Below are 46,667 nucleotides of genomic sequence, written 5' to 3'. Positions count from 1 at the left end.
ACCCCCGTGGCCACCGCGGGCGCACACCACACCTCTCGGGGCTCGCGCCCGGGCGGCCACACCAGCGCTTTGGGCAATATTTACCACACACCCCCCCTCGGGCCCCCGCCCCCCGGCCGGGGCACCGAGGCTTTTATGTCACCGGAAATCCCTGTCCCAACCGTCGAGGTACGGGATAGCTCCTCAGGCCACGGTCGACCGCCGCCCCAGAAAGCCGAAATGCCGGATCGGGAGCGATCCCGGTCCGGCATTCGCCGATCTCACCTCAGAACTCGAAGTGAGGCCGCTTGAAGCCCTTGGGCAGCTGCACCTTGTTGGAGCAGTCCACAACCGGCCCGACCTTCGTGGTCCCCGTGTTCAGCAGGTTTTCGTCGGGCCCCACCAAGCGCGGCCGGTCGATCGTCTCGCAGTCCTGCGTCTGTTTGACGACGAACCTGCCGTCCTCGTCGATATGGACGGTCTCGCTCTTGCGAACGCAGGTGGTTTCACCCAGGGCGGAGCTCTTGCACTCGCCCGGAGGTTGATCGGCGTACGCCTGCGCGGCGCCGACGTAGATCACGGCGAGACTTCCGAGAAGCCCCGAGACGGTTGCGATCTTCTGCCGACTGAACATGTGCTGCGCTCCTTTGCGATCGAGGCCCGGGCGCCGGTGCCGTTGATCGGCGTGCGCCCGAGCCTTGGAGAAGGTCGAAATACGGAACCCGGCGCCTGACGGTCCTTCAGCCGCGTCCCGCCACGGCATTGCTGCAGCCCGGACGCGCACCCTGGTGGGTTTGCTGCGCGTCCGGGCTGTCGTTGCCATCGAGGGTGTGGTCCAGCACACCGTTGAGCAGCCCGAGCTGGTCCAGGACCTGGACGTTCAGATCGTGCGACTTGCATACGGTGCATACGGTGTTCTGACGGATGTCGATGCGCCTGTCGTGGCACTCCGGGGCGATGTGCGACGCGATGGTCCGCGAGGCGACCGGTTGCTGGGCCGACCAGGGTGCGGGCCGCGGCGCGACCACATGCGAAACCGTCTATGGGGCCAACTGCGGCGCGGAGTACGTAGCCACCCACCCCGCGACCGCTGCGGCTACGACCGCGGCCCGCTGAAACTTGCGCATCGAGCCCTCGGCGCTTCTTTACTTGGAGCCGTAGGGAGCGGAGTACTGACCGTAGCCGTTCGTGGGCGCAGAGTAGCCGTTCGTCGGCGCGGCGTGACCGCTCTCCGGCGCGGAGTACGGACCCGCCTGCGGGCCGGAGTGCGGCTGAGCGTACGGGGCGCCCCAGTTGGCCACGGCGTAGGCCTGCGAGGAAGCCACCGCGGTGGCCTGCGGGCCGTCGTAGCCGCCGGCGAAGCTGACGCCGACGCCGAGGGTGGACAGCCCCGCGACCGCTGCGGCTACGACCGCGGCCCGCTGAAACTTGCGCATAGTTTGACCCTTTCTTAGCTGGGCGTGAAGCCCTGGCTTGACTACTTAATGTGAGCATATGCGCACGAAACGTAGTCATTTGGGACCTTGGACCCTTCTATGCGCCGTGTCGGCTTATGGCGAGGCGCCCTTCCATCCGCCCCTCCACGGACTTGAAGGGGGATGAGGAAGCTGGTGATGCGGGCGGTCGTGCGCTCACCGTTCTTCTCTGAAACGACGCTTCCCCGAGGCCGAGTCACGGGTAGGGACGGCCGGTCACCCGTTTGCCCGCCGACGCACGCGGGCTGCGCGACCGTGCGGTCGCGCAGACGCGGAAGCAGCGGACGGCCGACCCAGGTCACCCCGGTCCGGCCATCCGCTGCTTGAAAGGTGAGGGAGGTATCGGAAGGTTCCACCCAAGGCTCAGCCCAGCAGGCCGGCCAGCTCCAGAGGACCCTTGTCACTGTCGTCACTGTTGTCGGGTCCCGGCGTGGCGTTGGGGGCGCAGGTCACCTCGGGCCCGATCCGCGTGCTCCCATTGTTCACAACGGGGAGAACGGGCAACGACAAGGGCTTCGTCGGCACGCAGCTCTGTGCCTGGCGGAAGGCGAACCCTTCACCACCGTCGCGCATGTCGCCGACGATCCGTTGGACGCAGGTGACGTTGCCCTGAGCGTCGACAGTGCAGGTGCCCGGGCCTCCCGCGGCATACGCCAGGGTGGCGCCGGTACAGGTCACGGCGAGGCCGCCGAGAAGCGCCGAGACGGCCGCGATCTTCTTCCTACTGAACATGTGTGCGTTTCCTTTGTGAGGGGGGCGCCCGGGCGCCGCGCACCGGCCGCGCCGGGCCCTGGGGATGTCGGAGAGACGGGCTCCGGCGTCCGACCCATGTCCGCAACGTTCGGGTCCGGTTCGCTTACGAAGTGAAGGGCTGACCTGCTGCAGGCACTGCTGCCGCAGTCCACGCCCGAGCCGATCGGTTGCGGCCTGAGCGCCCGCCGGACCCTCGCCCGCTGAGCGCATTGCCCAGCACACCGTTGAGCGGCCGGATCGCGCCGACGGCTTCGAGGTTCAGGTCGTGCGACTCACAGGTGCCGCTTCGCAGGGTCTTGAGGTAGTCGCCGCCCGTACCTCCGTCGGCGTGGGGGGTACCGGCTCCTCATGGCTACGGCAAGCCAGTCCGAAGCGTCCGCACCCGCTCATCGACGCGCCGGATTTCAGAGCCCTGGCGAACGCATGCGGGCCAGAGGAGCGGCCTCGCGCACCGGGCAGCCGCACGTGAACGGGGCCCCTTCGGGGGATGCCCCCGAAGGGGCTCGCGGACGGCGTCGCGCACGATTACGCCGCCGACCTCAGCCAGTGAAGGCGTTGTTGAACTGGCCGCAGGTGGTGTCGAAGGTCTCGGAGAGACCGAGCACGCCGATCGGGATGTCGTTCTCGGCCACCGTCTGCGGACTGCACTCCTGGTAGGGGCGGTAGTGCTCGGACACCGTCGGCCCACCGTCGTGGGCGTAGGCGGTACCGGCGCCGGCACCGATAGCGGACAGACCGCCGGCCGCCACCGCTGCGATCATGGCCTGCTGAAACTTACGCATGGAACCCTCGGTCCTTCATCGCCTGTACTTCGAGGCTGATTGCCTACTGTGACTGAACGGACACTAGCAGTAACGATCTGGGGTATTCCACACTGGTGGATATCCCGTGTCCAAGCGGGACATGGGTGCATGCGGCCCAACTCATCCGCGCTACGCCCCCCGGCCAGTGCGGGCCGACGTCGACACGGGTCGTCGCCTGGCGATCAATGGCAAATGGGTGACGGGAATTTGGGATCCCGTGACCGGCCCGCAGGAAATTTCGTTGCCAGCCGGGAAAGGGCAGCGACCATGAATCGGAGAGAGGGGCAACGGGATCCGCTGTCGGCTCCGGCGTGAAGTCCGCATGACAGCCCAGGATTACCCGGCCGCTCCTCGACGTGCGCCCCGAGAACCTCAACTCCGGGAGCAGTGAGGTCCGTTGGAAGTACGGCTCCTTCTCCGCGAGCGAGAAGCAGTCCCTCGGTCTGGACTCGAAGAATTCCGCGCCCTCGAGCGCGACCGGCTCGTGGGATGAAACGCCTGGGTTTACGCCACCGGATGCCCGGCGGACCGATTGGCTCACATCCGCCGATCACTCAATCCACTCAAAAGTGGGAACACATCATGTTCCGGGTGGTTCCGTTAGCGGTCGCGGCATTCCCTTGATCGGGTCCGCCCGATCCGGGCTCCAACTGCGAACGGAGACGCCCGTGCGAATCACCGACATCCAGCGTTGCGAGGTCCGGGCCGGACGGCTCGTCGAGTGGGCGCTCAGTCCGGCGACCGTCACGGCGGCGGCGGGGCTTCCGGAGGACCCCCGGCCGCCGGCGTACGTCCAGGAGTCGCACATCAGGACCGCCCGCTCCGTGCGGGAGGACGGTCTGTTCGTGCCGACCTGGCTCGGTACCGCATTCGACATCCCGGGCAGGGTCGACCTCGACGCACTGCAGGACGCGCTGCGCAGCTGGACGCTCCGGCACGAGACGCTGCGCAGCGGCTTCCGCTGGGACGGCGACGAGATGCGCCGGTTCACGTGCGACACCGAGGCCGTGTCACTCCACCGAGAGGTGGTCGGCGACTTCCCCGACGCGGCGCGACTCGTCCAGCACCTCCAGGACCGCTTCGACGCCGCCGCGAACGCGCTGGGCTGGCCCAACTTCCTCTACACGGCGGTCATCAGGGACGACGGCACCAGCGTGTACATGGCCTTCGACCACAGCAACGTCGACGCATACTCCATCCAGCGCATCCCCGCCGAGATCCACGAGCTCTACGCGGCAGCCGTCGAGGGCCGTCCCGTGGAGGAGTCGCCGGTCGGCAGTTACGTCGACTTCTGCGAGATCGAGCGGGCGGACGCGGACCGGATCGACGACACCCACGCGATCGTCGGCCGCTGGCGGGAGTTCGTCCAGCGGTGCAACGGGAAGCTGCCCAACTTCCCCGTCGAACTCGGTCTGGAGCCCGGCGGCGCCCTGCCCACGCAGAAGCTCATGCGCGAGATGCTCGTCGACGCGGACGCCGCCGCGGCGTTCGAGTCGTACTGCCGACCCTTCGGTGGCAGCCTCGTCGGTGTCCTGGCCGCCACCAGCCTCATCGTCCACGAGATCGGCGGGCAGCCCGTCTACCGCGCCGTCGTGCCGTTCCACACCCGGGTGAAGTCCAAGTGGTCCGACTCGGTGGGCTGGTACGTCGGCGGCGCGCCCATCGAGGTCTCCATCGACCAGGCACCCGATTTCCCCGGCGCCCTGGCAACCGTGCGCGCCGAGCTGCAGGCCAACAGGTCGCTGGCACGCATGCCCCTCGCCCGAGTACTGCGCCTGCTCGGCTCTGACTTCCGCCCGAACTCGCCCGACCTGTACTCGATCGTCTCGTACGTCGACGCGCGAGGCATCCCCGGGTCGGAGCGCTGGGCCGAGCGGGCGGCTTACGGACTCGTCCGGGTGTCCTATGGCGACCAGGTGTGCATCTGGCTCAACCGACTCCACGAGGGCCTGTGGTTCACCTGCCGCTACCCCGAGACCGACGTCGCGTACAAGAACATGCGGCTGTACGTCGAGCGGTTGCGGGACGTCATCCTCACAGTGGCCCGCGAGCAACGCGCCCGCGAACTCGCACCGCACGATCTTGCCGGGTGAACGATCCGCAAACACCCCACATGTCGGCCACCGCCGACACGAGCAGCGGGCCCCGTCCCGACTCGCCCCCGACCGCGCCGTCGGGGGCGCTGCGGGGCGTATCGAGGGCGGCGAACCACGGGGTGGTGTCCCAGGCGGTGGAGTGCTGGTAAGTGCTGTGGCCGGGAATCCAGGGTCTCCACCGACGCGGGGCGAACGGAGACGATGCTGACGTTGGCCTGGCCTGGCGCGGGCAGTGCGGCGCTCGCCGCATCCGCCCCGCCGGTGAGGGTAGGAGGCGGACGCGGCCACTGACGCCGCGCCCAGGGCACAGCCCCGCCGCACCCACGTCTCCTATGCGTCGAGCCCCCTGTCGGATTCGAACCGACGACCTTCGCTTTACAAGAGCGGCGCTCTGACCAGCTGAGCTAAGGAGGCCTGCACGCGCGCGTGCCGCGTACGTGCCCGTGCAGTGTACCCACGTCCCAGCCTGGGCCTGTCGAAAATTTCCGCGAAGTTCACAGGGCCCCAGGTACTGACAGACTGAGTTAACGCCAGGTACCGTCCTGACCCAGTTCACCCTTGTGGACTACACCACCACCTTTACAACGGATCGTCCGGCACGTTCCTGCCGGTGAAGGGGGCCCCTCACCATGGCCACTGTCTCGTTCAACAAGGCGACCCGCATCTACCCGGGTGGCGACAAGCCCGCCGTCGACCAGCTCGAGCTGGACGTCGCGGACGGCGAGTTCCTCGTCCTCGTCGGTCCCTCCGGCTGCGGAAAGTCCACCTCCCTGCGCATGCTCGCGGGTCTCGAGGACGTCAACGCCGGCTCGATCCACATCGGTGACCGCGACGTCACCCACCTGCCGCCCAAGGACCGGGACATCGCCATGGTGTTCCAGAACTACGCGCTCTACCCGCACATGACGGTCGCCGACAACATGGGCTTCGCGCTCAAGATCGCCGGTGTCCCGAAGGCGGAGATCCGCCAGAAGGTCGAGGACGCGGCGAAGATCCTCGACCTCACCGAGTACCTCGGACGCAAGCCGAAGGCCCTCTCCGGCGGTCAGCGCCAGCGTGTCGCCATGGGTCGCGCCATCGTGCGTGAGCCCCAGGTCTTCCTCATGGACGAGCCGCTGTCGAACCTCGACGCCAAGCTCCGCGTCTCCACCCGTACGCAGATCGCCTCGCTGCAGCGCCGCCTCGGCATCACCACCGTCTACGTCACCCACGACCAGGTCGAGGCCATGACCATGGGCGACCGTGTGGCCGTGCTCAAGGACGGTCTGCTCCAGCAGGTCGACTCGCCCAGGAACATGTACGACCGGCCCGCGAACCTCTTCGTCGCCGGGTTCATCGGCTCCCCGGCCATGAACCTGGTCGAGGTCCCGATCACCGACGGCGGCGTGAAGTTCGGCAACAGCGTCGTCCCGGTCAACCGCGAGGCCCTCAAGGCCGCCGCCGACAAGGGCGACCGCACGGTCACCGTCGGTGTCCGCCCGGAGCACTTCGACATCGTGGAGCACAACGGCGACGCGGCCAAGTCGCTGTCGAAGGACAGCGAGGACGCCCCGGCCGGCCTCGCCGTCTCGGTGAACGTCGTCGAGGAGCTCGGCGCCGACGGTTACGTCTACGGCAGCGCCAAGGTCGACGACAAGCTCACCGACCTGGTCGTCCGCGTCAGTGGCCGCGCGGTCCCGGACAAGGGCGCCACGCTGCACGTCGTGCCGCGTCCGGGCGAGACCCACGTGTTCTCGACCTCGACGGGCGAGCGCCTCTCCGACTGAGGACCTGCCCGAGGACCGGTTTTGCGTTCCGGCCCGACGGGTTCGACACCTCGTAGCGGGTGAATTCACCCAAGTTGACGAAGAGGGCCCCGCAGCCTGCTGCGGGGCCCTCTTCGTTGTCGACAAATACCCCGGCAGAAGGGGCATTTCGATACGCGCACGTCAACGCCCTACCCAGAAATTGGAGGCTTCCTATCCCCCAAACAGGTGACTAAATGTCGCCAAATCATCACCCCGCGCTACCCTCATTCGCGTGAAGCACTCCACCACTAACCAACGGACCCGGCGTGGCCGTGGCCCCGCCCGCCGGATCGGCCGCACCCTCGCCCTCGTTCTGCCTGTCGTCCTGGTGCTCTCCGGGACCCTCGCGGTCACCCGAGTCAACTGGTCGGGGAATCCCTCGAACTCGGTGCTCACCGCGTCGTCCGAAGACGTCTCCACACGAGCCGTCTCCCGCGCCCCGCAGGACGTCCTGCGCGACAGACTCCTTCTGGAACTCCAGGAGAAGAACCCGAGCGTCGCCCTCACCCATCTCCAGGAGGCGGTGAACGGCCGCCCATCGCTCGCGAAGCACTGTGTGTCCATCGCCCGCGCCCTCGGCCGCGCCGCGGTCCGCGCCTACGGCCCCGCACGCGCCCAGTCCTTCGCCCGCCCCGTCTGCGACACGTCGTTCGCGTCGGGAGTCGCGGCCACGCATTACTGAGACCGAGCCCGACGCGTCCGAGCCCGAGCCTGACGGCCCGGAATGAGCTGCCGAAACAGCTCATTCCGGGCCGTCAGGTAACGGCTGATTAAGGAACGGTTGCCGCCAGAAGCCGCGAGCGGGGCGCCACGTACAGTTCGGTCATGACCGATCCGAACGCCGCGTCGCGCCCCGTTCAAGCCGTTGTCCTGGCCGGTGGCCAGGGATCCCGGCTGCGCCCCTACACCGACGACCGGCCCAAGCCGATGGTCGAGATCCCCGGCACCGGGACCCCGATCATCGGCCACCAGCTGACCTGGCTCGCCGAAGAGGGCGTGACCGACGTCGTCGTCTCCTGCGGCCATCTCGCCGAGGTCCTCCAGAAGTGGCTGGAGTCGGCCGACCTGCCGGTCAATGTCACGACGGTCGTCGAGACGGAGCCCCTCGGCCGCGGCGGCGGCCTCAAGTACGCCGCCGCGCACCTCCCGCACCCCGACAAGCCGTGGTACGCGACGAACGGCGACATCTGGACCCGTTTCTCACTGCGCGACATGGCCGACTTCCACACCGAGCGCGACGCGGCCGCGACCCTGGCCCTCGCCCGCCCCCGCATCCCGTGGGGCGCCGTCCAGACGGACGGCTTCGGCCACATCACCGACTTCATCGAGGCCCCGCCGACCACGTACGAGATCAACGCAGGCGTGTACGTCTTCTCCCCCGAGTTCGCCTCCCTGCTCCCCGAGCGCGGCGACCACGAGCGCACCACGTTCCCCCGCCTGGCCCGCGAACGCCGCCTGGCCGGCTTCCCGATCCCCCAGGGCGCCTACTGGCGCGCCATCGACACGGCGAAGGACCTCACAGAGGCCGCGAAGGAACTGGCGGCCCTGGGCCGCTGAAAAAGCTGAGCCCCTCCGGCGTTCGAGGAGCGGGGATCTGGGGGCGGAGCCCCCAGGCATGGGACAGGTGGGGGCGGAGGGGGCGAGAAACCGCCCACACCTCCGCCCCCACCAAGGCCGTCACCCGAGAAGGCCCCCCACCAGCCCCGGCTGCCCGGAGGACCCACCGCTGCCGGAACCACCGGTGGAACTCCCGCCGGACGAACCCCCACTGGACGTCGGCCCCGCGCTGGAGCTCGGCGCCTGGTTCACCGGCGACGACTGCTGCGGCGGAGCCTGACCGGCGCCCTGCGTCTGACTGGGGCCACTGCTCACCGGCCCGCTCTCACGGACCGCCCCCGGCGTCGTAGCCGCGCCGGATGGTGCGGAGGAGCTTCGATGCGTGGGCTCCCCGGAGGCCGACGGAGAGGCCTTTTGATGCCGCTCGCCGGGCGTCTCGGGCAGCGGCGAGCCGGGCAGTTCGTTGCGCGGCGCCTCACCGGGCCCCGGCACGACGACCCGGTCGGCGTCACGGACCGCGCCCCCGAGCAGCGAGCCGACGAGCAGCGTGAGCCCGACGACGATGGCCGAGACCAGCGCGCCCCGGCGCAGCACACGTCCGCGCAGCTCCCAGATCTCGGCGCGCGGACCGAGCGTGCGCCAGGCCTCGCCGGCGAGGCGTCCGTCGACGGAGTAGACGGGAGCGCCCGCGATGATCAGCGGGGACCAGGCGGCGAGGTAGATGATGTCCGGCGCGTCGTAGGCGGGCACCGTCTTCCAGCTCACGGTGACGATGAGCGCGGCCGACAGCATCGCGCCGACGACGGCGGCGACCCGCTGCCACAACCCGAGCACCGTGAGCACGCCCACGATGACCTGGAAGAAGGCGATGACGAGTCCGGCGCCGACGGGGTGCTGGAGCGCGAACTGCCGCAGCGGCTCGGCGACTTCCCAGGGGTGCAGCGTGTTGAGCCACTTGACCATGGAGCCGCGCTTGCCGCCGTCGAAGTAGACGGGGTCGCAGAGCTTGCCCATGCCTGCGTAGATGGAGATGAACCCGAGGAAGACGCGCAGCGGGAGCAGCACGACGCCGAGGTTCATGCGGCGGCCGGGGTAGTAGGCGTGCCGGACCGGGTCGGCGCCCTGCTGCTTGGCGGGTGCGTCGCCGTCCGCGTCGAGGTCCTCCTCCGGCAGCTCCTCGAACTCCCCGTCCACGTAGGACGATTCGTCGTACGAGCTGCCCACACTGCGCATGTGCGGCAGCAGCCGGGTTCCGGCGGAGTCGTAGGTGCGCTGGCTGCCGACGAGAGGCGTCTCGACCGTGTCCATGGTCATGGCGCCTTCGTAGTCGCGCTGTTCGTCGATGCGCGGGATGACCTGGGTCGCGCCGACGTCGGCGGCCGGGTCGGCGGAGCCGTGGCGCAGGCTCGTACTCCGTACGGCCTGCAGCAGCCGGTGCGCGCCGGTGTCGTCCGGTGCGGACTTCCCGCTCCAGACGACGGGGGCGCGACGGCGGTTCCCGGCGGCCGCGCCCGCTCCGCCCGCCGGAACGGCGGCGGGGATGCGCGCGGCGTCGTAGGCGGAGCTCAAGTGCCGTGAGATGCGCGGGTTTTGACTCCGCGGCGCGGCGCCTAGCTGCACGCGGAAGCTCGCATGATTGACGATGACCTGCGCCGGATCGCTCGGCACCTTCACCATGCTCAGCGCGGGAGCGTCGTCGTATCCCGACGAGCGGTCCCCCGTGGGTGTGCGGGGTGTTCTGGTGTCCACACTCATCTAACCGAGTGACGTGTGTTTAGGACACTGCTTTGACTGCGCCGATCTGTCCGGACCGCGTCAAGGTCATCCCGAACGTCCCGATTGCCCCACGGGGGTGAGTGCGCGGACGCTTGTTCAGGCGCGTCGCCGCGACGCCTCGTAGAGCACGACTCCCGCCGCCACACCGGCGTTCAGCGACTCCGCGCCACCGGGCATCGGAATCCGCACCCGGAAGTCGCAGGTCTCGCCGACGAGTCGGGAGAGCCCCTTGCCCTCGCTGCCGACGACGATGACGACGGGGCCGCCGAGGGCCTCCAGGTCACCGACCTCGGTCTCACCGTCGGCGGCGAGGCCGACCACGACGAGGCCCGCCTTCTTGTACGCCTCCAGGGCGCGCGTCAGATTGGAGGCGCGGGCGACGGGTGTACGTGCCGCGGCGCCGGCGGACGTCTTCCAGGCACCGGCGGTCATCCCGGCCGCGCGCCGCTCGGGCACGACGACACCGTGACCGCCGAAGGCGGAGACGGAGCGGACGACGGCGCCCAGGTTGCGGGGGTCGGTCACACCGTCGAGGGCGACGATCAGCGGGTCGGCGCCCTCGTCGTACGCGGCGGCGGCGAGGTCCTCCGGGTGCGCGTACTCGTACGGCGGGACCTGGAGGACGAGACCCTGGTGGTTGAGTCCGTTGGTCATCCGGTCCAGCTCGGGACGCGGGGCCTCCATGAGGTGAATGCCGCCGCGCTCAGCCACGAGCTGCAGCGCTTCCCGGACCCGCTCGTCGTTGTCGATGAACTGCTGGACGTAGAGCGTGACCGCGGGCACGCCCTCGCGCAGCGCCTCGACGACGGGGTTGCGCCCGACGACCATCTCCGACGTGCCCTTGCCGCCACGCCCGCGCGGCGCGGGACGGCGCACGGCCTGCTTGGCCTTGGCGCCGGCGATGCGGTTCTTCTTGTGCCCCTTGCGCGCCTCGGCGGGCGGGGTCGGGCCCTTGCCTTCGAGGCCCCGGCGTCGCTGGCCGCCACTGCCGACCTGCGCGCCCTTCTTGCCGGACATGCGGCGGTTGTTAGCGGCCATGACCTACCTGTCTCTGCTCATTGGAAAGCGTGAAGCGTACGTGTGTGTGTTTACGAGTGTGCCGCCCGGAGGCCGGAGCGGCACATTCTCGAGGTGTCTAGCGCGGCCCGAGCGTCCAGCGCGGACCCTGCGGGCTGTCCTCGATGACGAGGCCCGACTGGTTGAGCTGGTCGCGGATGGCGTCCGCGGTCGCCCAGTCCTTACGGGCGCGCGCCGCCTCACGCTGCTGGAGCACGAGGCGTACGAGGGTGTCGACGACGCCGTGGAGATCCTCCCCGCGCTCGCCCTCACCGGCCCAGTGCGGGTCGAGCGGGTCGAGCCCGAGGACGCCGAGCATGGCCCGGACCTCGGCGAGGCGGGCGACGGCGGCTTCCTTGTCGTCGGCGGCCAGGGCGGAGTTCCCCTGTCGCACGGTCGTGTGCACGATGGCGAGCGCCTGCGGGACGCCCAGGTCGTCGTCCATGGCCTCGGCGAAGGCGGGCGGCACCTCGGCCGCGGGCTCGACGACGCCCCCCGCCTTCTCGACGACCCGCTGTACGAAGCCCTCGATGCGCGCGAACGCCGACTCGGCCTCGCGCAGGGCCTCTTCGCTGTACTCGATCATCGAGCGGTAGTGCGGAGTACCGAGGTAGTACCGAAGAACAATGGGCCGCCACTGCTTGACCATCTCGCTCACGAGCACCGAATTCCCGAGGGACTTCGACATCTTCTCGCCGCTCATGGTGACCCATGCGTTGTGCACCCAGTAGTGGGCGAACTCGTCGCCGAAGGCCTTGGCCTGGGCGATCTCGTTCTCGTGGTGCGGGAAGATCAGGTCGAGTCCGCCGCCGTGGATGTCGAACGCGCTGCCCAGGTACTTGTGCGCCATGGCGGAGCATTCGAGATGCCAGCCGGGGCGCCCGCGTCCCCACGGCGTCTCCCAGCTCGGCTCCCCCGGCTTGGCGGCCTTCCACATCGCGAAGTCGCGCGGGTCCCGCTTGCCGGTCTCGCCGACTCCGGAGGGCTGCTGGAGGTTGTCCAGTTCCTGGTTGGACAGCTGGAGGTAGCCGTCGTACGAGCGCACGTCGAAGTAGACGTTCCCGTCCGCCTCGTACGCGTGACCGCGCTCGATGAGCCCCCGCATCATCTCGACCATTTCGGTGATGTGCCCGGTGGCGCGCGGTTCGTACGTGACCGGCAGGCAGCCGAGCACGTCGTAACCGTCGTTGAAGGCGCGCTCGTTCTCGTAGCCGATGGACCACCAAGGGCGGCCCTGGTCCGCGGACTTGGCGATGATCTTGTCGTCGATGTCCGTGACATTCCTGATGAACGTCACGTCATAGCCGCGGTGCTCGAACCAGCGCCGCATGATGTCGAAGTTGAGGCCCGAGCGGATATGACCGATGTGCGGTGCGGCCTGCACGGTGGCGCCACAGAGGTAGATCGAGACACAACCCGGCACGAGCGGGGTGAAGTCACGGATCTGCCGGGCGCTGGTGTCGTACAGGCGAATAGTCACCACTCCAGGGTAGTGGCCCCTGGCTAGTGCCCCGGGACCCTCCGACTCAAGGGCACGTATTCGTGACCTGGTTTCAGCCCGTCCGGCGTTCGAGGACGAGCGCCAGACGCGATAAGGGGTACCCGGGGCGGAGCCCTCAGGTAGGAGCGGAGGGGGCGCAAAGCCCTCAGTCCTCAGCCCGCCGCACCACCAGCGCCGTAGCGACCGCCATCAGCCCCTCGTCCCGGCCCGGAAACCCGAGACCATCGGTCGTGGCGCCGGACACCGACACCGGCGCCCCCACCGCGTCCGACAGAATCTTCTGCGCCTCGTCCCGCCGCTTGCCGATCTTCGGCCGGGGCCCGACGACCTGCACCGCGACGTTCCCGATGACGAACCCGGCGCCGCGCACGATCCGCGCGGCCTCCCTCAACAGCGCCACCCCCGACGCCCCGGCCCACTCGGGCCGCCCCGTCCCGAAGTGGGCACCGAGGTCCCCCAGCCCCGCCGCAGAGAAGAGCGCGTTGCACGCGGCGTGCGCGACGACGTCCGCGTCGGAGTGCCCGGCGAGCCCGGGACCCTCCTCCTCCCACAGCAGACCGGCGCACCACAGCTCCCGCCCGTCCTCGAAGGCGTGGATGTCGGTGCCGATCCCGACCTGGGGCAGCAAGGGCACCTCAGAACCCATCGTTCAGCCTCCGCCGCGCGAGAACCGCCTCCGCGAGCAGGAGGTCCAGCGGCCGCGTCACCTTGAACGCCTCCTCGTGCCCGGGCACCACCACCACCCGCAGGCCCAGCTGCTCGACCATGCTGGCGTCGTCGGTCACGTTGTCGGTGACGGCCTCGTGGGCCCGTACGAGCGTCTCGCGGTCGAACCCCTGCGGCGTCTGCACGGCGCGCAGCCGCGCCCGCTCGGGCGTGGCGACGACGGGCTCGGGCGTCCCGGGCGAGGTGGCGGGCTCGACCTCCTTGACGGTGTCGGTGAGCGGCAGCGCCGGTACGACAGCGACGGCGCCGTCCCGTACGGCCTCGATGACGGCGTCCACGGTGTCGACCGGGACAAGCGGCCGGGCCGCGTCGTGCACGAGGACGATGTCGATGCCGGGCGGCAGCGCGTCGAGCCCGTACTTGACGGACTCCTGGCGGCTGTCCCCGCCGGGAACGACCAGGAAGTCGGTCCGCTCGGGAAGCGCGTGCGTGTCGAGCAGCGCCTTCACCTCGGCGGCACCGTCGGGCGGGGCCACGACGACGACCAGGGAGACGGCGCGGGAGGCGGCCATCGCTAGGACGGCGTGGATGAGCATCGGCGTGCCGTTCAGCGCGCGAAGCGCCTTGGGGGCGCCCGGGCCGAGGCGCACGCCCCGGCCGGCCGCCGGAATCACGGCCGCCGTACGAGCCCCCGAAGGTGTAGGGCGCGAATCGTCAGACATCGGTTCCTGTCAGGTTTGTGTGCTCGGCCGGGATGGGTATGGCCTGGGAGTGCCGGGCGCGACGGCTTGACCGGACCCTTCCGTGACGCCGGTCGAGCCAGCTGCCCGGGCCCGGCACGCCAAGTATCAGGGGATCATTCTCCGGCGTACGGCATGGAGATACGAACATGCCGCAGCGCCCGGCGACAGAAAATATGTCATCGGGCACCGCGGCATTTCAATGTGCTGAGCAGAGCGGTCTGGCTGCCTGCGTCAGGACGCAAGGACCTCGTCGAGCAGGGCCTCGGCCTTGTCCTCGTTCGTGTTCTCCGCGAGGGCGAGTTCGCTCACCAGGATCTGGCGGGCCTTGGCGAGCATGCGCTTCTCACCGGCGGAGAGTCCACGCTCGCGCTCACGACGCCACAGGTCACGCACGACTTCCGCGACCTTGATGACATCGCCGGAGGCGAGCTTCTCCAGATTTGCTTTGTAACGACGCGACCAGTTCGTGGGCTCCTCGGCGTACGGCGCGCGCAGCACCTCGAAGACCCGGTCCAGCCCGTCCTGACCGACCACATCACGCACGCCGACGAACTCCGCATTGTCCGCTGGCACACGCACCGTCAGGTCGCCCTGGGCGACCTTCAGCACCAAGTAGGTCTTGTCCACGCCTTTGATCTGGCGAGTTTCGATGGCCTCGATCAGCGCGGCCCCGTGATGGGGATAGACCACGGTGTCGCCAACCTTGAACGTCATGTGACAGGTACCCCTTCCGTGGCTATCCAGGGTAACACGGATACGGCGTGTTCTGAATGGCGTTTTCGCAGGTCAGGGCATATCTCGGGGCTTGACAATCGCAACAGGAACGTGCTGCGAGGGGCGAGCGGAAGAGGGTATTCGCAGGTCGGAGCCGCTGTCCAGGGGAAGTGAAACGCGCACGTTACAGACAACAGAAGCCCCTGACCAGCGTCCGAACGTACCGGTTTGTCCGGCTCCAGGAGTGCGACTTCCGCTACTCCGTTCGGTGACCGGAGTCGAGTACGAGACGAATCCGGAATTGATCACGGCGGCCGTTCTCGCGCCGAAGATCAGTTTTCCGGATCCCCATCCATTCCTTACGTGAAAACCGCAAGCCGATGCCAGGGGTACTTATGTGAATGGCGGACGAGTACGCCCTCAAAGTAGCCGACGAGCCCGCCGGGCGAGGTGCGACAGACGGAGCGCGGACCCGGCGCAATGGAGCCCGTGGGTGCCTAGAGGCGGGTCGGGTGCGGCGGCGTGGGAACGGCTCGGTAACCTAAGGCCGCTGACAGACCCTTAGGGAGGCTTTACACGTGAGTCGCCCTGCTTCGCCCACGTTCAAGGAGTTGCCGCCGCCGTGAGCAGCAGCCTTCGACGCGGCGCTCTCGCCGCCGCCGCCATCGCGTTCTCGATCGCCTCGCTCGCCGCGTGCGGCGCCGGCTCCGACGCAGAGACCCTGGAGGTCAAGCCGGACAACGCGGCGGTCACCGTCGGCGTCATCAAGATCCAGAACGCCACCATCATCACCCAGCCCGACCTGCAGTCGACGGGCCCGGCCGTGATCTCCGCGACCGTGTTCAACAACGGGACCACCGCCCAGACACTGGACCGAATCACCGTGGCCGGCAAGACCGCGACGATCAAGCCCGCCAAGGGTTCGGGCAAGCTGACCATCCCGGCCGGCGGCTCCGTCGTCCTCGGCGGCAAGAACAACGCCTCCGCGGTCCTGGCCAGCAGCCGGGAGGCCGTCAAGGACGGCAACGTCCAGAAGGTCACGTTCAGCTTCAGCAAGACCGGCGACGTGAGCCTGAGCGCCTTCGTCGTCCCGGCAGAGAGCTACTTCTCCACGTGGGGCCCGAGCGACATCCCGACGCCGGGCGCGTCGTCCTCCGCGACCACTACGCCGTCCGGGTCCGCCTCGAGCACGCCCACGGGTGCCGCGTCGTCGAGCGCGACGGCCACGGGCACGGCGACAGCGACGGCCACGGCGACGGCCTCCGCCGGTCAGTGACGTAGATCCGTACGACGAAGGGCGGGACCCCTCAGGGGGTGCCGCCCTTCGTCGTACGTACGCGGGTGCGGTTTACGGCTCGAACTTGTAGCCGAGGCCGCGCACCGTCACCAGATAGCGGGGCGCGCCCGGGTCCGGCTCGATCTTGGCCCGCAGGCGCTTGACGTGGACGTCGAGCGTCTTGGTGTCGCCCACGTAGTCGGCGCCCCAGACCCGGTCGATGAGCTGCATGCGGGTCAGGACGCGGCCGGCGTTGCGCAGCAACATCTCCAGCAGATCGAACTCCTTCAGCGGGAGGTCGACCTTGGAGCCGGAGACGGTGACCACGTGGCGGTCGACGTCCATGCGGACGGGCCCGGCCTCGAGGGCGGCCGGAGTGACCTCCTCGGGCTCCCCGCGGCGGCGCAGGACGGCCCGGATACGGGCGACCAGCTCGCGGGAGGAGAAGGGCTTGGTGACGTAGTCGTCGGCTCCTATTTCGAGGCCCACGACCTTGTCGATCTCGCTGTCCTTGGCGGTCACCATGATCACCGGGACGTTGGAGCGTCCGCGCAGCTGGCGGCAGACTTCCGTGCCGGGCAGCCCCGGCAGCATCAGGTCGAGGAGGACGAGGTCGGCGCCGTTGCGCTCGAACTCGTCGAGTCCGTCGGGGCCGGTGGCCGCGATGGCGACCTCGAAGCCCTCCTTGCGGAGCATGTACGACAGGGCGTCGGAGAAGGACTCCTCGTCCTCGACGACGAGCACACGGGTCACGGAAGGACCTCCGGGGCAGGAAGCGGTTCGTACGGGGATGTGACGGTGGTCGTCCCGTCGGGCTGTCCGGTCTCGTCCTCATCGTCGAGTCCGGGCATGTGGTGATCGGTGACGCGGTCGCGGGCCGCGCCCGCCTCCGGCAGCCGCAGGGTGAAGGTGGAGCCCTGACCCTCGGAGCTCCACACCGTGACCTCACCGCCGTGCGAGGCGGCCACGTGCTTGACGATCGCGAGCCCGAGGCCCGTACCGCCGGTCTGGCGGGAACGGGCCGGGTCGACGCGGTAGAAGCGCTCGAAGACGCGCTCCCGGTCCTTCTCCGAGATGCCGATGCCCTGGTCGGTCACGGCGATCTCGATGAGGTCTCCGCCGGGCGCGGTCACCCGGCGCGCGGCTATGCCCACGCGGGTGCGCGCGGGCGAGTAGTTGACGGCGTTCTCGACGAGGTTGCCGAGGGCCGCGGCCAGCTGGCCGCGGTTGCCCCAGATGCTGAGGTCCGCGGTGCCACCGGCGGCCATGGTGATCTGCTTGGTGCCGGCCTGGTGGCGGCACCGGTCGATGGCCTCGGCGACGAGTTCGTCGGCGCGCACGGGCTCCGCGTCCTCGAGCGGATCGTCGTTCTGCACCCTGGAGAGGTCGATGAGCTCCTGTACGAGGTTGGTGAGCCGGGTGGCCTCTATCTGCATGCGGCCCGCGAAGCGTTCGACGGCCTCCGGGTCGTCCGAGGCGTCCATGACAGCCTCGGAGAGCAGGGAGAGCGCGCCGACAGGCGTCTTCAGCTCGTGGCTCACATTGGCGACGAAGTCACGTCGTACGGCCTCGATGCGGCGCGCTTCCGTGAGGTCCTCCACCAGGAGGAGCACGAGCCGGGAGCCGAGCGGCGCGACACGCGCGGAGACGGCCAGGGCTTCGCCCCTTCCCGTCCCCCGCCTCGGCAGATCCAGCTCCACCTGGCGTATCTCCCCGTCCCGACGGGTGTCACGCGCCATCTGGAGCATCGGTTCGACGGCCAGCTTGCCGCCGCGCACCAGCCCGAGGGCGTACGCGGCCGAGCTGGCCTTGACCACGGCGTCCGCCTCGTCGAGCACGACGGCCGAGGAGCGCAGCACCGACAGCACGGTGTCCACACCGGGCGGAAGCACCGCTTCCGTGTGCAGAGAAGTGCGGGTGGGGCGTTTCTGGTCGCGCTCGCTCCAGCGGAACGCCAGCATGGCGATGACACCGGTGAGCACTCCGGCGATCGCTGCCGCTGCGGCGACCGCCGCGTTCACGTCCATGCATCCAGGTTAGGCATGTCGTCACCGCTGGCCACAGCCATCCGAGTGCGACCTCGAACACTCGTCGCCCAGAGTTCACCTAGGAGCTAGGGATGGTTCATTTGGGGTGACGGAAACGGACGCGTACGGGCCGGAACGTGGGAGCGTGGGGTTCACGAGCCCCTTGGAACCCCAGGCTGACGCACGAAGAGAGGGACACCCTGATGCGGGACGCGTACCACGAGGAACTGGACTCGATCGGCGAGGGCCTGGTCGAGATGGCCCGGCTTGTCGGGTCGGCGATCGGGCGCGCCACGACGGCCATCCTCGACTCCGACCTGAAGCTGGCCGAGAGCGTGATCGCGGCCGACCAGAAGGTCGACGATCTTCAGCACGAGCTGGAGGCCCGGGCGATAGCCCTGCTGGCCCGCCAGCAGCCGGTGGCGACGGACCTGCGGATCGTCGTCACGTCGCTGCGCATGTCGGCCGACCTGGAGCGCTCCGGCGACCTGGCCCAGCATGTCGCGAAGCTGGCCCGGCTGCGCTTCCCCGAGCGCGCGGTCCCGCACGACCTGCACGCCACGGTCCTGGAGATGGGCCAGCTCGCCCAGCGCCTGATGGCCAAGGCCGCCGAGGTCGTCATCACCAAGGACGTCGACCTGGCGCTCCAGCTGGAGCAGGACGACGACGAGATGGACCTCCTGCACCGCACGCTCTTCCAGCACCTGCTGGACGACCGCTGGAAGCACGGCATCGAGACGGCCGTGGACGTGACCCTGCTGGGCCGCTACTACGAGCGCTTCGCCGACCACGCGGTGTCGGTGGCCAAGCGGGTGGTGTTCCTGGTGACGGGCGAGCACGCGGACGACCTCCAGGCGGACATCCAGCCGGTCACGGGGGTCGAGGGGGCCTGAGCGCCTACGCCCGGAAGCGGAGCGCGTACGCCCAGGGGCGCGTGCGAGCCTCAATGCGCCGTTGATGCGCCCGCCCTGTTGGGCATGCAATGGGCGACAGGAGCTGTGCGGCGCAGTGTGCCTCGCACACCTTCGTGCCTGAAGGAGGGACCCATGACCGAATCCCCCAGCACGCCCGACCCCACGCAGGACCGCGACACTCAACAGCCCGCCGAGATCAAAAGCCTCCCCTTGTTCGGCGCCTGCGGCTGCGGCTCCGGCTGCGGCTGCGGCTGCCAGTCGGGCAATCCTTGCCAGTGCGGCTGACCACGTACGACGTCGAAGGGCCCCGCTGTCCACAGCGGGGCCCTTCACCATTCCCTCAGCAGTCGCCCCCGCCGCCGCACGGGCGCAGCATGGAGGAGACGGAACAGGCGAGGAGAGGCGTAAGGAGGCGGAGGCCATGGCGCAGTTCATGGACGTCCACCACGGAATGGCGGGCATCACGGCCGATCAGCTGAAGCAGGCGCACCAAGCCGACCTCGCCGTCGAGAAGGACGAAGGCGTCCACTTCAAGAAGGCCTGGGCGGACCCGGGGTCAGGCACCGTGTACTGCCTCTCCGAGGCACCCTCGGCCGAAGCGGTCCAACGCGTCCACGAACGCGCCGGCCACGCGGCGGACGAAATCCACCCAGTACCCCTGACGGCCTGACGCCCGCCCACCCCGGGAAGCGGCCCGCACTGAGCGACCCGCGTCACTGAAAGAGCCCCCCACCGCGAGAAAACCGCGGACGGGGGGCTTCTTCGGCTGGGGTTACTTCTTCTTGCCCTGGTTCTTGACCGCCTCGATGGCGGCCGCGGCGGCGTCCGGGTCGAGGTAGGTGCCGCCGGGGTTGAGGGGCTTGAAGTTGGCGTCCAGCTCGTAGGAGAGGGGGATGCCGGTGGGGATGTTCAGGCCCGCGATGTCGGCGTCGGAGATGCCGTCGAGGTGCTTGACGAGGGCGCGGAGGCTGTTGCCGTGGGCCGCGACCAGGACCGTGCGGCCGGTCAGGAGGTCGGGGACGATGCCGTCGTACCAGTACGGGAGCATGCGGATGACGACGTCCTTGAGGCACTCCGTGCGGGGGCGCAGCTCCGGGGGGATCGTCGCGTAGCGCGCGTCGTTCGCCTGGGAGAACTCGGAGTCGTCGTCGAGCGGCGGGGGCGGGGTGTCGTACGAGCGGCGCCACAGCATGAACTGCTCCTCGCCGAACTCGGCGAGCGTCTGCGCCTTGTCCTTGCCCTGGAGGGCGCCGTAGTGACGCTCATTCAGGCGCCAGGAGCGGTGGACCGGGATCCAGTGGCGGTCGGCGGCCTCGAGGGCGAGCTGCGCGGTGCGGATCGCGCGCTTCTGGAGCGAGGTGTGGACCACGTCGGGCAGCAGGCCGGCGTCCTTGAGCAGCTCACCGCCGCGGACTGCCTCCTTCTCGCCCTTCTCGTTGAGATTGACGTCCACCCAGCCGGTGAACAGGTTCTTCGCGTTCCATTCACTCTCGCCGTGGCGGAGGAGGATCAGCTTGTACGGTGCGTCGGCCATACGTCCGAGCGTAATGGAAGCCTTCGTCCCCCCGCTCACCTGCCCGGAAGGCGGACAGTTGACGGCATCTGTTAATTGAGTGGCCCTCCGGAACCGGGTGCTCGTAAGTTGTGACCACCGCTTGAGCCACTTACGCATCCGCATGACCTGGGGGCCCCGCATGTCACTCGTCTCACTGAGACGCGCCGCCCGAGAGACAGTCTCCGGGCTCCCTCGTGAGTTCTGGTGGCTGTGGACCAGCACCCTCATCAACCGGCTTGGTGCGTTTGTCGCCACTTTCATGGCTTTGTACCTGACGCTCGACCGCGGCTACTCCGCCTCGTACGCCGGTCTCGTCGCGTCCCTGCACGGCCTCGGCGGTGTCATCTCCTCGCTCGGCGCCGGCGTGATGACCGACCGGCTCGGGCGGCGGCCCACGCTGCTCGTCGCGCAGGTGTCGACGGCCGCCTCGGTCGCGCTGCTCGGCTTTGTGCACCACCCGGTGGCGATCGCCGCGGTCGCCTTCCTGGTGGGCATGGCGTCCAACGCCTCCCGGCCCGCCGTGCAGGCGATGATGGCCGACATCGTGCGGCCCGAGGACCGCGTCCGCGCCTTCTCCCTCAACTACTGGGCCATCAACCTCGGTTTCGCCGTCTCCTCCATGGCCGCCGGTTTCATCGCCGAGTTCAGCTATCTGGCCGGGTTCCTGATCGAGGCCGGCATGACCCTCATCTGCGCGATCGTCGTCTTCCTCAAGCTGCCGGAGTCGCGGCCGGTCCAGGTCCTCAAGGAGGCCGAGCAGGATGTCGGCCTCGGGACCGTCGTGCGCGACCGGCGCTTCATGAGCGTCGTCGGGCTGTCCTTCCTGGTCGCCCTGGTCTTCCAGCAGGGCTCGGTGGGACTGCCGGTCGCGATGGGCGCGGGGGGCTTCACGCCGGCCGACTACGGCATGGCGATCGCCGTGAACGGCGTACTCATCGTGGCGCTGCAGATCCCGGTCACCCGTTTCATCGAGCACCGGGATCCCAGGCGGCTGCTGGTGATCTCGTCGCTGCTCGCCGGATACGGCTTCGGGCTCACCGCCTTCGCCGGCTCGGTCGGCGTCTTCGCCCTCACCGTGTGCGTGTGGACCCTGGCCGAGATCGTCAACGCGCCCACGCAGACGGGACTCGTCGTCCGGCTCTCCCCGCTGCACGGCCGCGGCCGCTACCAGGGCATGTACACGCTGTCGTGGTCCCTCGCCGCCCTTGTCGCGCCACTGATGTCCGGCCTGGTCATCGACCGGTTCGGCGCCCAGTGGCTGTGGGGACTGTGCGCGGTGGTCGGCACGGCGGCGGGGGTCGGCTACGGAATGCTGATGCGGCGCCTTCCCGCGGAGGAGACGTCCGCCGCCCCGGCGCCCGCCGCCACCCTGGAGCCCGAGGTCTCGGCGGCCTGACCCCGTCCGCCGCTCAGGGATGCATGCGCGCCCCCTTCACCACCTTGTCCACGGCGTTGCGCGGCCCATACACCGCGAGGCCCACCAGGTCCAGCTCCGCCGTCGGCACGGCCCGTACCGCCGCCCGGTTGTCGCGGTCGTTGCCGGTGGTGAAGAGGTCGGACGTGAAGAGGGCCCGGGGGAGTGTGCGGGACAGGGCCCGGGTGTGGGCGGACGTCAGCGTCTCCTTCGTGCCCTCGAAGACCAGTACGGGCTGGCGGAACATCGGCAGGTACCGCACGCCGTCCGCGTCCTCGTACGGCTCCCCGATCACCTCGGGGACCGTCGGGCCGAGCCCGCTCACGAGGAACGCGGTCACGTTCAGCCGCTGCCAGGGTTCCAGGTCCTCCCGCAGCAGGACGGCGATCTTGGTGTCGAAGCGCATCGGTTCGGCGTGCGTGGTCATGCACCGAGACTGCCGACCGTCGTACGGCACCGTCTTGTACGTTCTTTGCATGGCCGCTCAGCGTGAGGTCTCCGCCTGGCGCCCGCGTGTCCCGGGCGTGGTGGAGGTCTTCCACGCCCACTACACCGAGTACGCGTATCCCATGCACGTACACGACGCCTGGACGCTCCTCATCGTCGACGACGGCGCCGTGCGGTACGACCTCGAGCGGCATGAGCACGGCACCCCGCACGACACGGTTTCGCTGCTGCCGCCGTACGTCCCGCACAACGGTTCGCCGGTCAGTGAGCGGGGCTTTCGCAAGCGGGTCCTGTATCTCGACCTGAGCCGGCTCGACGAGAGTCTCATCGGGCCCGCGGTGGACACACCGGATCTCTTGGACCCCGTACTGCGGCGGCGCGTCGGGCAGTTGCACACCGCCCTCGCGCACGCCGGAGACGAACTGGAGGCCGAGAGCAGGCTGACGCTGATCGCGGAGCGGCTGTGCGGCCGGCTGCGCCCCCGGCTCGTCGCAGGGGCCCCGCGCGGCGACCGCCCGCTCGCCCACCGCCTGCGCGAACTCCTCGACACGCGGGTCCTCGAGGGCATCCCCCTGGACGAGGCCGCGCGGCTCGTGCACGCCCATCCCGCCCATCTGGTACGGGCGTTCAGCGGTGCGTACGGCATCGCCCCGCACCAGTACCTGATGTCCCGCCGCGTCGACCGCGCCCGCCGCCTGCTGCTCGACGGACAGCCCCCGGGCGACGTCGCCACCGCGACCGGCTTCTACGACCAGTCCCATCTCACCCGCCACTTCAAGCGCTTGGTGGGCGTGCCGCCGGGGCGATACGCCCGGGCAGGGCACCGGTGAGCGCCCTGGGGTCGGTCCACGGACTGACATGAGTGGCACACCGCGTACGACACTCCCGGCTCCTACCTCGGACAGCGCCTCGCGCTCGTACAGGACCGCGTCCGCCGCGCCCTCGACGACGCCCCGCCGGGTCCGCTGCGCGCCGTCAGCGTCTGTGCGGGGCAGGGCCGGGACCTGATCGGTGTGCCGGCCGGGCGTCCCCGCCGAGACGATGTGCGGGCGCGGCTCGTGCAGTGGGACGAGCGGAACGTCGAGGTGGCCGGGCGGGCCGCCCGCGCGGCCGGGCTGACGGGGGTCGAGGCCGTCGCGGGGGACGCCTCGTCGACCGGACCAGTACGCCGGGATGGTGCCCGCCGATCTGGTCCTGGTGTGCGGGGTGCTCGGCAACATCAGCGACGCCGATGCCGAGCGGACGATCGACCACTGCACCCGGCTCTGCCGCACCGGCGGCACGGTCGTATGGACGCGGAACCGCCACCGCGGGCCCGGACCTCGTGCCGCAGTTGTGCGGCTGGCTGGAGGAACGCGGCTTCGAGCGCCTGTGAGGCCCGACCCCGCGCTCCCCTTCGGCGTCGGGGCCCACCGGTTCACCGGGAGCCCGGGCCGCTCGCGCGCGGGGAGCGCATGTTCGACTTCGTTGGGTACGACGCCATGCGGTGAGTCGATCGGTTGCGACGCCGTGCGGTGAGTCAGAGCTCCCGCTGGGCCTCGTAGAGATTGCGTGGGCGTACGACGTCCGTGGTCCCGTACAGCTCGAGGCGGGAGTGCAGATCGCCGGGGAAGTCGGGTAGGTCGATCTGGTCGGACTCGGTGACCTCGTTGAGGCCGACGGTGGCGCTGTAGGGCGCGAGGCCGTCGAGCTTCATCAGTCCCGCGCGGCCGTTGGTCACGCGGATGTTCCAGTGCGTGAAGCGGGCGCCGAAGAGCGGTCCCGCCGAGGCGTCGCCGCCGTGGCGGCCGTTGTTGTTCACGGTGATGTCGGTGCGGACGTTCGCGAAGGGCAGGCCGCGGTGGCTGTCGAACGTGCCCATCCGCATGTCGCCGCGCGACCAGACGTTGTACGAGGACAGGCCCTCGACGTTGATGCCGTGCAGCTGGGTTCCGGCGGGCGCGGGCACTGTGCGCTGCTCGATGGTGAAGTCCTCGACGAGGTTGTCGTGCGAGCCCTCGCGGCAGAAGTACGGGTGATGCGAGCCGCGGCCCGCGACCGTCGTACGGCGCAGGGTGCAGGCGGAGGCGGCGACGAGGCCGAACCCGTTGTCCACATGGCGTACGACGATGTCGTCGGCCCAGCAGTCGTAGGCGCACTGGAACACGACCCCGTTGTAGCCCTTGTCGAGGAGGTGCGGGGACTGGGGGGTCTCGACGGCCTCCAGGGTGAGCCCCTCGACGCCCGAACCGGTCAGCTCCGGGACGTGGGTGGTCAGGCGGGGGTCCCATTCGGGGCGTACGTCGAGCGGGAGGGGGCGTTCGAGGGTGACCTTGCGGCCGCGGACGTGCGCGATGCGGACGGGCCACTCGTAGGGGACGTACGACGTCAGTTTGGTCTTGTCGTCCCAGTAGTACGCCTCGGGGCCCGGGCCGCCGCCCGACATGTGTTCCAGGAGCGTGTGGCCGGCGTCGTCGGCGAGGCGCAGGAGGACCAGCGCGCCGGGCCGCAGCCCCGAGGCGTCCGTGACCGTCACGGTCCAGGAACCCTGGCGCGCGGGCTCGACCGTCGTGAGCGTCTCCCACTCCTCGCGCCGGTTGCCGGTCCAGCCCTCGAAAGGCCACGCCTTCGCCCTGATGGCGGTCGTCAGCGTCGCGAAGCGGTCGGCGGGGCAGAGCCAGATGAGGCCGCCGGCCCAGGACCAGGACGACTTGTCGCCGCCGTAGCGGGATCCGTAGACGCCGATCAGCTCGGTGAGGTTCTTGGTCGCGTACAGCTTCGTACGGTCGCTTCCGGCGCCGCGCAGGACGACGTTCGAGTGCCCGATACGGATGAGGTCGTCGATGCGGAAGGTGCCGGGCGGGATGAATACCGTGCCACCGCCGGCCCTTCCGGCGGCAGCGATGGCACGGTTGATCGCGGGGGCGCAGTCCGTCGTGCCGTCGTCCGCCACGGCGCCGTGGTCGCGTATGTCGGCCACGACGGGACGGCGGGGGAAGCGCGCCGCCCCGCCGCCGCGGCCGGACCTGCCGACGTACGGGATCTGCGGGTGGGTGAAGGGGGTGCGCGTGAACTCCGTCCACAGGGCCGGGACTTCAGCTCGCCGGGGTGCGGCGGCCGTCGCCGTTGTGCCGGTCACGGCGACGGCCGCCACGGCTGTGGCGCTGCTGAGCAGGCCCCGTCTGGTGAGGCCCGGGTGCCCGTTGCCCATACCCACGTTCATGCCCGCCCGCCTTCCATAAGTTCCATGGATGTGAACGACGTTCAGATCTGCGTCGGCGGCGAGCATGCCACGGGGACCCCGGTCAGGGAAGGGGGCACGCACTGCCTAATTAGTATGCGAGGAAGGTCAGTTGGCGGGACGCTGAGTCAGATGTGTGAACGCGTCCAGATTGCGGGTCGATTCGCCCCGGGACACCCGCCAGGCGTACTCCTTGCGGATCGCGGAGGCGAAACCCAGCTCGAGGAGCGTGTTGAAGGAGCCGTCGGCGGCCTCCAGGACCGAGCCGAGCAGCCGGTCCACCTCGACAGGGGTGACCGCGGCCAGCGGCAGCTTGCCGACCAGATACACGTCCCCCAGGGAGTCGACCGCGTAACTGACCCCGTAGAGCTTGAGATTGCGCTCCAGGAGCCAGCGGTGGATGCCCTCGTGGTTCTCGTCGGGGTGGCGGATCACGAACGCGTTCAACGACAGCGAGTGCTTGCCGACGATCAGCGAGACGGTCGTCGAGAGCTTGCGCGTACCGGGCAGCTTCACGACGTACGAGCCCGCCGCGGGACTTTCCCACTCCAGCTCGGCCTCGGTGAGAACCTGCTCGATGATCGACGCTGCGTCAGCCATGAGGGGAGCGTACGTCAGCCCTCGGACATGCCGTGTCTCAGGCGTGGTGGTGCGCGCGGGCCCGGCGCCGGTGGGCCTGGATCGCCGCCGTGTACACGTCCGCAGTGGCCGCCGCGGCGGTGTCCCAGCCGAAGCGCTCCGCGTGGCGCGCGGCGGCGGCGCCCATCCGGGCCGCGAGCGTCTCGTCGTCGGCGAAATCGCGCAGCACGCGCGCGTAGGCGGCGGGTTCGTGCCCGCGCACCAGGAAGCCGGTCTCCTGGTCGCGCACGGCGACGGGCAGTCCGCCGACCTCGGCCGCGAGCACCGGTGTGCCGGCCGCCTGCGCCTCTATGGCGACGAGACCGAAAGACTCGCTGTAGGAGGGCATGACCAGCACGGACGCGGCCCGGAACCAGTCCGCGAGCTGCTCCTGCCCCACCGGCGGCCGGAAGCGCACGACGTCGGCGATACCGAGCCGCGCGGCGAGCTTCTGCAGCCCTTCGGGCTTGGCGAGACCGCTGCCGCTGGGACCGCCCACTACGGGGACGACGATGTTGCCACGCAGCTCGGGGCGCTCGTCCAGCAGGACGGCGACCGCGCGCAGCAGCACGTCGGGCGCCTTCAGGGGCTGAATGCGGCCCGCGAAGAGGGGGATCAGGGCATCCTGCGGGAGCCCCAGGCGGGCGCGGGCGGCGGCGCGGCCGTCGGCCGGGCGGAAGCGGTCGAGGTTGACGCCCGGGTGGACGACGGCGACCTTGCCGGCTTCGGCCTCGTAGTGGCGTACGAGCTCGTCGGCCTCCTCCGCGGTGTTCGCGATGAGGCGGTCGGCGGCACGCACGATCTGGGTCTCGCCGATGACGCGGGCGGCGGGCTCAGGGGTGTCACCCTCGGCCAGCGCGGCGTTCTTGACCTTGGCCATGGTGTGCATGGCGTGCACCAGGGGGGCGCCCCAGCGCTCGGCGGCCAGCCAGCCGACGTGTCCGGAGAGCCAGTAGTGCGAGTGCACCAGGTCGTAGTAACCGGGGCGGTGACCGGCCCAGGCCTGCATCACGCCGTGCGTGAAGGCGCACAGCTGGGCGGGCAGGTCCTCCTTGGCGAGGCCTTCGTAGGGGCCCGCGTCGACATGCCGCACGAGGACGCCGGGGGCCAGCTCGACGGCCGGCGGGAGGGCGGCCGTGGTGGCCCGCGTGAAGATCTCGACCTCGATGTTGATCGCGGCGAGGCGCTGGGCGAGCTCCACGATGTACACGTTCATGCCGCCCGCGTCGCCCGTGCCGGGCTGGTGCAGCGGCGAGGTGTGCACGGAGAGCATCGCGACGCGACGAGGCCTGCGGTGCAGCCTGAGCCGTGAGGGCGCTGCCGGAGAGCGACGCCCGAGCCTGCTGACGTACTGGCTCACGTGGCGTTCCTCCTTGGTGCGGGCATGCCGGTCGAAGGACGCGCACGCCCCCTTCAAGTGCCACAACGCCGGAGCGGTCAGCCCCATTTCCCCTTTGCCGAATTATTACTGCTGGTCGCTCAACCGTTCGATGGCGAGATGCATACGCGGGAGCCCCCTTCGAGTCCTTTTCGACGGGTTCCCCGAAGGCCGGAAGGTTATCCACAGGCTGACCCGGCCCTCGCCGGACCCGCCTACTCTCATACGCATGACAACCCGCGCAGCGTCCCGCCCCGTGGGTACGGTGACGCGCGGGACCACGAACCCCAACCGCCTGCGCCGCATGGACCGCTGGATCGCGGCCGTCCACGGCGCCGAACTGCGCGGAGCCATCGACCCCGTCGCCGTCGACCTCGGATACGGCGCCGCCCCCTGGACGGCGCTCGAGCTGCTGACGCGTCTGCGCACCGTCGCGCCCCGCACGCGCGTGGTGGGAGTGGAGATCGAACCCGCCCGGGTGGCGGCCGCGAGGCCCTTCGAGCGCGAGGGCCTCGTCTTCCGGCACGGAGGCTTCGAAGTGCCCGTGCAGGGCAGACCGGCCCTCATCCGCGCGGCGAACGTACTGCGCCAGTACGACGAGGACCAGGTCGCCGCGGTCTGGCAGCGGCTGTGCGCCCGCCTCGCACCGGCGGGCCCCGGCTCCCGGGGCGGCCTGCTGGTCGAGGGCACCTGCGACGAGATCGGCCGCCGGCACGTCTGGGTCGCCCTCGGCCCGGAGGGCCCCCGCACGGTCACCTTCGCCACCCGTCTCGGCTCCCTCGACCGCCCGTCCGACCTCGCCGAGCGCCTGCCCAAGGCCCTCATCCACCGCAATGTCCCGGGCGAAGCGGTGCACGCCTTCCTGCGCGACTTCGACCGGGCCTGGGCCGCCGCCGCGCCCTACGCGTCGTACGGCGCCCGGCAGCGCTGGATACGCGCGGTCCGCGATCTGACGGCCGACTGGCCGGTGACGGACGGGGTGACGCGCTGGCGGCAGGGCGAAGTCACGGTGCGCTGGGAGGCGTTGGCACCGCGCGCGACCCCGTGACGCCGCACCCGTCGCCCGTCACCCGTCACCCGCGACCTGCGACCTGCGACCTGCGACCTGCGACCTGCGACCTGTGACCTGTGACCTGTGACCTGTGACCTGTGACCTGTGACCTGCGGGGAACGAACTCCGTGACTGGTTCGTCACACAGGCGGGGAGATCGTCTTGCGGAAGCGGGAGGGAGCCGGGTGGGGAGTCGGGCCAGGGGGTGGGGAGTTCTTGCCCGCCTCTGTCGCATTGCGCGCCGACATGGCACGATCCCCCAGGCGTCCGTAAGTTACTGACGGTAAATCAGTTAGGGGGCGGAGTAATGGGATCCGGCAAGCGGAGCCTGAGCACGGCGGCGATGGCCCTGGCCTGCGCATGTGCCTGCGCGGTGCTGGCAACACCCGGCGTGGCGTACGCGAGCCCGACACCGACACCGACCCGCACGCCCTCCGCGACCCCAACGCCCGTCAGCAACAAGGACCTTGAAGCGATCCACAAGAAACTGGACAAGCTCTACCATTCCGCCGCGGTGGCCACGGACGCGTACAACGCCGCGGAGGAGAAGGCCAAGAAGCAGTCCGCCGAGATCGTCGACCTGGCCCGCGAGATCGTCAAGGGTCAGGCGAAGCTGGAGAAGCTGAAGGATCGCGCGGGCGCCGCGGCCCGGGCGCAGTACAGAGGTGGCGGCTTGCCGCCCGAGGCACGGCTGTGGCTGAGCGACGATCCGCAGGAGTTCCTGGACGGCGCGGGGCGCTTGCGGCAGGGCGAGCACGCGACCAAGGGGCTGCTCGCCGAGATGACCCGCACCCAGCAGGACTTGGAGCAGTACGCCAAGGACGCCTCCGCGCAGTGGAAGAAGCTGGAGGCGGGCCGCAAGGCCAAGGCCGCGGCCAAGAAGAAGATCAAGCAGCAGATCGCCGCCGCCGAGAAGCTGGAATCCCAGCTGGAGAAGAAGGAGAAGGAGCGGCTGGCGAAGCTGGAGGAGAAGGCCGCCTACCAGGCGCAGTCGGCGTGGCTGAGCTCCGGCGTCCTCGCGGAGATCAACAGCAAGGCGTCCGAGCAGGGCAAGAAGGCCGTGAAGTACGCGACCGACCAGATGGGCAAGCCGTACGAATGGGGCGCCGAGGGCCCGGGCTCGTACGACTGCTCGGGGCTGACCTCACAGGCCTGGGCATCCGCCGGGCACGGCATTCCGCGTACCTCTCAGGAGCAGTGGAAGCAGCTCGCCCACGTCGGCATCAAGGACATGCGCCCCGGCGACCTGATCATCTACTTCGACGACGCCAGCCATGTCGGGATGTACGTAGGCGACGGCGCGATCGTGCACGCGCCCCGCCCCGGGCGGACCGTGACGATCACGGGGGCGGGGTCGATGCCGATCCTGGGGGTCGTACGGCCGGACGCGTGACGGCTCACGCCTCGCCGACCGACTCGGGCACCAACGTCCGGAATGCCCTCGCTCGCGTAGGTACGCGGCGCCGGAGGCAGGTGACCTGCCCCACGTGACGCACCGCACGGTTGCCCACGTGGCGCAACCGTGGGGACGTGACGTTCGTCATCTCTGAGGGAACCGCATCCTGTCCAAGTGCGGTACAGGATGCGGCATATGACGGTGGCCGTTTGCCGGACACCGTGCCGTACACCATTCCGTTGCGGCACCGGCTGACGCTATGGTCCCCGTCGGTGGGGCGAGGTCCTTCGTCCCGCCACGCCCTCGGGGGGAGGGAAGGAAACCGACACGATGCCCGTACCCGTACCGCGGCAGAGAGCGATCCCGGCCGTGGAGAGTGGTCAGGCTCAAGCCGCGTTCTCACCCGGCGGCCCATCCGGAGACTCGACCGGCGGCCCGTCCGGTGCGGCGCCGGCGCCCCGCGCCACCGCCCCGGCCGACAGCACCACCAACCTGACCCTGCTGGTCATCGAGGACGACCCGGCCGGTTCGCTGAGCGTGCCCGAAATGCTCGACGCGACCGGGAAGCCGATCCGTATCCGCACCGCCCGCAACCTCACCGAGGCCGAGCGGCTCCTCACCGACGACGTGCACTGCATCCTGCTCGACCTCGCGCTTCCGGCGCCGGGCCGGGCGGCGGACAGTGACGACGAGCTGGCCACCCTCAAGCACGTGCTGCGGCTCGCGCCCCGGCACGCCGTCCTCGCGCTCACCGCGTCCGGGGACGCCGAGCGCGGCGCGGAGGCCGTGCGGGTCGGCGCCCAGGACTACCTCTTCCGCGACGAGCTGGACGGACGGCTGCTGAGCCGTGCGATCCGGTACGCGGTGGAGCGGAAGCGTTCCGACAAGGCCGAGCGACGGCTGACCGAGTCGAAGCTGCGCGCCCAGGAGAACGCCCGACTGGAGCGCGGCCTGCTGCCGACTCCGCTCCTCGAGGGCTCCGGCTCCCCGCTGCGCTTCGCCGCGCGCTACCGCCCCGGCCGCTCCCGCGCCCTGCTCGGCGGCGACTTCTACGACACCGTCCGCACGCCCGACGGCACCGTGCACGCGATGATCGGCGACGTCTGCGGGCACGGGCCCGACGAGGCGGCGCTCGGCGTGGAGCTGCGCATCGCCTGGCGCGCACTGACGTTCGCGGGGCTGTGCGGCGACGAACTCCTCTCGACGCTCCAGCAGGTCCTGGAGCACGAGCGCGAGAATGACGAGATCTTCGCGACCGTGTGCACCGTGGACATCGCCCCGGACGGCCGCCGCGCCGGGCTGTGCCTGGCCGGTCACCCGTCCCCGCTGATCGCCCGCCCTGGCCGACCCGCCGAACTGCTGCCGTACGACAACAACGGCCCCGCGCTCGGCCTGCTGCCGCACGCCCGCTGGCCGCGTATGCAGGTGGAGCTGGGCGCCGCCTGGAGCCTGATGCTCTACACCGACGGGCTGATAGAGGGCCACATCGGAGAGGGCAGGGAGCGCCTGGGCCAGGACGGCATGGTCGACATGGTCCGCCGTCAGCTCGCCCAGGGACTCGAGGGCGAGGAGCTGCTGCGCGCGGCGGTGAACGAGGTGCGCGAGCTCAACGGCGGCGAACTGGCGGACGACGTGGCGGTGCTGTTGCTGGACAGGACGCCGTAACCGTCGTACGGGTCTGAACGGCCGCCGCTGTAAGGGCGGTACGGGTGTCAGCGGCCGCCGGTGCAGGGGCGGGCGGGTCTCAGCAGCCGCCGTTGCAGGGCGGGCGGGTGTCAGCGGCCGCCGGTGCAGGGGCGGGCGGGTCTCAGCAGCCGCCGTTGCAGGGCGGGCGGGTGTCAGCGGCCGCCCGTTGCAGGGGCGGGCGGGTCTCAGCAGCCGTTGCAGGGCGGGCGTTTCAGCGGCCGCCGTTGCCGGGGCGGGCGGGCTCAGCAGCCGCCGTTGCCGGGGCAGCCGGTGTCAGCGACCGCCGTTGTAAGGGCGGGCGTGGTCTCAGCGGCCACCGTTGTACGGGCCGTACGGGCCGTCGCTGCTGCTTCCGCCGCGGCGGCCGCGGCCGCCTCCGGAGACCTGGCGCAGGGCGGGGCGCACGTCGACGAAGAAGACGATCGTGGCGATCAGACCGGCGATCTGCAGGAAGAGCATCGGCACCAGCAGGTTCACGGCGACCGTGATGCCGAGGATGATCAGCCAGAACACCTTGTTCTGCTTGTCGGCGGCGCGATAGGCGTCCTCGCGGGCCAGCCCGGCCATCACCAGTGCCACCACGGCGAGCACGAGCATGGCCGTGAAGATCAGCCACATCAAGCCGCCGAATGCCGTCATCAGCACAATGCCCACCGCCCGGTTCGAGTCGTCTCTACGGCCACCGTACCCGGAGAACGGGCCGGGAACTCTGAGAGTGCCCGGCCCGTCCGGTTAACGCGAAGTGCATGTCCTACTTGGCCGGCGGAGTCGTCTTCTTGGCGGCCGGGGCCTTGCGGGCGGCCGGGGCCTTCTTCGCCGCGGCCTTCTTGGCGGAGCTCTCGGCACCGGCCTCGGCGGGCTTGTCCTCGACCTGGATCTCGCCCTCGCCCGGCTCGGCCTTCGGCTCGACGGCCACGGCCAGTTCCTCGATCTCCTCGGCGGCCTCGCCGCGCCAGGTCTTCACGGTCTGCTCGCCGTGCTCGGCGACCTTCTCGTACGTCTCCCGGGCCTTGACGGCGTACTCGGCGGCGACGCCGACACCGCGCAGCGCGAAGTCCTGAGCGGACTCACCGAGCTTCTTCAGGTCGGTGTCGAGGCTGCTGATGAACTCCGTCACCTTGGTCTGGAGGGTCTCCTGCGCCTCCTTGGCGCGGGCGGTGGCCTTCTCCTGGACGGCGTTCGGATCGATGTTGCGGACGGTCTCGATGCGCGCCGGGGCCTCGGCACGGATCTGCTCCACGATGCCGGGCACCCTCTTGGCCTGCTGAACGGCCAGGTCGGCGGTGCCGGCGAGGAAGTAGAGCGGGGTGGGGTCCGTAGCGGCCTTGCGGATGTCGTCGGTGATGGCCATGACGATGGTCCTCCCGTGTTCGCTTCAGCTGAGGGTTTTGGTGATCCGCGGCGGGACCGGCCGGTCGGCCGTGTTCCTCGTCGTACGCGTGGTGCTCATGGTGCTGGTCAACTGGCGGTCTGCTGCGGACCGGCATCGCTTCCGTCGGCCGTGCGGGGGCCGCGGACTGCGGTGTCCTGGGCGTCCGGTATGTCCTGGTCCGGGTCGATTCCGGGGCCGCGGTGCACGTCGGTCCCGTGCGTGTCCTCGCTCGCCTGGGCGATCTCGAAGCCGTTCTCCTTGCGGAAGGACTCGTAGATCTGGAGCAGCACCTGCTTCTGCCGCTCGTTCAGCGTGGGATCGGCGAGGATGACGGCGCGCGTCTCCACCTCGTCCCGGTCCCGCTCGGCGTCGAGGATGCCGGCCCGCACATACAGCGTCTCGGCGGAGATCCGCAGCGCCTTGGCGACCTGCTGCAACACCTCCGCGCTCGGCTTGCGCAGCCCGCGCTCGATCTGGCTCAGGTACGGATTGGACACCCCGGCGGCGTCGGCGAGTTGCCGCAGCGACAGCTGCGCGGTGCGCCGCTGTTCCCGCAGATACTCACCAAGATTGCCGACGTTGAGCGATGCCATGCCCCTACCTTGCCGCACTCTCGCTAACAATTGCAAGCACGCCGCTTGCAAAAGTGCGCCACACCACTCCGACACGGCTCTCACGGCGGAATGTCAGTGGCTGACGGCACCGGGACGCCGGTGTCCGTTCCCGGTCTATCTGCGGTTTCCCGCTGGGTCTGCAGTATGAAGTGAACGGGCCCCGGACGACCTGCGTAGCTAGCTGCCCTCCCAGCCCGCGAGGAGGATCGGACCGGATTTTTGGGAACCGCGGCGGTGCCGTACTGCCCCGTGAAGCCGTGGCGAGCTGTTGGTGCTGGTGCTCTCGCGCTTGGCGGTCAGGATGGCTGGACCTGGTCGAAGAGGGCGAGGGCTTCGGCCGGGTCCGGGCTCACGAGGCGTTCCAGACCGGCCGTCGTGATCTTCGCCCACCTGCCCGCCCGCGCCCACATCTGCTCCTCGAAGGCTCGGACGGTCTCGTCCAGATCTCCGGGGCCGGTGGCGATGGACTCGGCGAGTTCGGCGCCTTCCAGCATCGCGAGGTTCGCGCCCGCCCCCAATGGGGGCATCAGATGGGCGGCGTCGCCCAGTAGCGTCACCCCGGAGACGTGGGTCCAGGTGTGGGACACGGGCAGGACGTAGAGCGGGCGGTGGACGAAAGCGGTGCCGTGGCGGAGGAGGTCGAGGACGGGAGCGGCCCAGCCGTCGAACAGAGCCAGCAGACTCGATCGCACGGCCTCGACGTCGGTCAGGTCCAGGTTCGTGTGCCAGTCCAGCGGCGCGCGGAATTTGGTGTACACCTTCACGTGGCCGCCGCTGTTGCGCTGGGCGACGAGGCTCCGGTTCATGCCATACACAGCCATGGAACCGTCGCCGATCAACCGGGCGAGGTCAGGGTGGCGGGTGTCGACGTCGTCGAGGGAGGTCTCGACATAGGTGACGCCGGTGTAGTGCGGTGTCGCCGACGAGACCGCCGGGCGGATCCGGGACCAGGCGCCGTCCGCGCCGACCACGAGGTCGAACGTCTCCTGTCGCCCGTCCGCGAAATGGACCAGTACGCCATCCCGGGTCCCCGGCACCACCTGCGTCACGCCCCGACCCCACTGGACGTCGAGAGGGCCGAGCAGCAGGTCACGCAGTTGCCCGCGGTCGATCTCGGGATTGGCCCGGTCATCCGGGCGGGGTTGCCAGTCGCGCAGGACGGTCCCGTCCGTGTCCAGGATGCGCATGGCCTGCCCCTCGGGACGAGACAGCGCCTGGAACTCCGCCAGCAGCCCCGCCTTGTCCAGCGCGAGCTGACCCATCCCCTCGTGCAGGTCCAGCGTGCCGCCCGGGGGGCGGGCGTCGGGGGTGGGATCGCGTTCGAGGACGGTGACGGGGTGGTCATGGCGGTGCAGGACACGGGCGAAGGTAAGGCCGGCAGGACCGCTCCCGACCACTGCGATGCGATGTCTCATGTCGATACACTGTATTGCTCGTATACGGCGCATCGCAACGGTACGGTGTGAGCATGACTGTCTGGGACCGGCCGGAGCCGCCGACTCGCCCCGTGCCGCTCGACCGGGAGCGGATTGTCGCCGCCGCCATCGCACTGGCCGACGAGGGCGGGCTGGAGGCGGTGTCGTTGCGCAAGGTCGCGGCCCGCCTGGACGCCGGTCCGATGCGGCTGTACAGATACATCTCCACCAAGGAGGAGCTGTTCGACCTCATGGTGGACGAGGTCCAGGCCGAGACTCTTCCCGAGGAGCAGCCCGGTGACTGGCGGGAGGCCTTGCGCGGCCTCGCCCAGCGCACCAGGCAGGCCGCCCTCCGCCACGAATGGCTGGCCGACCTGCTCGGCGGTCGCCCGACCCTGGGTCCGAACGGTCTCGCCGTGACCGAGGCCACGCTGGCTGCCTTCGACGGCCTCACCGATGTCGACACCGTCATGCGCGCCCTGGAGACCGTCAGCGCCTACTTCATTGGCGCGATCAGGCGCGAGATCGCGAACCTGCGGGCCGAGCGTGCCACGGGCCTGTCCAAGCACGACTGGCAGCGCGCCCACGGCCCGCATGTGACGAGAATGCTGGCCACCGGCCGCTTCCCGGCGCTGGCCAAGGCCGTGTACGACGGCACGGACGTGGACGCCGAGACATCCTTCGCAACCGGCCTGGACTGGGTCCTCGACGCCGTGGCCGCCAAACTCACCCGGCCGTCGGCGTGACGCTCAGCTCTTACCGAAAGCCCCTCACCTCGCCTCAGCAGTGAAAAGACACGGCCCAGCGACGGGGGGCGCGCCGGGCTGTGTAATCACCCGAGGGGTTTGGCCCCATTCAAGCTGCTCAGTTCCTGCAGGTCTGCAGAGCGGCATACATGGGGCTGGGTGTGCTGGAGGGGACGAAGCCGTCACATGTAGACGGCTTCGAGGTCGGCTGGCGGGACGACCAAGGTGAACGTCGGCTGCCGTTGGCGGATGCGATCTCGGTGCCGTTCGAGGCCGTGCGGCCGGTCCGCAGCTTCCCGTCATATCGCGGGCAACGGCATTTCCCTGGGTTGTATTGGTCGTCGACGACCGGTGGGCATGTGGGGTTCGAGTCCTGGCTGGAGCGGGATCACGCGATGCTATGGCCTCGACGACTTCCGGGTAGACGGCGCCATAGCGGCGTGGGTCGAAGGGGCGAACCTCCCGGATGACCTCACTCTTTGCATCCCCCTACTGGCGGAGTCTCGCTCTTACTGACGACGAAACGAAGTTCAAAGAGTTCAGAGCGGAGTTCAACCGACGACTGCGCCAGGAACGAGCGCTCCGGACCACGGCCCGGGCGTGGTTCCTCACCGAACTCAAGCGGACCGCCATGCGCATCGAAGTAGCCGTGCAGCACGATCGCCCGGAGCCAGATCTGGGGTTTGTTGTCCGGTCGGAGAGCCGCTAGTTGACCTTCACCTTGGGGGAGGCCACAGCATCAAAGGGCCGGGCAATGTGCTCGGCATGAGGAGGAGCGAGCATGGGGTTGCTGACCATCGGGGCGTTCGCGAAGGCATCCCGGCTGTCGCCGAAGGCTCTGCGTTTTTACGACGAACTCGGGCTGTTGACCCCCGCTCGTGTCGACCCGGCGACGGGCTACCGATTTTACGCTCCGGAGCAACTGGAGCAGGCCCGGCTGGTCGCCTGGCTTCGTCGTCTCGGAATGCCGCTGGCCCGCATTCAGGTCGTCTGCGAGCTGAAAGCCCCCGAGGCGGCTCAAGCGGTCCGCGCGTTCTGGGCGCAGGTCGAGGCCGACACTACCGCCCGACGGGACCTCGCTTCTTTCCTCATCGGCCACCTGTCCTGGGAGGACCCCGCCATGTCCCCGACCGCCAAGCCCTTGGGCATCCGTTACGCCGCACTGTCCGACGCCGGCCTGGTCCGCGAGAGCAACCAGGACACCGCCTACGCCGGATCGCGCCTGCTCGCCGTCGCCGACGGCTTCGGCCGAGGAGGCGCCCCCGCAAGCGCCGCCGCCATCGACGCACTCAAGCGCCTCGAAACCGACAGCATCCCGGCAGGCAATCTCCTCAACGTCCTCGAAGACGCCATCGAACAGGCCAACCGAGCCGTGCACGGAGTCGCCGAAACCGACCCCTCCTTGCAAGAGGTCGGCACCACGCTCACCGCGATGCTCTGGACCGGATCGCAACTGGCCCTCGTCCACATCGGCGACTCCCGCGCCTACCTCCTGCGTGACGGAGAGCTCTTCCAGATCACCCACGACCACACCATGGTGCAGTCGATGGTCGACGAAGGACGCCTCAGCCCGGAAGAAGCCACATCCCATCCCCAGCGGTCGCTGCTGATACGAGCCCTGGCCGGAGGAGGCGAAGTCACCCCCGACATGCGCCTGCATGACGCCCAGCCCGGAGACCGCTACCTGCTCTGCTCCGACGGCCTGTCCACCGTGGTGCCGACCGAGGAAGTACGCCAGGTCGTCACAACGATCAGCGACCCAGAGCAGGCAGTACGCGAACTCATCGCCCTGGCCAACCACTCCGGCGGCCCCGACAACGTCAGCTGCGTGATCGCCGACGTGCTGGAGCTCCAGCAGTAGGAGCGAGTGGCATGCACTTCACCATGCACCAGCTCCGCTCTCAAGAACTGATCCGCGCGGCGGACGAGTACCGACTCGCTCGCGAAGCACGGAAATGCAAAGCGACGTCCCGGACCGCCACAATCACCAAACCGGGCCCAACCCGCCTACGGCTGTCGGCCTGGCTCCGGAACTAAAAGGCCACGCTGCCTACGGTTGAGCGGGACAACAAGCACCAGCCTGTCCCGCTCAACCGTAGGCAGCACAGGTGAGGGGCCCGTCCTGCCCAGACTTATCTGGGACAGGACAGGAGTGTCAGTGGCTGACGGCACCGTGACGCCGGGGCCAACCGGAGATCACCATGGGACCTGGCACGTCGGCCCGTTCGACAACGATGACGCCGCGGACTTCGCCATCGCCTTCGACGAGGCCGACGTGGACGAACGCGGAAGCGTGGCGCGGCGCGCTCGCACGCTCCGCCCACACCACCGAGCACCTCGGCGCACCGACCACCTCGGCGCACCTGCCGCCGTGCCGGCGGTATCCGCCGCCGCGCCCTGGTCATCGCCCAGTGTCCGGGCGCTGAACCGGTCTGGCCGAGCTACGGCCCGAAGAGCCCTGCCGGAGTTTCCCAGCAATCGCCGGACGCCGACCGGCGACGCTGCGGGCGAGGTCGTCGCGGAGACGTCCGAGCTTGCCGGGCCGTGCTGCCCGAGGCCGATCTGACCCGCGGGCGCCGTGTCGTCGAGGCCTTCGCCGGCGACGAACGCATCACCGAGATCGGCGTCATCGCGGAACCGTCGCGCCTCGACCGACTCGACATCGCCGTACTGGACGCTTGAAATGAGGAAGAGCAGTTGATCCCCCTCTACACCCCGGCGGGAGCACCGCAATGATCACTCCGGCGGGAGCACCGCGATGATCGCGCTGGTCACCGGCGCCAACCGTGGCATCGGCCGCGAGGTCGCCCGGCAGCTGGCCGCGGCGGGTCACACCGTGTTCGTGACCGCCCGGTCCGCGCGAGCGGCCGCCGAGGCGGCGCGGGCCCTCGGGCCGAACGCGCGTCCGCTCCGCCTCGACGTCACCTCCGAGGCGGACATCGACGCGGTCGCCCGGGACATCGACGCCCTCGACGTCCTGGTCAACAACGCCGCGATCACGTACGACACCTGGCAGCGCGCCACGACCGCCGACCTGGACGTCGTACGGCAGGCGGCCGAGACGAATCTGTACGGTCCCTGGCGGCTGACGCAGGCGCTGCTCCCCCTCCTGCGCGCGAGTGCGCATCCGCGCGTCGTGAACGTCTCCAGCGAGGCCGCGTCCCTCACGGGCATGGGCGGCGGCACCCCCGCCTACTCCGCGTCCAAGGCGGCCCTCAACGCCCTCACCCGCATGCTCGCCGGCGAACTGCGCGCCGACGGCGTCCTGGTGAACTCGGTCTGCCCGGGCTGGGTCGCCACCGACATGGGCGGACCCGGCGGTCGTCCGGTGGCGGAGGGCGCCGCGAGCGTCGTCTGGGCGGCCACCCTCCCGGACGACGGCCCCACCGGCGGCTTCTTCCGCGACGGCCGCCCGCTTCCCTGGTGACTCACCAGGGAAGGGGGCGCGCGTGCACCACGTCCAGCCGCGACACCGCCCGTGTCGGCACCACGTACAGCCGGTGGAAGGCGAGCATCTCCGGGGCGTCATTTGAGGCCGGTGATGGGATCGCACGGCTCCAGCCCGGCCAGGAAGTGCCGGCGCAGCGCCGCCAGCGCGGACGCTCCCGCCCCGGCCACCCGCGCGGACTCCGTCTCGTGATCGGCGAACCGGAACAGGACGAGGTCCTGAACCGGTACAGGACAAGGTCCTCTTTGGCCGGGAACTACACGAGGTTCTCTTTGGCCGGGAACTACTGGAAGACGGTCGGCTTGGAGATCTCGGCGGCGGCCGCGACCTCGGCGACGGACACGGCGTCGAAGCCCTTCTCCAGGAGGAGCCCGGTCACGATGTCGGAGACAACCTGGTACATCCGCTGCTTCTTGCGCTCGCGCAGGCCCGTCTCAGCCATGCCACCGAGCCTACGCAGCACACCGGGCCGCTCTTGACCTCAACCGGACTTGAGGTCGAAGACTGCGAGCGATACCTCTTCTGTCCAGGTTTTTCAGGAGTGTTCCCATGCGAGCAGCACAGGTGAAGGCGTTCGGCGGTCCCGAGGTTCTCGTCCCGGTGGAGGTCCCGGACCCGGTCCCGGCGCCCGGCGAGGTCGTGATCGACGTGGCATACGCGGACACGATCTTCGTGGAGACCCAGGTGCGGTCGGGCTGGGGCCGCGACTTCTTCCCAGTGACACCCCCGTACGTCCCCGGAGGCGGCGTGACGGGCGTCGTCGGCGCCCTCGGCCCCGACGTGCCCGCCGAGTGGCTGGGCCGCCGGGTCGCCGCGTTCGTGACCGGCAGCTATGCGGAGCGGGCCGTCGCCCCGGCCTCGGCCCTGACCGTCGTACCGGACGCGCTGGACCTCCGCCGGGCCGCGGCCCTGGTCCACGACGGCGTCACCGGCACCGGCCTGATCGAACTGACCGGCATCGGCCCCACCGACCGCGTCCTCGTCCTCGGCGCCTCCGGAGGCATGGGCACGCTCCTGGTCCAGCTCGCCCACGCCCGCGGGGCACGCGTGGTCGGGGTCGCCCGGGGAGAGGCGAAACTCGCCCTGGTACGGGAACTGGGCGCGGACGCGATGATCGACGCGGCGCGTCCCGGCTGGGCGGCAGCCGCCCGCACGGCCCTCGGCGGCAACGACCGCGCCGAGGCGGCCGACGTCGTCCTCGACGGCGTCGGCGGCGAACTCGGCGCCGCCGCTTTCTTGTTGACCGCCGAGGGCGGCCGCTTCTCGGCCCACGGCGCCCCGTCGGGTGGCTTCGCCCCCATCGACCCGGCCGAAGCCGCCCGCCGCGGCATCAAGCTCTTCGGCATCGCCGACGTCCAGTTCTCCGCCACCGATCTGCACCGCCTCACCTCCACCACCTTCGCGGAGGCGGCTGCCGGACGACTGCGGCCGGTGATCGGCGAGGTGTTCCCGCTCGGACGGGCGGGGGACGCGCATGCGGCTATTGAGGGGCGGAGGGTGGTGGGGAAGGTGGTGTTGGAGGTGTGAGCGGGGGATGCCGTCCCCGTGACCGGACGGTCGAGGTCGACAGGGGCCGAGCAGACGATCTCGCTCCACCGGTAGGCACGCCGCTGTGGTCGACCGAGCAAGGTCAGCTCGGCCGGCTGGTCGACGAGCCAGCCGGCTTCACATGGCCGCTCGTTCGGCCGTACGAAACCCTCGCCGCGATCGTCCCGGAGATCTCCGACAGCTCATGCGCGGCATTCCAGAAGGTAACGCCACAGCCCCCCGTTCACCTGAGTTGAACCCAGCCTGCTCATGGTGCTTCCGCGAGGGCCGTCAGGAAGGGGACAGCGGAATCATGGCCGACAGCAACTCAAGTCGGGACACGACGAGTGGGGCGCCGGCGCCCCAGAGCGGACCGGCCTCCGCCTCATCACGCGCATAGCCCACAAATGCCACCTTGGCCTCGCGCGCGGCGTCCACATCCGTGGGCATGTCCCCGATCATCACGGCGTCATGCGCCTCGGCGCCGAGGCCTCGCAGGGCCCGATACAGAGAGTCGGGGTCGGGTTTCAGCCGTCGGGGGTCGTCGGTACGGCCGTGGATGTGGCCCTCGAAGTACTCGTGGAGGTGGACTCTTCGCAGGTATACGGCCACCGCGTCCGGCGAGTTGTTCGTGGCCACGGCCACGCGGATCCCGGCCTCCGTCAACCGGCGGACCAGCAGACCGGCGCCGGGCGTGGGCGGCGCGATCGCCGCCGCGGCGGCCTCGCCTTCCGCGAGCCGCTCTTCCAGCTCCACGACCAGGTCGCTGCCGGGCCGGGCTCGGTCCACGGCCCGCAGTACGACCTGTGGATCGATGGACGTGCGGACCTCTTCCGTGAGCAGCTCTCCAGCGTTGCGCAGCGCGACGGTACGGCGCAGTTCCCGGGCCAGAGGCGCCGACGCACCGTCCGGAAAGAGCCGGCAGAGGGGCCCGTCGAAGTCGAAGAGAAAGCATCGGCCCGTCGTCGTGAGGTGCGCGATCTCCCCCATGGCGTAAGGATCGTTCAGCTTCCCGCGTCCGGCCTTGTGGTCGGCTTCATCAGCCCACCGGGCGTCGTCGTCCTGCGTCACAGCATCCCGTCGTTCCGTCGTCATCAACCGGGCGCGCCGTCGAGCGGGCGCGCGGCGACTTCCCGCCGCCCTGAAGTGTGCATTGTCCGGAAGCTCGGCAAGGTCGAGTGCCACGCGTAGGACTTCGGGAAACACTGATTGGGCGTATGCGAAGGCACTGCGAGGAGACGACCCCCAGCGACTCGGACAGTCACACTCCCTGTCCCGGGAGGTGGTCCCATACCGAATCGAACCAGGTCTGCATGCTGTCCACGAAGAAGGAGCCCGGGGAACCCGTGTCGGGGCTCCTCTCGTAGTGGGTGAAGTCGGCACCGACCCCGAGCGTGTCGATCGCGTCGATCTCCTCCCCGCTGTCCAGGATGATCGGACGCTGGACCAATTTGTACGGCGCGAACAGCGCATCCGATCCGTTGAACAGGTAGAGCTTGAAGGCCGGCGCCAGCAGGACGCGGTGGATCTGAAGACTGACCTCCGGCACCAGTTTCTCGACCCTGAGGGAATCCAGGACGTACCGCAGTGAGGCGGTGTGCCGCTCCGCGATGTTCCACAGTCGCTCCACCGGACGCGGATCGGACGGTTCGGCCTGGTTACTGGGGAAGGGCATGTCGAGTGCCCTTGAAGGCATCAGCATGCGTACGGCGATGCGCTGCGGCTCGATCTGCTTCTCCCGGATCCGCTCCGCCTGCAACCGGACGTGGGTGTCCAGGGATTCGGACGTCAGAGTGCAGACATCAAGGGTGACCTGCGGCTTGTCGAACGCCTCGCTGATGATCTCGACGAGCCTCATGGAGCGAGGGTTCGCGCCCTGTGGAGCCGCGGCTTGTATCCGCTGCGTCTTGATCACGCGGGATCCGCTGCCCTGCCGGGACTCCACCCAGCCCTCGCCCGCCAGGGTTCTCACCACGCGCTGGACGGTGTCTCTGGATACGTCGAACTCCTCGGCGAGCAGTCGCTGTGCCGGCAGCGAACTACCCAGGGCATACGTCCCGTTGGCCATGCGGTCGCGCAGCACGTCCAGGACGCGCCGGAACTCCTTGCCCCCGCTTCCCTCACCGGTCCGCTCATCCTCCACATGGCGACCGTACCTCTTCTGGCCGACAAGCAAACCAGTTTCAGTCAAGCATGAAGCCCAACTTGACTGGTGGTTAAGGGATCAACCCGGCAGGGAAACCAGCTTTCAAGTCAACCAGTCCAATTGGACCGGTTGTTGATCGCTTCAGTGAAGTGAACGGGGTGCAGACATGGTTTTCTACCAACTGGTCGGTGCCGGGGTCGAATTCGGCATGGCACAACTAGTGCAGTGGAAGCTCGGGTTCACGGGCTTGGTCCTGATGACCATGGTGTTGATGGGCATGCGAGCGGGACATCCGCGGCTGGCGGGATGGGCGGTCTTCGTCCTCTTCCTGCTCACCCTGCAGCTTCTGGCCTGAGGCGGAGCACCCGCAGAACGTCCTCCAGCGACCGCACTATGTTCTCGACTCCCGCATCCCGCATGAGCTTCTCCTTGCGCTCGTTGCGCGCATAGCCGAGAAACGGCATTCCGGCCCGCTGAGCGGCGGCGAAGTCGTAGGGGGCGTCCCCGAGCATGAGCGACTCCGACGGGGCGGCGCTCAGAGCGCTCAGGGCCTGGTTGAGGCAGTGCGGGTCCGGCTTGAGGTGGTGCAGGTCCTGGGTGCGGCCGTAGATGTTGGGCTGGAAGCATGCACCCAGCCCTCGGCTCTCGAGGTAACTCGCTGCGGTGAGCGGGGAGTTGTTGGTCGCTATCGCCAGTCGGGCTCCGAGGGCGACCCAGGTGCGGATCAGCGGATCCGCGTACGCGGTCGGCCAGGCGGAGGCAACCGCCTTGAGTTCCTGCTGGGTGAGCCGCCGCTCCAGCTCGCTCACCAGAGCGCTCTTCGGATGCCGCCGGTCGACCGCGTGCAGGACCACCATCGGGTCGGGATGGACCCGTTCCTGCTCGGTCAGCAGTCCCCGAAGCCCCTGTCCTTCCAGCCACTCGACCAGGTCCTTCGCCACGTGCCCCGCCGAGTGGCCCGCGAACAACCGGCAGATCGGCCCGTCGAAGTCGAAGAGCACGAAGCGGGCGTGGGTGATCACTTCCCGCAGATTCTCTGTCTGTGTCGCCACCGAATCAGTCTGCGCCGTATCAGAAGTCACTAGGCGAGTGTCAGGTCCGTGGTGATGGTTTCCCAGAGGGCGTCGAACCACTTCTGGGATTGGTCCACGAAGGCGGCGTCCCGTTGGCCGGAACTCTTCTCGAAGGAGAAGAGGAGCGAGCCGGAGCCGAGGACGTCGTACATGTCCATGGCTCCGCCGTCCAGGGTCTCCTCGCGCCGGGTGATCATGTAGTACGCGATCAGCGCCTCCGACTCGTTGAGCAGGTACAGCTTCACCGGCGGGGTGAAGGGCAGGGCGCGGAAGGTCACGTGGACATCGATGCCGTGGGAGGAGCGCAGGGACTGGAGGCTGTGACGCAGGACGTGTGCCTGGGCGTTGCGCTGGTCCAGCCAGCGCTTGTGGACGGGAGCGTCCTCAGCGCGGCCCTCCACCGGGACCGGGAACGCCAGAGTGATGTCCCGGGAGGGGAGGAGGAGGCGTACGTCGATCGACTGGAGGCGGATCGTTCCCTCGTGGATCAGGCGGACCGGCTCGCCGAGGGCCAGCATCAGGGTCTCCGCGGTGAGACAGGCCGCGTCGATGCGCACGTGCGGCACGGAGAACGCCTCGACGATCCGGGGCGCCAGCCCCACCATCGACGGCTGGGGTTCGCCCCGCACAGGAGGGACCTCGGCGATCCGCGGCGGGCTGCCCTTGCTGACGTTGCTGAGGAGGCCGTCTTCCTGGAGCGCGCGCAGGGCCTGGCGGACGGCGCCTCGCTCGACGTCGAATTCCTCCGCCAACTCGGCCTGAGTGGGCAGACGGTCCCCCGCCTTGAGGTCTCCCACGCGGATCCGCTCACGCAGAACGTCGGCGATCTCCTGGGGCGAGAGGCTTCTGCTGTCGTTCACCTTGTCAGCCACCTTGTCGAAGTCGGCGGTCACGGACCCGCACCGCGCGGGCACAGCATCCGCCAGGTCACCACAACTCGGCTTCAGCTTAGGGCGGTTGCGCAACTGAGCTGTGATCCTCGTGGTGCCGCTCGCCCGGTCCGGCTGATCGGGGCCGCAGTACGACTCAGAAGATGTCCGGGCACCACGGTCGCCTGGACGTGCGGAGCAGGGCGTCGGCGACGGAGGCGGCGCCCTCTCGTTCTTCTCGCACCCGGCCCAGCGCCGCGAGCCGCACCGCCGACTCGTCGCCCAGCCACAGTGCCGCCAACTCGCCCACATCGAGGACGAGTTCGGCGTCCTGAGTGGTCGGCGCGCAGGACGCGCCGTCCGGCTCCGTCTCCAGCCGGTAGCGCCCGGCGGACAAACCGTCCCGGTCGTTGACCTCCAGGACCAGGGACCCCGAGCCCCCGTACGTACGCGCCTCCAGAGCCCGTACGACATCCAGGATCCGCACCCACAGCCAGTCCGCCTGCGTGGTGATCCGGGCGGCACGCGGATCCGGCAGCAGATGCGGCACCAGGTCGTCGGGGGCCCGCCAGCCGGTCTTGACCTTCGTGATCCAGTCGATCGAGCAGAGGTAGTGCCACAGGGCGCGCTCCGCCGCCGGCGTCACCGCGATCAGCCAGTTCACGGCCGCCGTGTTCAGCGGCTGCTTGGCGTCGCCCCAGTTGTCGTCCGACTCGTACGAGACCAGCCCCTCTGCCTCACCGGACGAGGAGCGGTACACCGCGTAGAACGGCTCCGTCCAGGGGCTGAGCTGGGTCACGCCCGGTGCACCGGTGTTGAGCCGCCACCAGCGCTCGTCGCGGCTGACCGCACCCGGCTGGGCGCGCCTGAGCCGTTCGTGCAGCTCGGGGCCGATCTTGCGGACGTCCTCGGCGTCCACCAGGTCGATACGGCCGCCGTCGGACGGGCCCTGCCAGCGGGGGTCCAGGCCCGTGCGTGGTACGTCGATGGTCCACTCGGTGGCGGTGGTGGCGGGGCCGAAACCGTACCGGCCGTAGATCGGGTACTCCGCCGCGATGAGCGTGGCGACCACGTCTCCCCGCTCCTTCGCCGCCGTCAGGTCGGTCGCCATCATGCGGGTGAGGAGGCCTCGGCGGCGGTGGGTGGCGGTGACGGTGACATTCGAGATCGCGTCCGCGGGGACTGGCGTGCCGCCCACCGCCGTGAGCTCCTGCGGGAACGATCTGAACGTCGCCACGCAGCGGCCGGCGTCGAACGCCCCGAGCGTGCGCTCCGGCACGATGTACGAACTCCGGTCCGCGATCTCGCTTTCCGGCACGGCCGGGGGCCGTAGGAACCCTGTGCTCAGCGCGCGGATCCAGTCCGGGATCTCGGACTTCGTGATCGCTCGTACGTCGATGTCGCCGCGGTGGGTCATGGGCACACGCTAGGTGCACGACGGTGGGGTGTCGCGGGGATTTTTCCTCGCCCCCTCCGCCCCTACCCGTCCCGTCCCTACTCGTCCCGTCCTTGGGGGCTCCGCCCCCAAACCCCCGCTCCTCAAACGCCGGAGGGGCTGGAGGAGCGGGC

47 protein-coding genes, 1 tRNA gene and 2 pseudogenes are annotated in these 46,667 nt (G+C 69.7%); 21 read left to right on the top strand and 29 right to left on the bottom strand.

The window, feature by feature from the left end:
• Nucleotides 1–265 precede the first annotated feature (265 nt).
• From AB0D27_RS32270 to AB0D27_RS32250, 5 genes are all read right to left on the bottom strand, one after another.
• Entirely contained in the window at nucleotides 266–613 is a 348-nt protein-coding gene (locus AB0D27_RS32270; protein ID WP_362515812.1) for a hypothetical protein, read from the bottom strand.
• A 106-nt stretch (nucleotides 614–719) separates the two neighbouring features.
• Nucleotides 720–1,007, bottom strand: coding sequence for a hypothetical protein (locus AB0D27_RS32265; RefSeq protein ID WP_362515811.1), 288 nt, complete (start codon nucleotides 1,005–1,007; stop codon nucleotides 720–722).
• 117 nt (nucleotides 1,008–1,124) lie between these two features.
• Nucleotides 1,125–1,415: a hypothetical protein gene (locus AB0D27_RS32260; protein WP_362515810.1), complete on the bottom strand. Its 291-nt coding sequence runs from the start codon at nucleotides 1,413–1,415 to the stop codon at nucleotides 1,125–1,127.
• Between the two features lie 402 nt (nucleotides 1,416–1,817).
• Nucleotides 1,818–2,186, bottom strand: a complete 369-nt coding sequence (locus AB0D27_RS32255; RefSeq protein ID WP_362515808.1) for a hypothetical protein — start codon at nucleotides 2,184–2,186, stop codon at nucleotides 1,818–1,820.
• A 560-nt stretch (nucleotides 2,187–2,746) separates the two neighbouring features.
• Nucleotides 2,747–2,989: a hypothetical protein gene (locus AB0D27_RS32250; RefSeq protein WP_362515806.1), complete on the bottom strand. Its 243-nt coding sequence runs from the start codon at nucleotides 2,987–2,989 to the stop codon at nucleotides 2,747–2,749.
• Nucleotides 2,990–3,678: 689 nt separating this feature from the next.
• Between AB0D27_RS32250 and AB0D27_RS32245 the strand changes: the two genes are divergently transcribed.
• Nucleotides 3,679–5,103, top strand: a complete 1,425-nt coding sequence (locus AB0D27_RS32245; protein ID WP_362515805.1) for a condensation domain-containing protein — start codon at nucleotides 3,679–3,681, stop codon at nucleotides 5,101–5,103.
• Nucleotides 5,104–5,446: 343 nt separating this feature from the next.
• Here the strand turns inward: AB0D27_RS32245 and AB0D27_RS32240 are convergent.
• Nucleotides 5,447–5,520, bottom strand: a tRNA-Thr gene (locus AB0D27_RS32240).
• 215 nt (nucleotides 5,521–5,735) lie between these two features.
• Here AB0D27_RS32240 and ugpC point away from each other — a divergent pair.
• The 3 genes from ugpC to AB0D27_RS32225 all read left to right on the top strand — a co-directional run bounded on the left by ugpC (nucleotide 5,736) and on the right by AB0D27_RS32225 (nucleotide 8,450).
• Complete coding sequence (gene ugpC, locus AB0D27_RS32235) at nucleotides 5,736–6,872, top strand: sn-glycerol-3-phosphate ABC transporter ATP-binding protein UgpC (protein WP_362515803.1); 1,137 nt, start codon at nucleotides 5,736–5,738, stop codon at nucleotides 6,870–6,872.
• Nucleotides 6,873–7,125: 253 nt separating this feature from the next.
• A complete protein-coding gene (locus AB0D27_RS32230; RefSeq protein WP_362515802.1) occupies nucleotides 7,126–7,575 on the top strand; it encodes a hypothetical protein in 450 nt (149 codons plus the stop codon).
• Nucleotides 7,576–7,718: 143 nt separating this feature from the next.
• Nucleotides 7,719–8,450, top strand: a complete 732-nt coding sequence (locus AB0D27_RS32225; protein WP_362515800.1) for a nucleotidyltransferase family protein — start codon at nucleotides 7,719–7,721, stop codon at nucleotides 8,448–8,450.
• 120 nt (nucleotides 8,451–8,570) lie between these two features.
• Here the strand turns inward: AB0D27_RS32225 and AB0D27_RS32220 are convergent, their stop codons facing one another.
• The 6 genes from AB0D27_RS32220 to AB0D27_RS32195 all read right to left on the bottom strand — a co-directional run bounded on the left by AB0D27_RS32220 (nucleotide 8,571) and on the right by AB0D27_RS32195 (nucleotide 14,906).
• The gene (locus AB0D27_RS32220) at nucleotides 8,571–10,205 is read right to left on the bottom strand and encodes a DoxX family membrane protein (RefSeq protein WP_362515799.1); all 1,635 of its coding nucleotides are present in this window, start codon (nucleotides 10,203–10,205) and stop codon (nucleotides 8,571–8,573) included.
• Nucleotides 10,206–10,322: 117 nt separating this feature from the next.
• On the bottom strand, nucleotides 10,323–11,264 hold the full coding sequence (gene rlmB / locus AB0D27_RS32215; RefSeq protein WP_362515798.1) for a 23S rRNA (guanosine(2251)-2'-O)-methyltransferase RlmB: 942 nt from the start codon (nucleotides 11,262–11,264) through the stop codon (nucleotides 10,323–10,325).
• 97 nt (nucleotides 11,265–11,361) lie between these two features.
• On the bottom strand, nucleotides 11,362–12,762 hold the full coding sequence (gene cysS / locus AB0D27_RS32210) for a cysteine--tRNA ligase (RefSeq protein ID WP_362515796.1): 1,401 nt from the start codon (nucleotides 12,760–12,762) through the stop codon (nucleotides 11,362–11,364).
• A gap of 166 nt (nucleotides 12,763–12,928) precedes the next feature.
• Entirely contained in the window at nucleotides 12,929–13,429 is a 501-nt protein-coding gene (gene ispF / locus AB0D27_RS32205; RefSeq protein WP_362515795.1) for a 2-C-methyl-D-erythritol 2,4-cyclodiphosphate synthase, read from the bottom strand.
• The gene (gene ispD, locus AB0D27_RS32200) at nucleotides 13,419–14,171 is read right to left on the bottom strand and encodes a 2-C-methyl-D-erythritol 4-phosphate cytidylyltransferase (protein WP_362515793.1); all 753 of its coding nucleotides are present in this window, start codon (nucleotides 14,169–14,171) and stop codon (nucleotides 13,419–13,421) included. The genes ispF and ispD overlap by 11 nt, the downstream gene beginning before the upstream one ends.
• A 252-nt stretch (nucleotides 14,172–14,423) precedes the next feature.
• The gene (locus AB0D27_RS32195; protein WP_003953493.1) at nucleotides 14,424–14,906 is read right to left on the bottom strand and encodes a CarD family transcriptional regulator; all 483 of its coding nucleotides are present in this window, start codon (nucleotides 14,904–14,906) and stop codon (nucleotides 14,424–14,426) included.
• Nucleotides 14,907–15,528: 622 nt separating this feature from the next.
• Here AB0D27_RS32195 and AB0D27_RS32190 point away from each other — a divergent pair.
• Nucleotides 15,529–16,182 carry a DUF461 domain-containing protein gene (locus AB0D27_RS32190; protein ID WP_362515791.1) on the top strand — a complete coding sequence of 218 codons (654 nt, stop codon included), beginning with the start codon at nucleotides 15,529–15,531 and terminating at the stop codon, nucleotides 16,180–16,182.
• A 72-nt stretch (nucleotides 16,183–16,254) separates the two neighbouring features.
• On the opposite strand, the gene AB0D27_RS32185 is transcribed toward AB0D27_RS32190, so the two are convergent.
• Nucleotides 16,255–16,935 carry a response regulator transcription factor gene (locus AB0D27_RS32185; RefSeq protein ID WP_007382946.1) on the bottom strand — a complete coding sequence of 227 codons (681 nt, stop codon included), beginning with the start codon at nucleotides 16,933–16,935 and terminating at the stop codon, nucleotides 16,255–16,257.
• Entirely contained in the window at nucleotides 16,932–18,209 is a 1,278-nt protein-coding gene (locus AB0D27_RS32180; RefSeq protein WP_362515789.1) for an ATP-binding protein, read from the bottom strand. Before AB0D27_RS32180 ends, AB0D27_RS32185 begins: the two co-directional genes overlap by 4 nt.
• A gap of 203 nt (nucleotides 18,210–18,412) precedes the next feature.
• Here AB0D27_RS32180 and phoU point away from each other — a divergent pair, with 203 nt between their 5' ends.
• From phoU to AB0D27_RS32165, 3 genes are all read left to right on the top strand, one after another.
• On the top strand, nucleotides 18,413–19,102 hold the full coding sequence (gene phoU / locus AB0D27_RS32175) for a phosphate signaling complex protein PhoU (protein WP_362515787.1): 690 nt from the start codon (nucleotides 18,413–18,415) through the stop codon (nucleotides 19,100–19,102).
• A gap of 153 nt (nucleotides 19,103–19,255) precedes the next feature.
• Nucleotides 19,256–19,408 carry a hypothetical protein gene (locus AB0D27_RS32170; RefSeq protein ID WP_362515785.1) on the top strand — a complete coding sequence of 51 codons (153 nt, stop codon included), beginning with the start codon at nucleotides 19,256–19,258 and terminating at the stop codon, nucleotides 19,406–19,408.
• Nucleotides 19,409–19,544: 136 nt separating this feature from the next.
• Nucleotides 19,545–19,793, top strand: coding sequence for an SCO4226 family nickel-binding protein (locus AB0D27_RS32165; protein WP_362515783.1), 249 nt, complete (start codon nucleotides 19,545–19,547; stop codon nucleotides 19,791–19,793).
• Nucleotides 19,794–19,895: 102 nt separating this feature from the next.
• Here the strand turns inward: AB0D27_RS32165 and AB0D27_RS32160 are convergent, their stop codons facing one another.
• Nucleotides 19,896–20,657 (bottom strand): phosphoglyceromutase, encoded by a 762-nt coding sequence (locus AB0D27_RS32160; RefSeq protein WP_362515781.1) that lies wholly within the window; start codon nucleotides 20,655–20,657, stop codon nucleotides 19,896–19,898.
• Between the two features lie 160 nt (nucleotides 20,658–20,817).
• On the opposite strand from AB0D27_RS32160, the gene AB0D27_RS32155 reads away from it, so the two are divergent.
• Nucleotides 20,818–22,074: an MFS transporter gene (locus tag AB0D27_RS32155; protein ID WP_362515780.1), complete on the top strand. Its 1,257-nt coding sequence runs from the start codon at nucleotides 20,818–20,820 to the stop codon at nucleotides 22,072–22,074.
• 13 nt (nucleotides 22,075–22,087) lie between these two features.
• Here the strand turns inward: AB0D27_RS32155 and AB0D27_RS32150 are convergent, their stop codons facing one another.
• Nucleotides 22,088–22,570, bottom strand: coding sequence for a DUF2000 domain-containing protein (locus AB0D27_RS32150; RefSeq protein ID WP_362515778.1), 483 nt, complete (start codon nucleotides 22,568–22,570; stop codon nucleotides 22,088–22,090).
• Here AB0D27_RS32150 and AB0D27_RS32145 point away from each other — a divergent pair.
• The gene (locus AB0D27_RS32145) at nucleotides 22,569–23,369 is read left to right on the top strand and encodes an AraC family transcriptional regulator (RefSeq protein WP_362515776.1); all 801 of its coding nucleotides are present in this window, start codon (nucleotides 22,569–22,571) and stop codon (nucleotides 23,367–23,369) included. The genes AB0D27_RS32150 and AB0D27_RS32145 overlap by 2 nt on opposite strands.
• Nucleotides 23,370–24,058: 689 nt before the next feature.
• Here the strand turns inward: AB0D27_RS32145 and AB0D27_RS32140 are convergent.
• From AB0D27_RS32140 to mshA, 3 genes are all read right to left on the bottom strand, one after another.
• The gene (locus AB0D27_RS32140; RefSeq protein WP_362515817.1) at nucleotides 24,059–25,729 is read right to left on the bottom strand and encodes a glycosyl hydrolase family 28-related protein; all 1,671 of its coding nucleotides are present in this window, start codon (nucleotides 25,727–25,729) and stop codon (nucleotides 24,059–24,061) included.
• Between the two features lie 138 nt (nucleotides 25,730–25,867).
• On the bottom strand, nucleotides 25,868–26,359 hold the full coding sequence (locus tag AB0D27_RS32135) for a YbjN domain-containing protein (RefSeq protein WP_362515774.1): 492 nt from the start codon (nucleotides 26,357–26,359) through the stop codon (nucleotides 25,868–25,870).
• Between the two features lie 37 nt (nucleotides 26,360–26,396).
• Nucleotides 26,397–27,737 (bottom strand): D-inositol-3-phosphate glycosyltransferase, encoded by a 1,341-nt coding sequence (gene mshA / locus AB0D27_RS32130; RefSeq protein WP_362515772.1) that lies wholly within the window; start codon nucleotides 27,735–27,737, stop codon nucleotides 26,397–26,399.
• A gap of 247 nt (nucleotides 27,738–27,984) precedes the next feature.
• On the opposite strand from mshA, the gene AB0D27_RS32125 reads away from it, so the two are divergent.
• The 3 genes from AB0D27_RS32125 (at nucleotide 27,985) to AB0D27_RS32115 (ending at nucleotide 31,867) form a co-directional block, all read left to right on the top strand.
• A complete protein-coding gene (locus AB0D27_RS32125) occupies nucleotides 27,985–28,803 on the top strand; it encodes a class I SAM-dependent methyltransferase (protein ID WP_362515771.1) in 819 nt (272 codons plus the stop codon).
• Nucleotides 28,804–29,113: 310 nt separating this feature from the next.
• On the top strand, nucleotides 29,114–30,199 hold the full coding sequence (locus AB0D27_RS32120; RefSeq protein ID WP_362515770.1) for an NlpC/P60 family protein: 1,086 nt from the start codon (nucleotides 29,114–29,116) through the stop codon (nucleotides 30,197–30,199).
• Nucleotides 30,200–30,532: 333 nt separating this feature from the next.
• Complete coding sequence (locus AB0D27_RS32115) at nucleotides 30,533–31,867, top strand: SpoIIE family protein phosphatase (RefSeq protein WP_362515768.1); 1,335 nt, start codon at nucleotides 30,533–30,535, stop codon at nucleotides 31,865–31,867.
• Between the two features lie 327 nt (nucleotides 31,868–32,194).
• Here the strand turns inward: AB0D27_RS32115 and AB0D27_RS32110 are convergent, their stop codons facing one another.
• The 4 genes from AB0D27_RS32110 to AB0D27_RS32095 form a co-directional block, all read right to left on the bottom strand.
• On the bottom strand, nucleotides 32,195–32,533 hold the full coding sequence (locus AB0D27_RS32110; RefSeq protein ID WP_362515815.1) for a DUF2516 family protein: 339 nt from the start codon (nucleotides 32,531–32,533) through the stop codon (nucleotides 32,195–32,197).
• Nucleotides 32,534–32,639: 106 nt separating this feature from the next.
• The gene (locus tag AB0D27_RS32105; protein ID WP_362515767.1) at nucleotides 32,640–33,239 is read right to left on the bottom strand and encodes a hypothetical protein; all 600 of its coding nucleotides are present in this window, start codon (nucleotides 33,237–33,239) and stop codon (nucleotides 32,640–32,642) included.
• 107 nt (nucleotides 33,240–33,346) lie between these two features.
• Nucleotides 33,347–33,853, bottom strand: coding sequence for a helix-turn-helix transcriptional regulator (locus AB0D27_RS32100; protein WP_362515765.1), 507 nt, complete (start codon nucleotides 33,851–33,853; stop codon nucleotides 33,347–33,349).
• 317 nt (nucleotides 33,854–34,170) lie between these two features.
• Entirely contained in the window at nucleotides 34,171–35,289 is a 1,119-nt protein-coding gene (locus AB0D27_RS32095) for an NAD(P)/FAD-dependent oxidoreductase (RefSeq protein ID WP_362515764.1), read from the bottom strand.
• Between the two features lie 53 nt (nucleotides 35,290–35,342).
• On the opposite strand from AB0D27_RS32095, the gene AB0D27_RS32090 reads away from it, so the two are divergent.
• From AB0D27_RS32090 to AB0D27_RS32065, 6 genes and pseudogenes are all read left to right on the top strand, one after another.
• Nucleotides 35,343–36,035 carry a TetR/AcrR family transcriptional regulator C-terminal domain-containing protein gene (locus tag AB0D27_RS32090; protein WP_362515763.1) on the top strand — a complete coding sequence of 231 codons (693 nt, stop codon included), beginning with the start codon at nucleotides 35,343–35,345 and terminating at the stop codon, nucleotides 36,033–36,035.
• Nucleotides 36,036–36,184: 149 nt separating this feature from the next.
• Nucleotides 36,185–36,436, top strand: a pseudogene (locus AB0D27_RS32085) (transposase); the annotation flags it as partial.
• Nucleotides 36,437–36,816: 380 nt separating this feature from the next.
• Nucleotides 36,817–37,896, top strand: a complete 1,080-nt coding sequence (locus tag AB0D27_RS32080; RefSeq protein WP_362515761.1) for a MerR family transcriptional regulator — start codon at nucleotides 36,817–36,819, stop codon at nucleotides 37,894–37,896.
• Nucleotides 37,897–38,187: 291 nt separating this feature from the next.
• Entirely contained in the window at nucleotides 38,188–38,601 is a 414-nt protein-coding gene (locus tag AB0D27_RS32075; RefSeq protein WP_362515760.1) for a DUF4259 domain-containing protein, read from the top strand.
• On the top strand, nucleotides 38,580–38,717 hold the full coding sequence (locus AB0D27_RS32070) for a hypothetical protein (RefSeq protein ID WP_362515759.1): 138 nt from the start codon (nucleotides 38,580–38,582) through the stop codon (nucleotides 38,715–38,717). The genes AB0D27_RS32075 and AB0D27_RS32070 overlap by 22 nt, the downstream gene beginning before the upstream one ends.
• A 76-nt stretch (nucleotides 38,718–38,793) precedes the next feature.
• Nucleotides 38,794–39,462, top strand: coding sequence for an SDR family NAD(P)-dependent oxidoreductase (locus AB0D27_RS32065; RefSeq protein WP_362515757.1), 669 nt, complete (start codon nucleotides 38,794–38,796; stop codon nucleotides 39,460–39,462).
• 67 nt (nucleotides 39,463–39,529) lie between these two features.
• Here the strand turns inward: AB0D27_RS32065 and AB0D27_RS32060 are convergent.
• Nucleotides 39,530–39,925 (bottom strand): annotated as a pseudogene (locus tag AB0D27_RS32060) (TetR family transcriptional regulator); the annotation flags it as partial.
• Nucleotides 39,926–40,032: 107 nt separating this feature from the next.
• On the opposite strand from AB0D27_RS32060, the gene AB0D27_RS32055 reads away from it, so the two are divergent.
• Complete coding sequence (locus tag AB0D27_RS32055) at nucleotides 40,033–41,010, top strand: zinc-binding dehydrogenase (RefSeq protein ID WP_362515756.1); 978 nt, start codon at nucleotides 40,033–40,035, stop codon at nucleotides 41,008–41,010.
• A gap of 291 nt (nucleotides 41,011–41,301) precedes the next feature.
• Here AB0D27_RS32055 and AB0D27_RS32050 read toward each other — a convergent pair whose 3' ends face one another.
• Together AB0D27_RS32050 and AB0D27_RS32045 are read right to left on the bottom strand one after the other, a co-directional pair.
• The gene (locus tag AB0D27_RS32050; RefSeq protein WP_362515755.1) at nucleotides 41,302–42,000 is read right to left on the bottom strand and encodes an HAD-IA family hydrolase; all 699 of its coding nucleotides are present in this window, start codon (nucleotides 41,998–42,000) and stop codon (nucleotides 41,302–41,304) included.
• A 271-nt stretch (nucleotides 42,001–42,271) separates the two neighbouring features.
• On the bottom strand, nucleotides 42,272–43,153 hold the full coding sequence (locus AB0D27_RS32045; protein WP_362515753.1) for a GntR family transcriptional regulator: 882 nt from the start codon (nucleotides 43,151–43,153) through the stop codon (nucleotides 42,272–42,274).
• Nucleotides 43,154–43,322: 169 nt separating this feature from the next.
• On the opposite strand from AB0D27_RS32045, the gene AB0D27_RS32040 reads away from it, so the two are divergent.
• Nucleotides 43,323–43,511, top strand: a complete 189-nt coding sequence (locus tag AB0D27_RS32040; RefSeq protein ID WP_362515752.1) for a hypothetical protein — start codon at nucleotides 43,323–43,325, stop codon at nucleotides 43,509–43,511.
• Here AB0D27_RS32040 and AB0D27_RS32035 read toward each other — a convergent pair.
• From AB0D27_RS32035 to AB0D27_RS32025, 3 genes are all read right to left on the bottom strand, one after another.
• On the bottom strand, nucleotides 43,489–44,289 hold the full coding sequence (locus AB0D27_RS32035; RefSeq protein WP_362515750.1) for an HAD family hydrolase: 801 nt from the start codon (nucleotides 44,287–44,289) through the stop codon (nucleotides 43,489–43,491). The two genes, AB0D27_RS32040 and AB0D27_RS32035, sit on opposite strands and share 23 nt — an antisense overlap.
• Entirely contained in the window at nucleotides 44,238–45,089 is an 852-nt protein-coding gene (locus AB0D27_RS32030; RefSeq protein ID WP_362515814.1) for a winged helix-turn-helix domain-containing protein, read from the bottom strand. The genes AB0D27_RS32035 and AB0D27_RS32030 overlap by 52 nt, the downstream gene beginning before the upstream one ends.
• Nucleotides 45,090–45,255: 166 nt before the next feature.
• Nucleotides 45,256–46,515: a GNAT family N-acetyltransferase gene (locus AB0D27_RS32025; protein ID WP_362515748.1), complete on the bottom strand. Its 1,260-nt coding sequence runs from the start codon at nucleotides 46,513–46,515 to the stop codon at nucleotides 45,256–45,258.
• Nucleotides 46,516–46,667 lie beyond the last annotated feature (152 nt).

This window comes from Streptomyces sp. NPDC048415 (assembly GCF_040651675.1).
In the GTDB taxonomy this organism is placed as follows: domain Bacteria; phylum Actinomycetota; class Actinomycetes; order Streptomycetales; family Streptomycetaceae; genus Streptomyces.
This window is presented reverse-complemented; position numbering and strand designations above follow the sequence as displayed.

Coding starts and splice junctions, on each gene's coding strand:
- AB0D27_RS32270 (WP_362515812.1), bottom strand. CDS start 613: ATGTTCAGTCGGCAGAAGATCGCAACCGTCTCGGGGCTTCTCGGAAGT.
- AB0D27_RS32260 (WP_362515810.1), bottom strand. CDS start 1,415: ATGCGCAAGTTTCAGCGGGCCGCGGTCGTAGCCGCAGCGGTCGCGGGG.
- AB0D27_RS32255 (WP_362515808.1), bottom strand. CDS start 2,186: ATGTTCAGTAGGAAGAAGATCGCGGCCGTCTCGGCGCTTCTCGGCGGC.
- AB0D27_RS32250 (WP_362515806.1), bottom strand. CDS start 2,989: ATGCGTAAGTTTCAGCAGGCCATGATCGCAGCGGTGGCGGCCGGCGGT.
- ugpC (WP_362515803.1), top strand. CDS start 5,736: ATGGCCACTGTCTCGTTCAACAAGGCGACCCGCATCTACCCGGGTGGC.
- AB0D27_RS32225 (WP_362515800.1), top strand. CDS start 7,719: ATGACCGATCCGAACGCCGCGTCGCGCCCCGTTCAAGCCGTTGTCCTG.
- AB0D27_RS32220 (WP_362515799.1), bottom strand. CDS start 10,205: ATGAGTGTGGACACCAGAACACCCCGCACACCCACGGGGGACCGCTCG.
- rlmB (WP_362515798.1), bottom strand. CDS start 11,264: ATGGCCGCTAACAACCGCCGCATGTCCGGCAAGAAGGGCGCGCAGGTC.
- ispF (WP_362515795.1), bottom strand. CDS start 13,429: ATGGGTTCTGAGGTGCCCTTGCTGCCCCAGGTCGGGATCGGCACCGAC.
- ispD (WP_362515793.1), bottom strand. CDS start 14,171: ATGTCTGACGATTCGCGCCCTACACCTTCGGGGGCTCGTACGGCGGCC.
- AB0D27_RS32195 (WP_003953493.1), bottom strand. CDS start 14,906: ATGACGTTCAAGGTTGGCGACACCGTGGTCTATCCCCATCACGGGGCC.
- AB0D27_RS32180 (WP_362515789.1), bottom strand. CDS start 18,209: ATGGACGTGAACGCGGCGGTCGCCGCAGCGGCAGCGATCGCCGGAGTG.
- phoU (WP_362515787.1), top strand. CDS start 18,413: ATGCGGGACGCGTACCACGAGGAACTGGACTCGATCGGCGAGGGCCTG.
- AB0D27_RS32170 (WP_362515785.1), top strand. CDS start 19,256: ATGACCGAATCCCCCAGCACGCCCGACCCCACGCAGGACCGCGACACT.
- AB0D27_RS32165 (WP_362515783.1), top strand. CDS start 19,545: ATGGCGCAGTTCATGGACGTCCACCACGGAATGGCGGGCATCACGGCC.
- AB0D27_RS32160 (WP_362515781.1), bottom strand. CDS start 20,657: ATGGCCGACGCACCGTACAAGCTGATCCTCCTCCGCCACGGCGAGAGT.
- AB0D27_RS32155 (WP_362515780.1), top strand. CDS start 20,818: ATGTCACTCGTCTCACTGAGACGCGCCGCCCGAGAGACAGTCTCCGGG.
- AB0D27_RS32145 (WP_362515776.1), top strand. CDS start 22,569: ATGGCCGCTCAGCGTGAGGTCTCCGCCTGGCGCCCGCGTGTCCCGGGC.
- AB0D27_RS32150 (WP_362515778.1), bottom strand. CDS start 22,570: ATGCAAAGAACGTACAAGACGGTGCCGTACGACGGTCGGCAGTCTCGG.
- AB0D27_RS32140 (WP_362515817.1), bottom strand. CDS start 25,729: ATGGGCAACGGGCACCCGGGCCTCACCAGACGGGGCCTGCTCAGCAGC.
- AB0D27_RS32135 (WP_362515774.1), bottom strand. CDS start 26,359: ATGGCTGACGCAGCGTCGATCATCGAGCAGGTTCTCACCGAGGCCGAG.
- AB0D27_RS32125 (WP_362515771.1), top strand. CDS start 27,985: ATGACAACCCGCGCAGCGTCCCGCCCCGTGGGTACGGTGACGCGCGGG.
- AB0D27_RS32120 (WP_362515770.1), top strand. CDS start 29,114: ATGGGATCCGGCAAGCGGAGCCTGAGCACGGCGGCGATGGCCCTGGCC.
- AB0D27_RS32115 (WP_362515768.1), top strand. CDS start 30,533: ATGCCCGTACCCGTACCGCGGCAGAGAGCGATCCCGGCCGTGGAGAGT.
- AB0D27_RS32105 (WP_362515767.1), bottom strand. CDS start 33,239: ATGGCCATCACCGACGACATCCGCAAGGCCGCTACGGACCCCACCCCG.
- AB0D27_RS32100 (WP_362515765.1), bottom strand. CDS start 33,853: ATGGCATCGCTCAACGTCGGCAATCTTGGTGAGTATCTGCGGGAACAG.
- AB0D27_RS32095 (WP_362515764.1), bottom strand. CDS start 35,289: ATGAGACATCGCATCGCAGTGGTCGGGAGCGGTCCTGCCGGCCTTACC.
- AB0D27_RS32090 (WP_362515763.1), top strand. CDS start 35,343: ATGACTGTCTGGGACCGGCCGGAGCCGCCGACTCGCCCCGTGCCGCTC.
- AB0D27_RS32080 (WP_362515761.1), top strand. CDS start 36,817: ATGGGGTTGCTGACCATCGGGGCGTTCGCGAAGGCATCCCGGCTGTCG.
- AB0D27_RS32065 (WP_362515757.1), top strand. CDS start 38,794: ATGATCGCGCTGGTCACCGGCGCCAACCGTGGCATCGGCCGCGAGGTC.
- AB0D27_RS32055 (WP_362515756.1), top strand. CDS start 40,033: ATGCGAGCAGCACAGGTGAAGGCGTTCGGCGGTCCCGAGGTTCTCGTC.
- AB0D27_RS32050 (WP_362515755.1), bottom strand. CDS start 42,000: ATGGGGGAGATCGCGCACCTCACGACGACGGGCCGATGCTTTCTCTTC.
- AB0D27_RS32040 (WP_362515752.1), top strand. CDS start 43,323: ATGGTTTTCTACCAACTGGTCGGTGCCGGGGTCGAATTCGGCATGGCA.
- AB0D27_RS32025 (WP_362515748.1), bottom strand. CDS start 46,515: ATGACCCACCGCGGCGACATCGACGTACGAGCGATCACGAAGTCCGAG.